The organism is Actinoplanes sp. NPDC000266 (assembly GCF_042899005.1).
Classification (GTDB): domain Bacteria; phylum Actinomycetota; class Actinomycetes; order Mycobacteriales; family Micromonosporaceae; genus Actinoplanes.
Genome location: NZ_JBIAZI010000003.1, coordinates 631,290 through 687,322, shown reverse-complemented (window position 1 = coordinate 687,322; position 56,033 = coordinate 631,290). Strand labels below are relative to the sequence as shown.

At 70.4% G+C, this 56,033-nt stretch carries 51 protein-coding genes and 2 tRNA genes (2 of these 53 cut by a window edge); 22 read left to right on the top strand and 31 right to left on the bottom strand.

The features are described 5' to 3' along the window. The 4 genes from ACFY36_RS14650 to ACFY36_RS14635 all read left to right on the top strand — a co-directional run. Nucleotides 1-11: transfer RNA gene (locus ACFY36_RS14650), tRNA-Ser, on the top strand (it extends 82 nt beyond the left edge of the window). A 35-nt stretch (nucleotides 12-46) separates the two neighbouring features. Further along, a tRNA-Ser gene (locus tag ACFY36_RS14645) sits at nucleotides 47-134 on the top strand. Between the two features lie 30 nt (nucleotides 135-164). After that, nucleotides 165-908: a hypothetical protein gene (locus ACFY36_RS14640; RefSeq protein ID WP_499746451.1), complete on the top strand. Its 744-nt coding sequence runs from the start codon at nucleotides 165-167 to the stop codon at nucleotides 906-908. Next, nucleotides 860-1,162: a hypothetical protein gene (locus tag ACFY36_RS14635; protein ID WP_499746450.1), complete on the top strand. Its 303-nt coding sequence runs from the start codon at nucleotides 860-862 to the stop codon at nucleotides 1,160-1,162. The genes ACFY36_RS14640 and ACFY36_RS14635 overlap by 49 nt, the downstream gene beginning before the upstream one ends. Here the strand turns inward: ACFY36_RS14635 and ACFY36_RS14630 are convergent. From ACFY36_RS14630 to ACFY36_RS14620, 3 genes are all read right to left on the bottom strand, one after another. Beyond that, the gene (locus ACFY36_RS14630) at nucleotides 1,134-1,964 is read right to left on the bottom strand and encodes an oxidoreductase (protein ID WP_499746449.1); all 831 of its coding nucleotides are present in this window, start codon (nucleotides 1,962-1,964) and stop codon (nucleotides 1,134-1,136) included. The two genes, ACFY36_RS14635 and ACFY36_RS14630, sit on opposite strands and share 29 nt — an antisense overlap. Before the next feature lie 105 nt (nucleotides 1,965-2,069). Next, a complete protein-coding gene (locus tag ACFY36_RS14625; RefSeq protein ID WP_499746448.1) occupies nucleotides 2,070-3,803 on the bottom strand; it encodes a glycoside hydrolase family 3 protein in 1,734 nt (577 codons plus the stop codon). A 47-nt stretch (nucleotides 3,804-3,850) separates the two neighbouring features. After that, nucleotides 3,851-5,185, bottom strand: a complete 1,335-nt coding sequence (locus ACFY36_RS14620; protein WP_499746447.1) for an MFS transporter — start codon at nucleotides 5,183-5,185, stop codon at nucleotides 3,851-3,853. A gap of 245 nt (nucleotides 5,186-5,430) precedes the next feature. Here ACFY36_RS14620 and ACFY36_RS14615 point away from each other — a divergent pair, with 245 nt between their 5' ends. Next, complete coding sequence (locus ACFY36_RS14615; protein WP_499746446.1) at nucleotides 5,431-8,667, top strand: ROK family protein; 3,237 nt, start codon at nucleotides 5,431-5,433, stop codon at nucleotides 8,665-8,667. On the opposite strand, the gene ACFY36_RS14610 is transcribed toward ACFY36_RS14615, so the two are convergent. From ACFY36_RS14610 to ACFY36_RS14600, 3 genes are read right to left on the bottom strand one after another with little or no spacing between them, the layout of a single operon-like run. After that, entirely contained in the window at nucleotides 8,664-11,420 is a 2,757-nt protein-coding gene (locus tag ACFY36_RS14610) for an AfsR/SARP family transcriptional regulator (protein WP_499746806.1), read from the bottom strand. The genes ACFY36_RS14615 and ACFY36_RS14610 overlap by 4 nt on opposite strands. 19 nt (nucleotides 11,421-11,439) lie before the next feature. Next, nucleotides 11,440-12,192: an AfsR/SARP family transcriptional regulator gene (locus ACFY36_RS14605; protein ID WP_499746445.1), complete on the bottom strand. Its 753-nt coding sequence runs from the start codon at nucleotides 12,190-12,192 to the stop codon at nucleotides 11,440-11,442. Beyond that, nucleotides 12,189-12,815: a hemerythrin domain-containing protein gene (locus ACFY36_RS14600; RefSeq protein WP_499746444.1), complete on the bottom strand. Its 627-nt coding sequence runs from the start codon at nucleotides 12,813-12,815 to the stop codon at nucleotides 12,189-12,191. The genes ACFY36_RS14605 and ACFY36_RS14600 overlap by 4 nt, the downstream gene beginning before the upstream one ends. Nucleotides 12,816-12,936: 121 nt before the next feature. On the opposite strand from ACFY36_RS14600, the gene ACFY36_RS14595 reads away from it, so the two are divergent. Further along, the gene (locus ACFY36_RS14595) at nucleotides 12,937-14,421 is read left to right on the top strand and encodes a DHA2 family efflux MFS transporter permease subunit (RefSeq protein WP_499746443.1); all 1,485 of its coding nucleotides are present in this window, start codon (nucleotides 12,937-12,939) and stop codon (nucleotides 14,419-14,421) included. A 92-nt stretch (nucleotides 14,422-14,513) separates the two neighbouring features. Continuing rightward, nucleotides 14,514-15,116, top strand: a complete 603-nt coding sequence (locus tag ACFY36_RS14590) for a HEAT repeat domain-containing protein (protein ID WP_499746442.1) — start codon at nucleotides 14,514-14,516, stop codon at nucleotides 15,114-15,116. Here the strand turns inward: ACFY36_RS14590 and ACFY36_RS14585 are convergent. After that, nucleotides 15,103-15,930 carry an oxidoreductase gene (locus ACFY36_RS14585; RefSeq protein WP_499746441.1) on the bottom strand — a complete coding sequence of 276 codons (828 nt, stop codon included), beginning with the start codon at nucleotides 15,928-15,930 and terminating at the stop codon, nucleotides 15,103-15,105. The two genes, ACFY36_RS14590 and ACFY36_RS14585, sit on opposite strands and share 14 nt — an antisense overlap. A gap of 87 nt (nucleotides 15,931-16,017) precedes the next feature. Here ACFY36_RS14585 and ACFY36_RS14580 point away from each other — a divergent pair, with 87 nt between their 5' ends. Further along, entirely contained in the window at nucleotides 16,018-16,848 is an 831-nt protein-coding gene (locus ACFY36_RS14580; RefSeq protein ID WP_499746440.1) for a helix-turn-helix transcriptional regulator, read from the top strand. 49 nt (nucleotides 16,849-16,897) lie between these two features. Here ACFY36_RS14580 and ACFY36_RS14575 read toward each other — a convergent pair whose 3' ends face one another. Continuing rightward, complete coding sequence (locus tag ACFY36_RS14575; RefSeq protein ID WP_499746439.1) at nucleotides 16,898-17,803, bottom strand: LysR substrate-binding domain-containing protein; 906 nt, start codon at nucleotides 17,801-17,803, stop codon at nucleotides 16,898-16,900. 138 nt (nucleotides 17,804-17,941) lie between these two features. Here ACFY36_RS14575 and ACFY36_RS14570 point away from each other — a divergent pair, with 138 nt between their 5' ends. The 3 genes from ACFY36_RS14570 to ACFY36_RS14560 are packed head-to-tail and all read left to right on the top strand — an operon-like array spanning nucleotide 17,942 to nucleotide 21,191. Then, nucleotides 17,942-19,120, top strand: a complete 1,179-nt coding sequence (locus ACFY36_RS14570) for an FAD-dependent oxidoreductase (protein WP_499746438.1) — start codon at nucleotides 17,942-17,944, stop codon at nucleotides 19,118-19,120. 14 nt (nucleotides 19,121-19,134) lie between these two features. Next, nucleotides 19,135-20,019, top strand: coding sequence for an alpha/beta hydrolase (locus ACFY36_RS14565; protein ID WP_499746437.1), 885 nt, complete (start codon nucleotides 19,135-19,137; stop codon nucleotides 20,017-20,019). Beyond that, nucleotides 19,998-21,191, top strand: coding sequence for a multidrug effflux MFS transporter (locus tag ACFY36_RS14560; protein ID WP_499746436.1), 1,194 nt, complete (start codon nucleotides 19,998-20,000; stop codon nucleotides 21,189-21,191). The genes ACFY36_RS14565 and ACFY36_RS14560 overlap by 22 nt, the downstream gene beginning before the upstream one ends. Here the strand turns inward: ACFY36_RS14560 and ACFY36_RS14555 are convergent. Further along, nucleotides 21,170-22,312 (bottom strand): ROK family transcriptional regulator, encoded by a 1,143-nt coding sequence (locus tag ACFY36_RS14555; protein WP_499746435.1) that lies wholly within the window; start codon nucleotides 22,310-22,312, stop codon nucleotides 21,170-21,172. The two genes, ACFY36_RS14560 and ACFY36_RS14555, sit on opposite strands and share 22 nt — an antisense overlap. Before the next feature lie 177 nt (nucleotides 22,313-22,489). On the opposite strand from ACFY36_RS14555, the gene ACFY36_RS14550 reads away from it, so the two are divergent. Further along, entirely contained in the window at nucleotides 22,490-25,942 is a 3,453-nt protein-coding gene (locus ACFY36_RS14550; protein WP_499746434.1) for a glycosyl hydrolase, read from the top strand. A gap of 342 nt (nucleotides 25,943-26,284) precedes the next feature. Here the strand turns inward: ACFY36_RS14550 and ACFY36_RS14545 are convergent, their stop codons facing one another. The 4 genes from ACFY36_RS14545 to ACFY36_RS14530 form a co-directional block, all read right to left on the bottom strand. Beyond that, nucleotides 26,285-26,449, bottom strand: a complete 165-nt coding sequence (locus tag ACFY36_RS14545; RefSeq protein WP_499746433.1) for a helix-turn-helix domain-containing protein — start codon at nucleotides 26,447-26,449, stop codon at nucleotides 26,285-26,287. An 80-nt stretch (nucleotides 26,450-26,529) separates the two neighbouring features. Beyond that, nucleotides 26,530-27,219 (bottom strand): TIR domain-containing protein, encoded by a 690-nt coding sequence (locus ACFY36_RS14540; protein ID WP_499746432.1) that lies wholly within the window; start codon nucleotides 27,217-27,219, stop codon nucleotides 26,530-26,532. After that, complete coding sequence (locus ACFY36_RS14535) at nucleotides 27,216-28,961, bottom strand: AbeC-like domain-containing protein (RefSeq protein WP_499746431.1); 1,746 nt, start codon at nucleotides 28,959-28,961, stop codon at nucleotides 27,216-27,218. Before ACFY36_RS14535 ends, ACFY36_RS14540 begins: the two co-directional genes overlap by 4 nt. Next, nucleotides 28,958-29,476, bottom strand: coding sequence for a hypothetical protein (locus ACFY36_RS14530; protein WP_499746430.1), 519 nt, complete (start codon nucleotides 29,474-29,476; stop codon nucleotides 28,958-28,960). The genes ACFY36_RS14535 and ACFY36_RS14530 overlap by 4 nt, the downstream gene beginning before the upstream one ends. Nucleotides 29,477-29,520: 44 nt before the next feature. Here ACFY36_RS14530 and ACFY36_RS14525 point away from each other — a divergent pair, with 44 nt between their 5' ends. Further along, nucleotides 29,521-30,969: an AfsR/SARP family transcriptional regulator gene (locus ACFY36_RS14525; RefSeq protein ID WP_499746429.1), complete on the top strand. Its 1,449-nt coding sequence runs from the start codon at nucleotides 29,521-29,523 to the stop codon at nucleotides 30,967-30,969. 263 nt (nucleotides 30,970-31,232) lie between these two features. Here ACFY36_RS14525 and ACFY36_RS14520 read toward each other — a convergent pair whose 3' ends face one another. Beyond that, complete coding sequence (locus ACFY36_RS14520) at nucleotides 31,233-32,027, bottom strand: hypothetical protein (protein WP_499746428.1); 795 nt, start codon at nucleotides 32,025-32,027, stop codon at nucleotides 31,233-31,235. 875 nt (nucleotides 32,028-32,902) lie between these two features. Here ACFY36_RS14520 and ACFY36_RS14515 point away from each other — a divergent pair. From ACFY36_RS14515 to ACFY36_RS14495, 5 genes are all read left to right on the top strand, one after another. Next, nucleotides 32,903-33,742, top strand: a complete 840-nt coding sequence (locus ACFY36_RS14515; RefSeq protein ID WP_499746427.1) for a helix-turn-helix transcriptional regulator — start codon at nucleotides 32,903-32,905, stop codon at nucleotides 33,740-33,742. Between the two features lie 76 nt (nucleotides 33,743-33,818). Further along, a complete protein-coding gene (locus ACFY36_RS14510; protein WP_499746426.1) occupies nucleotides 33,819-34,571 on the top strand; it encodes an SDR family oxidoreductase in 753 nt (250 codons plus the stop codon). 62 nt (nucleotides 34,572-34,633) lie between these two features. Beyond that, a complete protein-coding gene (locus tag ACFY36_RS14505) occupies nucleotides 34,634-35,218 on the top strand; it encodes an aldo/keto reductase (protein WP_499746425.1) in 585 nt (194 codons plus the stop codon). A gap of 17 nt (nucleotides 35,219-35,235) precedes the next feature. Beyond that, complete coding sequence (locus tag ACFY36_RS14500) at nucleotides 35,236-36,363, top strand: PQQ-dependent sugar dehydrogenase (RefSeq protein ID WP_499746424.1); 1,128 nt, start codon at nucleotides 35,236-35,238, stop codon at nucleotides 36,361-36,363. An 18-nt stretch (nucleotides 36,364-36,381) separates the two neighbouring features. Beyond that, nucleotides 36,382-37,266 carry an SDR family NAD(P)-dependent oxidoreductase gene (locus ACFY36_RS14495; RefSeq protein ID WP_499746423.1) on the top strand — a complete coding sequence of 295 codons (885 nt, stop codon included), beginning with the start codon at nucleotides 36,382-36,384 and terminating at the stop codon, nucleotides 37,264-37,266. 510 nt (nucleotides 37,267-37,776) lie between these two features. Here the strand turns inward: ACFY36_RS14495 and ACFY36_RS14490 are convergent. The 5 genes from ACFY36_RS14490 to ACFY36_RS14470 all read right to left on the bottom strand — a co-directional run bounded on the left by ACFY36_RS14490 (nucleotide 37,777) and on the right by ACFY36_RS14470 (nucleotide 42,962). After that, a complete protein-coding gene (locus ACFY36_RS14490) occupies nucleotides 37,777-39,021 on the bottom strand; it encodes a metallophosphoesterase (protein ID WP_499746422.1) in 1,245 nt (414 codons plus the stop codon). Nucleotides 39,022-39,125: 104 nt separating this feature from the next. Continuing rightward, nucleotides 39,126-39,962, bottom strand: a complete 837-nt coding sequence (locus tag ACFY36_RS14485) for a TetR/AcrR family transcriptional regulator (RefSeq protein WP_499746421.1) — start codon at nucleotides 39,960-39,962, stop codon at nucleotides 39,126-39,128. Beyond that, nucleotides 39,901-41,364 (bottom strand): MFS transporter, encoded by a 1,464-nt coding sequence (locus tag ACFY36_RS14480; protein ID WP_499746420.1) that lies wholly within the window; start codon nucleotides 41,362-41,364, stop codon nucleotides 39,901-39,903. The genes ACFY36_RS14485 and ACFY36_RS14480 overlap by 62 nt, the downstream gene beginning before the upstream one ends. 83 nt (nucleotides 41,365-41,447) lie before the next feature. Then, complete coding sequence (locus ACFY36_RS14475; protein WP_499746419.1) at nucleotides 41,448-41,903, bottom strand: VOC family protein; 456 nt, start codon at nucleotides 41,901-41,903, stop codon at nucleotides 41,448-41,450. Between the two features lie 33 nt (nucleotides 41,904-41,936). Beyond that, on the bottom strand, nucleotides 41,937-42,962 hold the full coding sequence (locus tag ACFY36_RS14470) for an aldo/keto reductase (RefSeq protein WP_499746418.1): 1,026 nt from the start codon (nucleotides 42,960-42,962) through the stop codon (nucleotides 41,937-41,939). A 445-nt stretch (nucleotides 42,963-43,407) separates the two neighbouring features. Between ACFY36_RS14470 and ACFY36_RS14465 the strand changes: the two genes are divergently transcribed. Together ACFY36_RS14465 and ACFY36_RS14460 are read left to right on the top strand one after the other, a co-directional pair. Next, complete coding sequence (locus tag ACFY36_RS14465) at nucleotides 43,408-43,599, top strand: VOC family protein (RefSeq protein ID WP_499746417.1); 192 nt, start codon at nucleotides 43,408-43,410, stop codon at nucleotides 43,597-43,599. A gap of 160 nt (nucleotides 43,600-43,759) precedes the next feature. Further along, nucleotides 43,760-43,921, top strand: a complete 162-nt coding sequence (locus ACFY36_RS14460; protein WP_499746416.1) for a hypothetical protein — start codon at nucleotides 43,760-43,762, stop codon at nucleotides 43,919-43,921. On the opposite strand, the gene ACFY36_RS14455 is transcribed toward ACFY36_RS14460, so the two are convergent. The 4 genes from ACFY36_RS14455 to ACFY36_RS14440 form a co-directional block, all read right to left on the bottom strand. Beyond that, the gene (locus tag ACFY36_RS14455) at nucleotides 43,918-44,517 is read right to left on the bottom strand and encodes a DUF8581 family protein (protein WP_499746415.1); all 600 of its coding nucleotides are present in this window, start codon (nucleotides 44,515-44,517) and stop codon (nucleotides 43,918-43,920) included. The two genes, ACFY36_RS14460 and ACFY36_RS14455, sit on opposite strands and share 4 nt — an antisense overlap. Then, nucleotides 44,514-44,894: a hypothetical protein gene (locus ACFY36_RS14450; RefSeq protein ID WP_499746414.1), complete on the bottom strand. Its 381-nt coding sequence runs from the start codon at nucleotides 44,892-44,894 to the stop codon at nucleotides 44,514-44,516. The genes ACFY36_RS14455 and ACFY36_RS14450 overlap by 4 nt, the downstream gene beginning before the upstream one ends. 58 nt (nucleotides 44,895-44,952) lie before the next feature. Further along, on the bottom strand, nucleotides 44,953-46,164 hold the full coding sequence (locus tag ACFY36_RS14445; RefSeq protein WP_499746413.1) for a DUF8581 family protein: 1,212 nt from the start codon (nucleotides 46,162-46,164) through the stop codon (nucleotides 44,953-44,955). Between the two features lie 301 nt (nucleotides 46,165-46,465). Further along, complete coding sequence (locus ACFY36_RS14440; protein ID WP_499746412.1) at nucleotides 46,466-47,482, bottom strand: helix-turn-helix domain-containing protein; 1,017 nt, start codon at nucleotides 47,480-47,482, stop codon at nucleotides 46,466-46,468. Here ACFY36_RS14440 and ACFY36_RS14435 point away from each other — a divergent pair. Continuing rightward, nucleotides 47,469-48,089: a DsbA family protein gene (locus tag ACFY36_RS14435; protein WP_499746411.1), complete on the top strand. Its 621-nt coding sequence runs from the start codon at nucleotides 47,469-47,471 to the stop codon at nucleotides 48,087-48,089. The genes ACFY36_RS14440 and ACFY36_RS14435 overlap by 14 nt on opposite strands. A 61-nt stretch (nucleotides 48,090-48,150) precedes the next feature. Further along, nucleotides 48,151-48,366 carry a hypothetical protein gene (locus ACFY36_RS14430; protein WP_499746410.1) on the top strand — a complete coding sequence of 72 codons (216 nt, stop codon included), beginning with the start codon at nucleotides 48,151-48,153 and terminating at the stop codon, nucleotides 48,364-48,366. A gap of 31 nt (nucleotides 48,367-48,397) precedes the next feature. On the opposite strand, the gene ACFY36_RS14425 is transcribed toward ACFY36_RS14430, so the two are convergent. The 8 genes from ACFY36_RS14425 to ACFY36_RS14390 form a co-directional block, all read right to left on the bottom strand. Continuing rightward, nucleotides 48,398-49,420 (bottom strand): dihydrodipicolinate synthase family protein, encoded by a 1,023-nt coding sequence (locus ACFY36_RS14425; protein WP_499746409.1) that lies wholly within the window; start codon nucleotides 49,418-49,420, stop codon nucleotides 48,398-48,400. Beyond that, nucleotides 49,420-50,868, bottom strand: a complete 1,449-nt coding sequence (locus ACFY36_RS14420; RefSeq protein ID WP_499746408.1) for an NAD-dependent succinate-semialdehyde dehydrogenase — start codon at nucleotides 50,866-50,868, stop codon at nucleotides 49,420-49,422. Before ACFY36_RS14420 ends, ACFY36_RS14425 begins: the two co-directional genes overlap by 1 nt. A 10-nt stretch (nucleotides 50,869-50,878) precedes the next feature. Beyond that, nucleotides 50,879-51,844: an ornithine cyclodeaminase family protein gene (locus ACFY36_RS14415; RefSeq protein WP_499746407.1), complete on the bottom strand. Its 966-nt coding sequence runs from the start codon at nucleotides 51,842-51,844 to the stop codon at nucleotides 50,879-50,881. Beyond that, the gene (locus ACFY36_RS14410; RefSeq protein ID WP_499746406.1) at nucleotides 51,841-52,563 is read right to left on the bottom strand and encodes an SDR family NAD(P)-dependent oxidoreductase; all 723 of its coding nucleotides are present in this window, start codon (nucleotides 52,561-52,563) and stop codon (nucleotides 51,841-51,843) included. Before ACFY36_RS14410 ends, ACFY36_RS14415 begins: the two co-directional genes overlap by 4 nt. Continuing rightward, nucleotides 52,563-53,483 (bottom strand): VOC family protein, encoded by a 921-nt coding sequence (locus ACFY36_RS14405; protein ID WP_499746405.1) that lies wholly within the window; start codon nucleotides 53,481-53,483, stop codon nucleotides 52,563-52,565. Before ACFY36_RS14405 ends, ACFY36_RS14410 begins: the two co-directional genes overlap by 1 nt. 23 nt (nucleotides 53,484-53,506) lie before the next feature. Further along, nucleotides 53,507-54,289, bottom strand: a complete 783-nt coding sequence (locus ACFY36_RS14400) for an SDR family NAD(P)-dependent oxidoreductase (protein WP_499746404.1) — start codon at nucleotides 54,287-54,289, stop codon at nucleotides 53,507-53,509. Continuing rightward, nucleotides 54,286-55,266 carry a fumarylacetoacetate hydrolase family protein gene (locus ACFY36_RS14395; protein ID WP_499746403.1) on the bottom strand — a complete coding sequence of 327 codons (981 nt, stop codon included), beginning with the start codon at nucleotides 55,264-55,266 and terminating at the stop codon, nucleotides 54,286-54,288. Before ACFY36_RS14395 ends, ACFY36_RS14400 begins: the two co-directional genes overlap by 4 nt. An 86-nt stretch (nucleotides 55,267-55,352) precedes the next feature. Continuing rightward, nucleotides 55,353-56,033, bottom strand: the 3' portion of a protein-coding gene (locus tag ACFY36_RS14390; protein ID WP_499746402.1) for an ABC transporter permease. It continues 324 nt past the right edge of the window; 681 of the gene's 1,005 nt are visible here — the last part of the coding sequence; its start codon lies beyond the right edge, outside the window; it ends in the stop codon at nucleotides 55,353-55,355.

Here is a 56,033-nt window from a genome sequence, read left to right as displayed (position 1 = left end):
CTTGCTCTCCTCAATGTCGCCGTAGCTCCGGCGACACGAAACACCGGGAGACGCCAGCCGATGGGCGCCGGCCGCCGCCTCGAAAGCGGTTGGGGGTAAAACCCGTGGGCGTTCGACTCGCCCCGTCTCCGCCAACGAACCCGTCGGATCTCGGACGACGGGTGGTGACCGCTGCGACACCCGCCGCAAGCTCGGCGGCCGGCCCACCCGAACATCTCCGGGGAGTTCTGGACGCGAGCACCTGGGCCGAGATGCGGTATCAGCAGGACGTGCTGCGGCCGTCGGCGCAGATGATCCTGGAGCGGATCGAGTCCGAGCACGCTCCGGGGTTCACGAACGTCGGATACGAGGGCCGGGCGGTGGTGCTGTGGTGGAAGGGCGCCCTTCCCGCGTCGGTGGCCGAGGCGGTGAAGCGCGCGGAGCGGATCGCGCCGGTCGGCGTGCGGCCGGCCGCCTATTCGCGTGTCGATCTCGACCGCGCGGCCGAACGAGTTCTGGCGGCGACCGCGGAAACCGGCGTCAACAGCGTCGCGGCCAGCGGCGACGGCAGCGGGCTGCGCGTCACCTGGTCGGGACGGGCGGTGTCGCGAACCGCACTCTCGCAGGCCGGGCGGGACGCCAGAGTGCCGGTCACGCTCGTGGAGCAGGCGCCCGCCGAGTTCATGACCCGGGGGAACGACGGCCCGCCCTGGTGGGGTGGCGCACGGGTACACACCACCCTGGCCGGCTACTTCAAGAAGGCGTGCACCTCCGGATTCGGGGTGCGGGACCGGTTCGGAGCGGCCGAGTGGCTGGTGTCGGCCGCTCATTGCGCCTCACCGGAGAGATGCTGTGCCAATCCGGCGGCAGGAGCGCGGTCGTGTGTGGCCTGCGCACGAACAACGAATTCAACGCGTCCTACCGGCTGACCGACAGCGATGGCGACGACATCACCGTGACCAGCATGGTCACCGCGACCAGCACCCACGGGGCGACCGCGTCCCGCAAGGGCGACAGCGGTGGTCCTGTTTTCGTCTTCGACGCCGACGGCCGCCGGGTCAGCGCCCGCGGCGTCGTCAGCGGGGGCAGGCTCACCACGACCCTGCTGTTCCAGGACTTCCAGACCATCGCCGCCGACTTCGGCGTCACCCCGATCATCGGGACGCCCTGGCCAACCGGGTGAAGCGGACCCCAGTAAGGTCCTCGGAGCGCTTCCACAGCGCGGCCGCCCGTTCCGGGTCCCGGGAGGCGCGGCTCGTGCGGACGACGGTCGGCTGCCCTGTGCGCTGCATGAAGCCGTCCGGGCCGACGCAGATGCCGCCGGCGGCGAGGGGTGCGGTTGCCGCGTGCAGGATCGGGAGCGCGCCACTCCGGGGGCTCTGGGCCGCGCCACCGGCCAGGATCTTCCCCTGAAGTGAGGTGTCCCGGCGCTGGCCCTCGGTCGCGGCGACGCCCGGATGCGCGGCCAAGGACAGCGTGGGGCGGCCTGCGGCGGTCAGCCGGCGCTGCAACTCGAAGGCGAACAGCAGGTTGTCCAGCTTGGACGAGGCGTAGGCCAGCCAGCGCCGGTAACGCCGGTAGGGGAGCCGTCCGAGCACGTGCAGGCCGCTCGACACCGTGACGACCCGGTCGCGGATCCGGTCGATCAGCAGGCCGGTCAGCGCGAACGGCCCCAGATGGTTGGTGCCGAAGTGCAGCTCGTGTCCGTCGGCGGTTGCCGCGTAGGGCACGCCCATCACCCCGGCGTTGTTGATGAGCACGTCCACGTCACCGTGCAGGCCGTCGGCGAAGCGGCGCACCGATTCCAGGTCGGCCAGGTCGAGCGGCCGGACGAGCGTGTCGCCGCCGATCGCCGCCGCCACCGCCCGGCCCCGCACCGGGTCGCGGCAGGCGAGGACCACCCGCCAGTCCGCGGCGGCCAGCACGCCGGCCACCTCCCGGCCGAGTCCGCTGGTCGCGCCCGTGACCACCACTGTTCTTCCCATGCCGGGATCCTTCCGTGGCCGGGCCCTGGGCGCGTCCCCCGTAGGGAGGCGGTGCAAAAGTGCTGCCGTACCCCCGCGGAGGTACGGCAGCGCCACGAGTGGGCCTCAGAGCGTAAGACCGTGGCCGTACGGGAAGAGGGGGTCCTCGGTGTCGTTCGGGACATCCTCGCGGGAGGCGGCGACGGCCTCCATCGAGCGGGGCAGCTCGAACGGCAGGGTGCCGGACGGCTTCGTACGGCCGAAGAGGATGTCGAACAACGCCTCGTCCGAGGCGCCGAAGTTGCCCGTCAGAGCGGCGGCCCGGGACGCCAGCGGGGTGAGCACCGCCGGGCGGTCGAGCAGCACGTCGACGACCGTGGGGACCGCGTCGGCCACGGAAAGGATCGGGTCGAGCTCGGCGGCAGTGAAGTCCAGGCGGCCCGCGTGGAAGAAGGACTCGAAGCCGGTCGTGCGGGTGTCGTCGTAGGGGGCGTTGCGGCGCACGATCGCGATGTCGGCGTCGGCCGGGGACGAGACCACCTTGGCGTAGCGGGCGGCCACGTCCGGGTCGACGCCGTCGACGTAGACGTTGATGCCCTCGGACAGCGGCAGCACCGACGACTGGAGCACCACGATCGAGCGCCGCTGCGCCTCCAGACCCGCCGCCACGTACGCCGGGCGGCCGATCTCCGTCGCCGCGTTCGGCGTGGAGACGTACCGCCGGTCGTCGAAAAGGCCCATCCGGAACTTGTCCCGCAGGATGCGGCGGGCCGACTCGTCGATCCTCGACGCAGCGACGCGGCCCGACTCGACCAGCTCGACGACCAGCTCGGGGCAGTACTCGCCGCCGAACTGGTCGGCGCCGGCCTCGATGATCCGATATACCCGGTCGAGCCGGGACAGGTTTTCCACGCCCCACGCGCGGGCCGGCATCGGCGCGCCGAACACGTCGTCCGCGTCCGTCACCAGGCCCCAGTCCGTGCAGACGACACCCTCGAAGCCGTACGTCCCGCGCAGCAGCCCCTCGATGATGCCCTTGTTGAACCCGAAGCCGACCTCCTCGTACGACGTGCCGATCGGCATCCCGTAGTACGGCATGATCTGGGCCGCGCCCGCCTCGAAGGCGGCCTCGAACGGCGCCAGATGCTCGGCGAACCTTCCGCCCGGATAGACCTGCTCGCGGCCGTACGGGAAATGGGCGTCCTCGCCGTTCATCTGCGGTCCGGCCCCCGGGAAGTGCTTCACCATCGTGGCGACGCTGTCCGGGCCGAGCGAAGGACCTTGAAACCCTTCGATGTACGCCTTCAGCAGCGCCGCCACCGCCGACGGGTCGGAGCCGAGCGTGCCGCTGGTGCGGGCCCATCGCGGCTCGGTGGCCAGGTCGGCCATCGGGTGCAGCGCGACCCGGATCCCGGCCGCCAGGTACTCGCGCCGGGCGATGTCGGCGAACTCCCGTACGAGCGAAGGGTCCTTGGTCGCGCCCAGCCCGATCGGCTCCGGCCAGACCGAGAAGCCGCCGGCGGCGGCCGAGGTCGCCGGGTTGTCGATGAAACCGTGCCGCGGATCGGTCGACACGGTCACCGGAATGCCGAGCCGGGTGTTCGCCGCCAGCTCCTGGATCCGGTTGTGCCACTCGGCGATCCGCTCCGGCGCGACCGGGCCCATCGTGAGGATGTTGACGTGGTTGATGAGCTTGTCCTCGACCAGCCAGCGCGTCGACGGGAACATGCCCTTCTCCGAGTCCGGCTCGAAGAGCGTGCCGTCCGCGTTCACGGCGGCCATGGTGTGGAACATCAGGCCGGCCTTCTCCTCGAGGGTCATCCGGCCGATCAGGTCGCTGATCCGGTCCTCTGTCTTCACAGCGGGGTTCTGGTACGGGTACATGGGGTGCCTCCGGGAGAAAGAGATCAGCGGGCGCCGCGGACGAGGCGGACCAGCAGGGAGCCGACGATCGCGACGATCGCGCCGAGGAGGAAGAGCAGGCCGTAGTTCTCGCTGTCGCTGGAGCCGATGGCCAGGATCGGGGCGGCCAGGATCGGCACCAGCGACTGGGGAAGGGCGTTGGCGATGTTCAGCACGCCCATGTCCTTGGCCGCGTCGTCCGGGTTGGGCAGCACCTCGGTGGCCAGGGCCAGATCGACCGCGAGGTAGAGGCCCTCGCCCACGCCGAACACGAGGACGGAGACGAGGAAGAGGGCGAAACTCTGGCTGACCGCGATGCCCAGCAGGGAGACGGCGATGACGACGCCGGCGACGAGGACGAAAGGCTTGCGGTTTCCCGTACGGTCGGACAGCCACCCGCCGATCGTCGAGCCGGCCACCATGCCGGCCGTGGTGAGCAGCGTGGCGATCAGCACGGCGGTGGCGACGTTGTCGGTGGTGTAACCGAAGCGGTCGATCAGCAGGTACGACTGGTAGGTCGTGACGCTGGCGATGCCCATCCAGATGAGGAACCGGCTGAGCAGGTTCCAGGAGAAGTCGGGGAACTTGCGCGGGTTGACGTAGAAGGTGCGCAGGAATTCCTTGAAGTCGTACGTCTCGTGCTGGCCGGCGGCGGCCGGGCGGTCCTTGAGGATCGAGATGAGCAGCGCCACGGTGAGGGTGCCGATGACCGCGGGGACCATGAACATCGCGAAGGTGTGACCGGAGAGCAGCGCGGCCAGGGCGGTGCCGGCCAGGATCGCGATCGAGGTCATCAGGCCGAGGATGCCGCCGACGCGGCCACGCTGATGGGCGGGCACCTGGTCGGGCAGCAGCGCGGTCAGGGTGGCCAGGGTCGCGTTCACGCCGAGCTGCGTGACGGCCCAGCCGAGGGTGAGCACCGGGATCGAGCTGCCGGTGGCGACGATCGCGAGACCGAGCAGACCGGCGATCATGCCGCCGATGAGCCAGGGCCGGCGCCGTCCGAAGCGCGACCGGGTGCGGTCGCTCATGGCGCCGAAGAAGGGGTTGCCGACGAGAGCGAGCAGCGCGCCCACGGAGAGCACGGCGCTCAGGGCGGAGGCCTTGTTGTCCGGGGCGATCTCGGCCACGCGGACGGAGAGGGTGACCACGACCGGCGTCATGATCGTCAGGTAGGCGCCGAACTGCGCGAGCGCCATCGCGGAGATCAGGCGCTTGGGCGCGTCCGGGGGAGTCACCTTCAGCGGGACGCCGCTGATCGGGTTCACCTGGTCGATCATCTGATCGTTCAGCGAGGGGTCGGCGGTCCGCAGGCCGGCAACCGGTGGCAACTCGGTCATCGCAACCTCCTTGGGTTACGCATTGGGGGACAGGTACCTTGCCGGGCCCGGCTCGTTACCACCTGATATCTCGAAGGTAATGAGCCGATTAACACCAAACCAGAGGTAGATCGGCCGTACGGAAGCCTTGATTCGTCTTCTTCCTCGGTTATTTCTGCGAGGTTTCGGGGCTTGGGTGCCAGGTGTTGTGGGTCACTGCGGCGTTAACCGAGAAAACGAGCAAAACCCGGGGGTAGGCTTCGGCGATGGCGACCCGCCCCGCGCAAATCACCGGCCGCGACCTGGTGCTGGCGACCGTCCGCGACGCCGGCCCGATCAGCCGCACCGACCTCATCCGCCGCACGGGCATGGCCCGCGAGACGGTGAACGGCCTGCTCACCAAGCTGCTGGCGGCCGGCGCCCTGGTCGAGTCGGACCCGGTGGCGGCCGGCCATCAGGGCCGGCCGGCGAGGTTGCTGTCGCTGGGGCCGGCCGCGGGCTATGTGGTGGGCGCGATCCTCGACTCGGCGGGCGGCGGCCCGGGGGTGGCGGCGGCGCGGGTGGCCGTGGCCGGGCTGACCGGCGAGATCGAGGTGGAGCGCGGCCGGGTCCTCACCGGGACGACACCGGGGGAGATCCTCGACGAGTTCGCCGCGCTCATCACGGAGTGTGTGCCGGGCGGCCGGCGGGTCTGGCTGACCGTCATCGGACTACCGGCGCCGGTGGCGGGCGGGATGGTGCACACCAGCAGCGTGCTGCCCGGCTGGGCCGGTTTCGCGGCCGGACCGGAGCTTCGCCGGCGGCTCGGGCACGGGGTGGCGGTGGTCAACGACGCCAACTTGAGCCTGCTGGGCGAGGTGACGCACGGGGTGGCCCAGGGCCGGCGCGACGTCTGCTACTTGAGGATCGCCTCGGGCATCGGCTGCGGCCTGCTGCTGGACGGCGAGGTGCACCGGGGAGCAACCGGCGTGGCCGGCGAGATCGGCCACGTGCAGGTCGACGAGACGGGAGCGTTGTGCCGCTGTGGCAACCGGGGTTGCCTGGAAACGATCGCGGCTCCGCGCGAGTTGCTAGCCGCCCTGTCCGCGAGCTACGGCGAGGCGGTGACCGCCGAGCGGGCCTTGGAACTGGCCACCCGCGACGCCATCGCCCAGCGGGTCCTGGCCGACGCGGGCCGCATGATCGGCCGGGTGGTGGCCGACCTGGCCAACACGATCAACCCATCGCTGGTGGTCCTCGACGGCCCCCTGATCACCGAAGACGGCCCCATCGTGGCCGGAGTGCGGGAGTCCTTGCTGCGCTACGCCCAGCCGGCAGTAGCCGAACAAACCGAAATCCACGCCGGCACCCTCGCAGGCCGAGCCGCCTTGCTGGGCGCGATAGCCGCCGCCTTGAGCCGCCTGCCCCCGTCCGCCCCGTCCGTTCCTTCCGCGTCCCCCACGCCTCCAAGCTCGTCCACGCCCCACCCGATGCCCGGGCCGGTTGCGGCGTCCGGGTCGGTTGCGGCTCCCGGTTCCCTTGCGGCTCCCGGTTCCCTTGCGGCTCCCGGTTCCCTTACGGCCTCCGGATCCCTTCAGGCCTCCGGAGCCCTTCCGTCCTCCGAGTTCCGCCCGGCCTTTGAGTCTCATGCGGCCTCCGGGCCCGACGCGTCCTCCGAGTTTCGCCCGGCCTTTGAGTCTCATGCGGCCTCCGGGCCCGACGCGTCCTCCGAGTTTCGCCCGGCCTTTGAGTCTCATGCGGCCTCCGGGCCCGATGCGTTCCCCGAGTTTCGCCCGGCCCTTGAGTCTCATCCGGCCTCCGGGCCCGACGCGATCCCAGCGTTCCCCTCGCTTCCCGATCCCACCCCACCTCCCGCGCCCGATGAAGGCGATAAATCGGGTATGTCCGGCCCGGGAGTGGTAGGGCGACCCGGCGAACTGTCGGGAGGCGTGGAGCTTCGCGGTGGTGGCGCCGAGTGGCGTGGTGGTGGGGCGGGAGGCGTGGAGCTTCGCGGTGGCGCCGAAGGGCGTGGTGGTGGGGCGGGAGGCGTGGAGCTTCGCGGTGGCGCCGAAGGGCGTGGTGGTGAGGCGGGAGGCGTGGAGCTTGGCGGTGGCGACGCCGAAGGGCGTGGTGGTGGGGCGGGAGGCGTGGAGCTTCGTAGTGGTGGCGCCGAAGGGCGTGGTGGTGAGGCGGGAGGCGTGGAGCGTCGCCGTGGTGAGGCCGAGCGCCGTGCGGGTGAGGCCGAGCGGCGCGGTGGTGAGGCCGGAAGCGTCGAGCGCCGCGCTGGCAAGGTGGAGCGGCGTGCGGGTGAGGCCGAGCGGCGCGGTGGTGAGGCGGGAAGCGTAGGTGAAGTGGAAGCTGTCGCGCAGCGGAACCTCTCGCCTCGGCAGCGGGAGCGGGCTGCTCGGCGGGAGCGGATTGTTGGGCTTCTGCGGTCTCATGGGGCTCTGGCCCGCAGCGATGTCGTGCGGCTGACCAAACTTCCCCGGGCCGCCGTTGTCGAATTGCTCGACGATATGCGGCGCGATGGGCTTGTCGAGCCCTGCGATCTGCCTCCGGAAGGGCGGTCGGGGCGGCCCTCGCCCGGGTTTCGGCTTGTCACGCCCAAGGAATTGCTGGCGGGGGCGGCCATCAGCGCGTACGGGATCCGGGTCGTTGTCGCCGACGGCGCCGGGGCCGTGCTTCACCAGGCCGCCCATCCGAATTCCATGACCTTGGCCGGTGAGGCTCCGGTCCGGCTGGCCGGGGAGCTCATCGCCGACCTGCTCACCGCGCACGGGCACGACGTGCGGGACCTGCGTGAGGTCGGGCTCAGCGTTCCCGCGCCCGTCGATCCGGTCACCGGGCATTTCGGCACGCGCGGGATTCTGCCCATGTTCTCCGGGTTCGCGCCGGCCGATGTCATCACCGGCGTGCTCGGCGTGCCCTGCCGGGTCGAGAACAACGCCGATCTGGCCGCTCTCGCCGAGGTTCGGCGGGGTGCCGCCGTCGGGGCCCGGGACGTTCTCTTTCTGCGCGCCGACCAATACACGGGGGCCGGCATCGTGGCTGGTGGCCGCATGTACCGGGGCGCTCTCGGCTACGCCGGTGAGGTCGGTCATCTCAACGTGCGCGAGGTCGGGCCGCTCTGCATCTGCGGCAGCCGTGGATGTCTCTCCACCTTTCTGTCGCCCGCCTCCTTCGGGGCCGTTCTCGACGCCGCACCCTTCATCCGCGAGTCCGAGGATCCCGAAGAGCGGCTACTCAAACTGGCCGCCGGTGGGCACCGGCCGGCCCAGCGGGCCCTGCTCGACGCCGGGCGGCTGATCGGGCGGTCGGTCGCGCCGCTCACCAACATGCTCAACCCGGCCGTTGTCGTCGTCGGCGGGCGCTACGGTGTGGCCGGGCCGCATGTCGAGGAGGGCATCCGCGAGTCGCTTCTGCGGCACTGCTCTCAGGCCGTCACCGCCGAGCTCACCGTTGTGCGCAGTGGTCTGACCCTCGACGCCGAGGTGCTCGGCGCCGTCGAGTCGCTGCTGCCTTAGAGGTTCAGGATGCCGGACAGGCGGGCCAGGTCCGGATAGCGGGCCGTCTTCAGCAGGGCCACCACCTCGTCGCGCGTGCGGGCGGCCGCCTCCAGGTCCCCGGCGTCGCGATGGCAGGCGTACAACCCGATCAAGGGCTCGATGCGCAGGTCGGCCACCTCGCCGTACAACTCGATGGCCTTGCCGAAAGCGGCGACAGCCGCGGTGAGATCGCCCGTGTGCTGGTGGAAGCGGGCCAGCTGCATCCAGCCGGCCGCCGCGCCGTACGCGTGCCGCCACCGCTCGCTGATGGCGATGCTCTCCTCGAACAGCCGGCGGGCCTCGCCGTGCCCGCCCGGCTGGTGGGCGTGGTACCAGGCGATCGGGTGCAGCGCGTTCGCCACCTCGACCGCGCCCTGCTCGCTGCCCATCCGCAGGTAGTTGTCGCGGGCCTCGACCGCGTACGGATGGGCGGCCTCGGCCTGCGCGCGGGTCGGCACGTCGTGCACCGTCACTATCGAGACGGCGACGCTGAGCAGCCCGTGCGCCATCCGGCCCGGGTCGTCCATCTCGCGGCCGATCGCTATCGCCTTCTCCAGCTCGGCCCTCGCCTCCTCGTGGCGGCCGAGCCGCAGGAGCCCGCGCCCCACCATGTAGCGCAGATATCCGGTCCACCAACGGTCGCCGGTGATCTCCAGGGCGTCGGTGGCCAGCGCCAGCGCGTCGACCAGATGGAAGCGGATGTCCTGCTGGTACGACGCCAAGGTCCAGACGAACAGGGGCAGGTAGTGCTCAGAGGGGCCGGTGCGGCACAGGTCCAGCAACGAGAGGATGTTGTCGTACTCGGAGTCCAGCCACGCCAGCGCCCCGGGCACATCGGCGAACGCCGCCACCGTGATGCCCGGCGGCGGGTCGCCGACCATCACCGGGCGGCGGTACGGGTACTGCGTCTGCGCCGCGTTCCGCGACGAATGCAGATAGAAATCCAGGAGGCGGGTCACGGCCGCGTCGCGTTCCTCCGCCGGGTCGACCCTTCCGGCCGTCTCTTTGGCGTACGCCCGGACGAGGTCATGCAGGGTGAAGCGCCCGGGCCGGTGCTCGGCGATCAGGTGGGCGTCGGTGAGCCGGCGCAGCAGCATGCGGGCCACGGCCGGTTCCGTTCCGCCCAGCGCGGCCGCCGCGGCCACGCTCAGGTCGGGCCCCGGATGCAGCGCGATCAGCCGGAACATCCGCGCCGCGAGTGGGACCAGCCGCCGGTACGACCACGAGAACACCGCCCGCAGGTCGTGTTTCACGCCCGGCACCGCGAAGCCGTCGAGCCCCTCCGCGTAGCCGAGCTCGGCGTCGATCTCGGCCAGCGGAAAGGCCCCGCGGGCGCAGACCAGGGCCAGCGCCAGCGGCAGTCCGCCGCAGCGCTCCACGATCGCGTCGCGCGCCCCGGGGTCGGCGTCGACCACCTCGTCGCCGAGACGGCGCCTCAGATAGGCCACCGACTCGGCCGGCCGGAAGGCGTCCAGCCGCATCGGATAGGCCCCGTCGGTGACGATCAGGTCGATGAGGTGGCTGCGGCTGGTCACCACGACCGCGCAGTCCGGGTTTCCGGGCAGCAGCGGGCGCACCTGGTCGGCGTCGCGGGCGTTGTCGAGCACCAGCAGCATCCGCCGGGCCGCGAGCACACTGCGGAACAGCGCCGTCCGGTCCGCTGTGGACGGCGGGATCCGCTGGTCGGGCACGCCCAGCGCGCCCAGGAAGGCCGCCAGCACGTCGCCCGGGTCGGCCGCCGCGTCCTCGGGCCCGAAGCCGCGCAGGTCGACGTGGAGCTGCCCGTCCGGATAGCGGGCGGCGGCCTGGTGGGCCCACCGCACGGCCAGGGTGGTCTTGCCGACCCCGCCCGTGCCGCTGACCACGACCAGGGCCGGGGTGTGCCGGTCGAGGCGGCGCAGCTCGTCGGAGCGCCCGGCGAAGGCCGGTTGCGCACGGGGCAGCTGGGCCGGGCGCACCGGGCTCGGCCCGGGCCGCAGCGCCGCCTCCAGCACGTCGGCCCGCTGCTCGCGGATGGCCTGTTCCAGCGCGGCCAGCGCCGGGTCGGGGTCGAGGCCGAGCTCGTCGGCGACGACGCGCCGGTGCTCGCCGAGCACGGACAGGGCCTCGCCGGAGCGGCTGGCCGCCCACAACGCGAGCGCGAGCAGCCGCCACGGCTCGCCGCGCAGCGGGTCCTCGCCGGTGAGGGCGCGGGCGGCCGGGATGGCCTCGTCGGTGCGTTCCAGGCGCAGCAGGGCGTCGACCGCGCGCTCGCGGGCGGTGTGGTGCAGCTCGGTGAGGCGCGCGGTCTCGGTCGCGGCCCACTCGTCGTCGGCGAACTGCTCGTACGGGCGGCCGCGCCACAGCTGGAGCGCGTCGCGCAGCCGGTCGAGCGCCCCGGCCGGCGGCAGCCCGTCGGCCGCCCGCAGGCCCTGCTCGAAGCGGCCGGCGTCGAGCGACCCGGCGGGCAGCCGCAGCGCGTAGCCGGCCGCCTCGCGTACCAGCAGCTGGGCCGCCCCGCGCGGGGGCCGGCGTGGCTCCAGCGCGCGCCGCAGCCGGGACACGTGCGACTGCAGCACCGCCGCGGCCCCGGCCGGCGGCGCGGCGCCCCACAAATGGTCGATCAGCCGGTCGGAGGCGACCGGGCGGCCACGGGCGGCGGCCAGGATCGCCAGCACGGCGAGCGGCTGGTTGCCGCGGACGGCGATCGGCTCGCCGTCGAGGAGCACTTCGACCGGACCGAGAACCCGCATCTCGATCACGATCACGATCCTATGTGGGTGGCCACCCACGTTGAACTGCTGAAACGGTCGGGTAGTCGACATCGAGGATCATCCGGTTCAGGGTTCGCAGCTCCGGCATCGGCTCCACCCCCAGTTCCGTGGCGAGCGTGTAACGGACCGTGCGGTAATGGGCCAGCGCCTCGGCCCGGCGCCCCGCGCGGTGCAGCGCGGTCAGCAGCAGCGCGTGCCCGGGCTGGTGCAGCGGGCGTTCGGCCACGAGCGCCCGCAGACCGGCGATCGCCTCCTCGTAGCGCCCGGCCTCGACCAGCACAGCGAGCAGGCGCGTGGCCGCCGTCCGGCACATCTCGTCGAGGCGTTCCCGATGCTCGGCCGCGAAAGACCCGTCAACACCTTCCAGAGGTACGCCTCGGCGCAGGGCCACCGCGTCCTCAAGCTCAGCCGCCGCGACTCCGGGCTCGGCCCCGGCCGCGCGCGCGAGATGGGCGGCCAGGAGGCGAGCGTCGACCGACTCGGTGGGCACGTGCAGCGCGTAGCCGCCACCGAACCAGCCGAGCTGGACCGGGCCACCGCTGAGCGTGCGGCGCAACCGGTGGACGTACGCGGGAACCTGATTTTGATCTCCGATGGCCTCGGCGAGCTCGCGCGTGCTGGTGCGGGCGCCCTCGCGGAGCAGCAGGACGGCGAGGACCGTGCGCTGCCGCGAGTCGCCCAGCGGCAGCTCGACACCGTCGCGCCAGGCACGCACCGGGCCGAGGAGGGAGAAGCGGACGCCGGCGCTCACCAGGGCTGCGGCTCCCGCAGCCGGGACACGTGCCGTTGGTACTGGTGGCGGCCGACCAGCCACCACGCCATCCGGCCGGTGAGCGGCACCTTGGCCAGGAAGTGGCGGCGCTCGTCGGGCTCGGCCTCCTCGAGGATCGCGCCCAGCGTGAGGGTGGCCAGGCCCCGGCTGGCCACCTGCTCCCACTCGGCCGGCGACAGGTGCTCGGCGATCAGGGGCAGGATCAGCTCCTCCTCGTCGTCGAGATGCTCCACGAGGGCGGCCCGGTGCTCGGCGAGACGGCCGGCGAGCTCTTCCCGTACGGCCTCGGCCGCGCCCAGCTCCCAGCGGGGGAGAAGGTCGCCGATGGCCAGGAGGGTCCGCTCCAGCCGGCCGTGCTGGGTCTCCATGCGGCTCACGAGCTCGTCGTAGAGGCGGGCCCGCTCCCGCACCAGCGGCCACAGCAGCTCATCCTCGGCCCGGTGGTGGCACAGCAGCTCACCGGTGTAGCGCCGGACCGCGCCGGCCACCTGCGTGGCGCGCTCGGTGTCGCCGGGACGGCATCCGGTCACGAAGCGCGACAACAGCGCGGCCTCGCGGCGGAACACCCGGTGGAGGGCCACCAGCTCGTGGTCCATGGTCATGTCGTTCACGATCGCGCAGTCTCGGGGAACGCACTTGCCCGCGACTTGACGGGCCCTTAAGCCGGGGCCGCCGCCTGCCGATGCAGATGGGGACGGAAGACCCTCGCTACGGAAGGCGCGCATGTCCACCGATACTCAAACCCGGCTCACGCGGCCGGCGGCCGACCAGGGCTCCGGCCGCTGGTGGGCACTGGTCGTGCTCGCCATGGCCCAGCTCATGGTGGTGCTCGACGCCACGATCGTGAACATCGCGCTGCCCACCGCGCAGGCCGACCTGGCGTTCTCCGACGCCGACCGGCAGTGGGTCGTCACCGGCTACGCCCTCGCCTTCGGCAGCCTGCTGCTGCTCGGCGGCCGCCTGTCCGACTTCTTCGGCCGCAAGAAGATGTTCCTCATCGGCCTGGTCGGCTTCGCGCTGGCCTCGGCCCTCGGCGGCGCCGCCAACGGCCTCGAGATGCTCATCGTGGCCCGCGCGCTGCAGGGCGCGTTCGGCGCGCTGCTCGCCCCGGCCGCCCTGTCGCTGCTGTCGACCACGTTCACCGAGCCGGCCGAGCGCGGCAAGGCGTTCGGCATCTTCGGCGCCATCTCCGGCGCCGGCGGCGCCGTCGGCCTGCTGCTGGGCGGCGTGCTCACCGAGTACGCCTCGTGGCGCTGGTGCCTCTACGTCAACCTGGTCATCGCCGCCATCGCGGTCGTCGGCGGCCTCATGAAGCTGCAGGACGAGCCGGTCGACGGCAAGGGCAAGATCGACATCCCGGGCGTCGTCTCGGTCGTCATCGGTCTCGTCGGCCTGGTCTACGGCCTCGGCAAGGCGGAGACCGACGGCTGGACGGCCGCGGCCACGCTCATCCCGATCATCGTGGGTGTCGTCTTCCTCATCGCCTTCGTGCTCATCGAGCGCCGCGTCGCGCAGCCGCTGCTGCCGCTGCGCGTGGTGCTCGACCGCAACCGCGGCGGCTCGTACGCCGCGATCGGCATCGCCGGCGCCGGCATGTTCGGCATCTTCCTGTTCCTCACCTACTTCCTCACCTCGATCCTCGGCTTCACCCCGATCCAGACCGGCCTGGCGTTCCTGCCCATGCTCGCCTGCATCATGGTGTCGGCCACCCTGGCCGGCTCGATCCTCACGCCGAAGGTCGGCCCGCGCCCGCTCGTCCCGGCCGGCGCGCTCATCGCCGCCGTCGGCATGGCCTATCTGACCCGCCTTCAGCTCGATTCGTCGTACGCCGGTGGGGTCCTGCCCGGCCTGCTCATCATCGGCCTCGGCCTCGGCCTGGTCTTCGCGCCCACCCAGAACGCCGCCACCAGCGGCGTGCAGCACCACGACGCGGGCGTCGCCTCGGCGATGATCAACACGGTGCAGCAGATCGGCGGCTCGATCGGCACCGCGCTGCTCAGCTCGTTCGCCGCGACCGCCGCGACGAACTACGCGTCCTCGCACACCCCGTCGGCCACCCTGGCCGCCGAGGCCCAGCTGCAGAGCTACCACACGGTGTTCTGGTGGTCGTGCGCGTTCTTCCTGGTCTGCGCGGTGGTCTCGGCCCTGATGTTCCGCAGCGGCCCGCTCGACGTGGACCCGGACGCGCCGCCCGCGATGGCGCACTGAAACGAGGAGCCCCGGCCGATTCGGCCGGGGCTCTTTCGTGTGCTTGATCATCTTTCGCCATGCGTAGCGATCTTTGGTAATAATGTCCATCAATGAGCACGGTTGAATGGGAAACATGGCGGCGCGAGGTCTTCGGCGACCCGTACCCCGATCCCGATTTCGCCGGCCTTCTGACGGCCGTCCGGGCCGACCCCCGCACCGTCGAGCGCATGCTCCGCGCCGGCCTGTCCGCCGGCGACCCGCTCGCCGCCCAGTCGTTCACGGCGCTGGCCGCCGAGGGCCGCGCCCCGGCCGACGCGGTGAGCTATCTGCGGGGAGCCCTGCACGGCACCTCGGGCGCGATGCGCATCCGGGTGGCCGAGGCCCTCTACACGATCACCGGCGACCCGTCCTGGTCCCGCCCGATCGTCGGCGTGCTGAGCGCGGCCGCCTCCTCCGAGTTCGCCCGCCTCGACGCCGCCATCGCCCTGGCCCGCTTCCCGCCGAACAGCGCCCTGGTCACCGCTCTGGCCGCCGCCGTGCGCGATCCCGAATACCTGGTCCGCTACCACGCCGCCAGCACCCTGCTGCGCTACGCCGGCGACCGGCGCCCGCCGGAGAGCGTCCCGGCCCTGTTCGACCGTCTCACGGCCGCCGCCGAGCAGCAGTGGCGCTCGGCCGCCGACGAGCTGGAGGCCCGGGTCAGAAGCGCGTAGCGAGCCGCTCCAGGGCGCTGTCCGGCAGCTCCAGATCGGCCGCGGCGAGGTTTTCGCGCAGGTGGTTGACCGACGACGTGCCCGGGATCAGCAGGATCGCCGGCGAGCGGTGCAGCAGCCAGGCCAGGGCGGTCTGCTGCGGCGTGGCCCCGAGCTCGGCCGCCACCTCGCTGAGGACCTCCGACTGCAACGGGCTGAAACCGCCCAGCGGGAAGAACGGCACGAAGCCGATCCCGTCGGCGGCCAGCGCGTCGACCAGGGCGTCGTCCTCCCGATGGGCCAGGTTGTACATGTTCTGCACGAAGACGACCGGCGCGATCGCCCGCGCCTCGGCCACCTGCCCAGCCGTCACGTTCGACAGGCCGAGATGCCGTACGAGCCCCTCGCGCCGCATCTCGGCCAGCTCACCGAACCGATCGGCGAGCGGCTCGCCCTTCTCGACCCGCAGGTTGACCCCGTCGAGCGCGTCCAGCCCGAGCCGCTTCAGGTTGTCCAGCACCTGCTCGCGAAGGTTGTGCGGCGAGGGGTTCCAGCTGCCGTCCGGGCCTCGGCTGTAACCGACCTTGGTGACGATGCGAAGGCTTTCCGGGTACGGCTGCAGGGCCTCCCGGATGATCTCGTTGGTGACGTACGGCCCGTAGTAGTCGCTGGTGTCGATGTGGGTGACGCCGAGCTCGACGGCCGTACGCAGCACACGCACCGCCCCGGCCCGGTCGCGGGGCGGCCCGAAGGCGCCCGGCCCGGCCAGCTGCATGGCCCCGAACCCGATGCGGGACAGGACGAGATCGTCGGCGAGCTTCAGAGAGTCGTTCATGCCGCCCAGCCTGCTCCGCCCGGGCGCCGCATGGGAGCTACAACCTGTACCACCCATCCGCCTCGCGCGCGCGGCACCATGGAGCCCATGAACCAACTCGGCGCCGCGGTGCGCGCCTGGCGGAGCAGAACCGGCCCGGCCACCGTGGGCCTGCCCGCCAACGGCCCGCGCCGCGTTCCCGGCCTGCGCCGGGGCGAGCTGGCGATGCTGGCCGGCGTCTCGGTCGAATACGTGGTGCGCATCGAGCAGGGCCGGGCCCCGACGCCGTCGGCCCAGGTCTGCTCGGCCCTGGCCCGGGCGCTGCGCCTCTCCGACGAGGAACAGGCCCATCTGCTGCGCCTGGCCGGCCACGCCGCCGACCCCGGCCGGGTGCCGCGCCTGATCCCGGAGAGCCTGCAGCGCATCATGGATCAGCTCTCCGCCAGCCCTCTGGCCGTCCACGACGCCACCTGGGCCCTGCTGGCCTGGAACCCGCTGTACGCGGCCGTCTTCGGCGACCCCAGCGCTTATCCGCCCGACGGCCGCCACGTGCTGATCCGCCAGTTCGAACTCGGCACGCTCGGCCGAGCCCGGCAGACACCGGCCGAGCGGGCCGAGTTCGAGGAGTCGCTCGTGGCCGACCTGCGCGCCACGACCAGCCGCTACCCGAACGACCCGGCCGTCACCGCCCTGGTCGCCCGCTTGCAGCGTGTCCCTCGGTTCCGCGAGCTGTGGGCCCTGCGCTCGGTGGCCGACCACCACAGCGCCACCAAAGTCATCGAGCACCCCGACGCCGGCGACATCCCCCTGGAATCGAACGTCCTGACCACGCAGGGCTCCGATCTGCGCCTGGTCGTCTACACGCCGCGGGCCGGCACCGACGCCCGGAGCAGGCTCGACCTGCTGGCCGCCATCGGCATCCAGCAGATGACCCCATAGCGACCATCTGGGTATAGACAGAGCCTATGGCGCGGGAGTCTCGCCGGTGTCATTCCGGCTCGCCGACGGAGGCCGCGGCCCGGGTCGCCGCGTCCCGTAGCCAGAGGTGGCCGGGGTCGAGGTCGTGCATCGGGTGCCACCACAGCGACTCCACGAGGATGCCGAGCTCGAACGGCAGCGAGGCGGTGACGAGCCCCGGAACCCCGCGGGAAAGCGTGGCCACCCGCCCGGGAACCAGGCCTATCCGGTCGGTGTCCCGGACCAGGTGCGGGATGGACAGGAAGTCCTCGGTGGTGACGCCTGCGCGCGGTTCCACGCCGGCCGCGCGCAGCCGGTGCAGGACCGACAGCACCGGCAGTGGGCTCGCGTACGGCAGCACCCACGGCCGGCGGCGGAGATCCTCGACGCCGAGCTCCGGTGACCCGCCGCCGGCCGAGGACACCACGCACGTCCACCGATCGCGGTAGAGGTCGACGCTGGGGATGCCGGCGACGATGCCCTGAGGCAGCACCAGCGCGTCCACGTTGCGCAGATGTTCCAGCGCGTGCAGCACCACCGCGGAGGTGCTGTGCTGGAAGCGGAGCCGGACGCCCGGCGCCTCGCGCTGCGCCAGCTCGGTCAGGGCCCGGCCGAAAACCGGGAGCTGGGCGTCGGACGCGATCAGGATGAACTCGCGGGTGGAGGTCTCCGGATCGAACCGGGCGCCGTTCTCGAACACCCGGTTGGTCCACGACAGCGCCTGCGCGGTCTGCTCCACCAGCCGTTCCGCCAGCGGCGTCAGGACGTACTGGTTGCCGGTGCGGGTCAGCAGCTCGTCGCCGAAGTGCCGGCGCAGCCGGCCGAGCGCCGCGCTGACCGTCGGCTGGCTGAGCCCCAGCTTCTGCGCGGCCCTGGTCACGTTGCGCTCCTGCAGCAGCGCGTCGAGCGACATCAGCAGATTCAGATCCAGGCTCATCGCGGCCTCCAGCAGGTATAGACGCGGTCTATAGGTTAGCCCAAAGTTTCCGCCTTCCCGGACCGTTCACCTCGCCGAAATACTCCTTCCACCGGCGCCTCGGACCCCTTTCCCTCTCACGATTCACGAGGTCGAACCATGCCCTTTCACGTGCTCATCGCCGGCGGCGGCATCGGCGGGCTCTGCCTGGCGCAGGGCCTGCGCCGCGCCGGCATCAGCTGCGCCGTCTACGAGGCCGCGCCGGGTCTCGTGCGGGCCGGCTACCGGCTGCACATGAACGCGGCCGGCGGTGGCGCGCTGCGCCAGTGCCTGCCGGAGAACCTGTTCGAGCTCTACATGCGGACCTCGCGCAAGAACCCGCGGCGCGAATGCCTGACCATCGTCGACCCCCAGGGCGACGAGGTGGGCACGCGGCCGCACATCGGTCCGCCGAACGATCCGGTCCGCCCGCACACCGCGGTGAACCGGCGGACCCTGCGGCAGATCATGTGCGAGGGTCTCGGCGACGTCCTGCACTTCGGCCACACGGTCACCGGCTACGAGGAGACCGGCGACGGCGTACGCCTGACCTTCGCCGACGGTTCGTCCGCCGATGGCGACGTGCTGGTCGCCGCGGACGGCATCAACTCGGTCGTGCGCCACCAGCGCTTGCCCGGGGTCGCGGTCGTGGACACCGGGATGCGAGGGCTGTACTCGCTCGCCCCGGCCGACGACGAGCTTATCGCCCAGCTCCCGCCGAACCTGCTCGACGGGTTCGTGCTGGCCATGGGCCCGGGCGGCCGCATGCTCAGCTTCGGGCTGTTCGACCCGCGCCAGCCGGTCGCCGAGGCCGTCGCGCAGTTGGCACCCGGCGCGGCGGTGGACCCGGTCGAGCCGTACATGATGGTGAATTGCTCGGTGAGCCTGTCGGACGACGAGCTTTTCAGCACTCCCGCCGAGCGCTTGCACCAGCTCATCCGCGAGGGTGTCCAGGACTGGGCGCCCGGCATCCGGGCCCTGGTCGACCTGATCGACACCGCCTCGATCTTCCCGAACTCGATGCGGTACCTCGAGCCGGCCGAGCCGTGGGCGCCGAGCCGTGTCACCCTGCTCGGCGACGCCATCCACGCCATGCCACCGACCTTCGGCGCCGGCGCCAACAGCGCCCTGCGGGACGCCGCCGCGCTCGCCGGCGAACTGGGTCACGCCGCCGCCGGTCGCAAGGACCTGATCACCGCCATCGGCGACTACGAGCGGGACATGCGCGAGCAGGTCTTCCCGATCCTGCGCGCCTCGGCCGACCCGCGTGCCTTCGACCACGACTTCACCCCTTCCTGAGAGGACCCTCTGTCATGCCCATCGAAGAAGACATCGCCGTCACCGTCGCCGGGAACGTCCTGCGCGGCAAGCTGTTCCGGCCCGACAGTGAAGGACCGCACCCGCTCGTGGTGCTTCAGGGCGGCCTCGGCGGGCCGGCCGAGTCGTCGTACGGAAACGGCCCGGTCTTCGCCGGTCAAGGTCTCGCCTGTCTGGTCTACGACCACCGCGGCACCGGATATAGCGACGGCGAGCCGCGCCAGGAGTTCGACCCCTGGCAGCAGTGCCGCGACCTGCGCGACCTGCTGACCCAGATGATCCTGCGCGACGACATCGACGCCGGCCGGATCGGCCTGTGGGGCATCAGCATCGGCGGCGCCAACGCGATGTTCGTGGCCGCTACCGACCGGCGCGTCAAGGCCGTCGTCGCGATCATCCCGCCGGTCAGCGGCTGGAGCGCCCGCGAATTGCAGCCGGCCGGCACCCTCGCCGAACTGGAGGCGCTCATCCCGGTCGACCGGCTGGGCCGGGCCCGTGGCGAGGCGCCGCGGACCATCCGCCTGCACGGCGAGGCCACGCCGGGCCACCCGGTGATGTTCAGCGACCACGAGGGCATTGAGTTCGTCGAGAAGATGATCCACAACCTGCCCAGCTTCCGGAACGAGATCACCATCTCCACCCTCGACAAGCTTTTCGAGATGGAGGTCCGCGCCTACGCCGAGCGCATCACCCAGCCCACGCTGATGGTGCTCGCCTCGCAGGACACGGTGGCGCCGGTCGAGGAGGCCCGTGAGATGTTCGAGCGGATCGCGGGGGAGAAGGAGCTGATCGAATACCCCGGTCAGCACTACGAGATCCTCTCCAACCACTTCAGCGAGATCATCTCCCGGACGTCGGCGTGGCTCGCCAAGACCCTCTGACGCTCGCGGTGCTGGGAGCGCTGTCGGCGATCGGCCCGTTGTCGATGGCGCTCTACCTCCCGGCGTTGCCGGCGCTCACCGTTGAACTCGGGGCCGAACCCGCCCACGCCGAGCTGACCGTCACCGCCTGCATGCTGGGGCTCGCGGCCGGGCAGATGATCGTCGGCCCGCTGAGCGACCGGTACGGCCGGCGGCCCCCACTGCTGATCGGCATGCTGCTGTACGCGATCAGCTCGCTCGCGTGTGCCTTCGCGCCCTCACTGACGCTGCTGATCGTTCTGCGGTTCGCTCAGGGCGCCTTCGGTGGCGCGGGCATCGTGATCGCCCGCGCCATCGTCCGGGACCTGTGCGACACCGCGACGGCGGCCCGGGTGTTCTCCACCCTCGTGATGATCACCAGCGTGGCCCCGGTCGTCGCGCCCCTGCTGGGTGGGCAGCTGCTGCTGGTGACGAGTTGGAAGGGCGTGTTCGTGGCGCTGTGCGCCATCGGGGTGGCGTTGCTGATCGCCGTCGTCGTGGCGCTTCCCGAGAGCCTGCCCGCCGGGAAACGGCACGGGACCGGGAACCCGTTGGCGCCGCGGCGGTTGGCGGCCGCCTTCGGCGATCCGCGTTTCCGGATGTACGCCTCCGTGCTGACCCTGGGCAGCGTCATGCTCTATTGCTACGTGGAGATGAGCTCCTTCGTGTTGCAGCACGACTTCGGGCTCAGCGCGCAGCAGTACAGCTTCGCCTTCGCCACGATGGCCGGCGGCATGGTGGCGGCCGCTTCGGCCGGGTCCGCGCTGGTGCGCCGCAAGGGCGCCGGCTACTCGCTGACGGCCGGCCTGGTGGTCGCCGCCGCGGGCTCCTCGGCGCTGCTGGCGGCGGCCGTCGCGGACGTACCGGTGCTGGTGTTCCTGGCGATCCTGTTGCCCACCGTCTCGTCGGTGTCCCTCATCGTGCCGGCCACCACCGCGCTGTCGCTGGCCGATCAGGACGCGAACATCGGCACCGCCTCCGGCGTGGTGGGTCTCCTCCAGTTCGGTGTCGGCGGCATGGTGGCTCCGGTGCTGTCGGCCTTCGGCTCGATCACCGTCTCCATGGCCGCCGGCATGGCCTGTTCCGCTATCGCCGGTCTGCTGGTGGCCCAGGTCGCCGCCCGCCGCCCCGCTCAGCGCGCGGCATTCCGCTGACGGTCACTGCTCTTCCACAACGTCGTGGCCCCGGTGACTACCGCGTCCTGCTGCGGACGGCCTGCCGTGATGGTGAGGGCCGTCCGCAGTCGTGTCGGCAGTGCCCGGCCGATGGCCTCGCGCAGGCCGTCGAGGACCGGGGCGGTGGCGGGGCCGAGGACCGGGTCGACGACGAGCGCCTCCGGGTTGATCATCACCAGGCTTCCGGCGATCGCCGCCCCGACCGTGCGGCCCAGGTCGGCCAGGACCCGGCGGACGGCCTCCTCGCCCTGGGCGGCCAGGGCCACGACGTCGAAGAGGCCGAGGTTGTCGCCGTAGCGCGGCCGCAGAACCTCCAGCAGGTGGCGTGCGTTCGCGACGGTGCCGAGGCAGCCGCGCGCGCCGCACGCACAGAGTTTGCCGTTCGGGTCGACGTGCACGTGGCCCAGCTCGCCGGCCGCCCCCAGCGCGCCGCGCACGATGCGGCCCTCGACGACGACAGCGCTCGCGACGATGTCGCCGAGGCGGAGATAGAGCAGGCTCTGTACGTCGGCGGACTCGCCCAGGGCGGCCAGGTTGATGAGGTTCTCGACGACGGCCGGCACCCCGAGCCGCTCGGTCAGCCGGGCCGCGAGGTCGCCGCGGATCCACTCCGGATAGTCCTCGATGCCGTAGTAGCTCGGCACACCGTCCTCCAACAGCGTCACACCGTGCCCCTGGCGGTAGGCCTGCGGGATGGCCAGGACCAGTCCGTCGACCGGGCCGTCGAGCAGGCGCGCGGCCTCGGCCGCCAGATCGGGGCACGCCCACCAGCGGAAGTCCTCGCGGACCGCCGGGCCGAGCCGATCGCCCTTTTCGTCGAGCCGGCAGGCCGTGATGTCGTCGTGCGTCACGATCACCACGCCGAGCGTCCTCCCCTCGGCGGGCAGCGCGAACACCGTGGCCGACCGCCCCCGCCGCGACGGCGCCGCGCGGTTCTGCGTCAGCAGCCCCCGCGCGGCCAGGCGGGACGTGGCGGCGGTGACCGTCCGCAGCGGCAGCCCGGCGATAGCGCTCAGCTCGGCCCGGGTGAGGGCGCCGTGCTCGGCGACGACCTGGAGGACGCGGCGTTCGGAGGCGCGAGGGGCGCTCGGGTCCGGCATCCCCGCAGGCTAGCTTTATGGCCGGTCCGGCCACAAGGTAAGCGTAAATGTGACTGCCTTCGATGTTGACGTGGCTGTTTCGGCCCGATGACGATGACCAGCACGGATTCGCACTCGTGGAATCCCTCGGCAATGCGGTTGAAACGTTCCATTCACGTTCGTTCCCCAGGAGTTGCTGTGCCGAACCGTAGAGACCTCCTCAAGGGCGCCGCCGGCGCCGCCGCGATCGGAGCCGGCGGAAGCCTGCTCGGACCCGCGGGAGCCGCCGGCGCGGCCCCGCTCGATACCCCGGACCTGTCCGCCCTCGGCGCGCTGCGGGCGCCCGGCGCCACCTCGGCGCTCAAGAACACCGACCTGCTCAAGGGTTTCCGGCAGCCGCCGGCCGAGGCCCTGCCGCGCGTCTGGTGGCACTGGATGGACGGCAACATCAGCAAGGACGGCATCGCCAAGGACCTCGACTGGTTCAAGCGGGCCGGCGTCGGCGGCCTGTTCAGCTTCGACGGCAGCTTCAACCTCCCGCACATCGTCGACCCACCGGTCATCTATCAGTCGGCGCCGTGGCGCGAGGCCTTCTCGTACGCCATGAACCGCGCCGCCGAGCTCGGTCTGGAGGCCGGCATCGCGGCCTCGCCGGGCTGGTCCGAGACCGGTGGGCCCTGGGTGAAGCCCGAGGACGGCATGAAGAAGATCGTCTGGACCGAGACCTGGGTCGAGGGCGGCCGCCCGATCACGGCCGACCTGCCCCGGCCGTCCGACATCGCCGGGCCGTTCAAGGAGATCCCGGGCGAGGCCGACGCCCACTACTACAAGGACGCCCGCGTCTTCGCCTATCGCGTCCCGGCCGGCACGCGTAACCAGGCCCAGCTCAAACCGCGCATGTACGCCTCCGGCACGATGGCGTCGCCGACCTCGCCCGTCGTCTCCGGCGGCGCCAAGGGCGTCGAGATCAACAGCGTTCAGCTCTCCAGCGGCTCGCTGAAGGACGTCACCTACCTGGCGCCGCCCACGGCCGAGAACCCGTCCTGGGTGCGGCTCGAGTTCGCGCAGCCGGTCACCGTCACCGGCGTGAGCATCGCCGCCGGCAGTTCGGCGTCGCTGCAGAAGCAGTTCGAGATCGGCCCGATCGCCGAGGTCTGGGCCAGCGCCGACGGACGCGACTACCGCCGCGTCGCCGAAGGTGTGTACGGCGGCGAGCAGCGGACCCTGTTCATGCCGTCGGCCACGGCCCGATACTTCCGGATCGTGTTCCGTACGCCGGGCATCCCCGTCGAGACCCCCTGGTGGCAACCGCAGCCGACCGGCCCGGTCCCGATCTCGTTGCGGTCGCTGGTGCTGCGGACCACGCCGACCGTGCACAACTTCGAGGCGAAGGCCGGCTTCTACCAGACCGCCGACTACTACGAGATCGACACTCCGGTGCAGGGCTCGGCCGCCGCGGTCGCCACCTCGGACGTCGTCGACCTGACCCGGTCGATGGACGCCAACGGCCGGTTGCGCTGGTCGGCGCCGAAGGGCACCTGGGTCGTCGTACGCCTCGGCTCCAGCCCGACCGGTCATCAGAACGGGCCGGCGACCGAGGCCGCGACCGGCCTGGAGGTCGACAAGCTCGACGCCAAGCGCGTACGGGCGTACCTCAACACGTATCTGGACAGCATGGAACAGGCGGCCGGCAAGGACGCCTTCGGCCGGCGCGGACTGACCAGCCTGCTCAACGACTCGTACGAGGCGGGCAACCAGAACTGGACCGACCGGATCCTGGAGGAGTTCCGCTCCCGCCGGGGTTACGACGCCGGGCCTTACCTGCCGGCCCTGATCGGTACGACAGTGCGCGGGCCGGTCGAGTCCGACCGGTTCCTGTGGGACTGGCGGCGCACCATCGCCGAGCTGGTCGCCCAGAACCACTACCGCGTCGTACACGAGGTGGCGCACGAGCGGGGGCTGCGGCAGACCTATTCCGAGGCGTACGAGCAAAGCCGTGTCATCACGGCCGACGACATGGAGACCAGGCAGTACACCGACATCCCGATGGGCGCCAGCGGCAACCCGAGCGCGCCCGGCGACCGGCTCGGCGAGCGCTACGCCATCGACATGCGCGGCGCGGCCAGCGTGGCCAACATCTACGGCCGCAAGTACGTCGGATGCGAGGCCTTCACCTTCGGCGAGCGCAAGCTCATGCCCGGCGACATCAAGCCCGCCGCCGACCAGATCCTGCTGGCCGGCGTCAACCGCTTCCTGATCCACACGTCGGCCCACCAGCCGCAGGACAAGGGTCCCGGCGTCACGCTGGCCGGCATCGGCTGGTTCTTCAGCCGCAACGAGACCTGGGCCGACCAGGCCAAGCCGTTCACCACCTATCTGGCCCGCTGCTCACACGTGCTCAGCCAGGGCCGGGCGGTCAAGGACGTCGCCTACTTCTACGGACAGGACGCGCCGGCGGCGGCGACGTGGGACGAGACCACGCCGCTGACCGACGCCCCGATCCGGTACGACTACGACTTCGTCAACTCCGGCGTCGTGCTCAACCAGCTGTCGGTCAAGGACGGCAAGCTCGTCACCAAGTCCGGCATGGCCTACAGCCTGCTCTATCTGGGCGGCTCGTCGTATCGGATGACCCTGCCCGTGCTGCGCAAGCTCGCGGCACTGGTCGAGGCGGGCGCCGCGGTCGCCGGAACGCGCCCGGTGTCGAGCCCGAGCCTGGCCGACGACGACAAGCAGTTCGCCGAGCTGGTCCGGCGGCTGTGGGGCGCGCAGGACGAGCACGATCGTGTGGTCGGCGCCGGCCGGGTGTTCACAGGCGTACACCCGGATGAAGCCTTGTCGATCCTGGGGGTGACCGAGGACTGGAAGTACGCCTTCGACCAGAACGACCCGCTCGGCTGGACGCACCGGCGCACCTCGGACGCCGACGTCTACTACGTGGCCAACCGCCGCGCCATCGCCACCTCGGCCGCGGTGACGCTGCGGGCCGTGGGCAAGACCGTCGAGCTGTGGGACCCGGTGACCGGGACCGTCTCGACGCCGGCGTTCACGACCGACAAGGGCCGGACCGCGCTCACCCTCGACCTCGGGCCGTCGGACTCCCGGTTCGTCGTCATCGCGCACGGCACCCCGGGATCACACACCGCGGCGGCGGCGAAGCGGCGCACCATCGGCGTGGTCGAGGGGGAGTGGGACGTGGCGTTCCAGGCCGGCCGTGGCGCGCCGGCCACCGCCAAGCTGCCCTTCCTTCAGGACCTGTCGCAGCACGCGTACGAGGGGATCCGATACTTCTCGGGCACGGCCACCTACACCAGGACGTTCACCGCTCCGTCCGGCGAAGCCTCCGGCCGGATCTGGCTCGACCTGGGCGAGGTCGACGACATCGCCGAGGTGAAGGTGAACGGGGCCGACGCCGGAACGGTGTGGCGCTCCCCGTACCGGGTCGACGTCACCGACGCGATCCGTCCCGGCGCCAACAAGCTGGAGGTGCGCGTCACCAACAGCTGGTACAACCGCATGGTCGGCGACATGCAGCCCGGCACGACGACCAAGGTCACGGTGTCGGTCGGTGTGCCGTTCGGGTTGACCGCCGCCAGCCCGCTCGAACCGTCGGGGCTTCTCGGCCCGGTCCGCCTCGAAGCGGTCGAATAGCACGCCGGTCCCAGGTCGGTCGGCGAGGCGGTTTCCACCGCAGGGCGAACTCGTCGACCGCCTCGGGCTCCGGCGCCGGATGCGGGAGAGGGCCCACGCCGGGGCCCGCGCGCAAGCCGTCGAGGGTCGCCGCCAGATAACGCCGCCACAGACCAGGGCCGCCGGAGTCGGCGTACTCGCGGCTGAACAGGACGTTGCTCAGCCGTGGTTGTGCGCGACGGCCTCGGTCGCCTGCTCGAAGTAGCTGATCAGGCCCTCCTGCGGGTCGGGGTGCTTTGACGCCGCCTGGGCACACTCGGCGAGCCGGTCGAGCTCGTCCTCGACGAGGCTCTCGCGGCGGGGTCAGCGTCGACAGAGCGTGGCGACGCCGACCCCGGTGTGATGGGCGATCTCGTCGAGGGTGAGGTCGAGCCCGCGAGCGGCGAAGACCTCGCGGGCCGCCTCGAGGATGCGCTGCCGGTTGCGCTCGGTGTCGCGCCGCAACGGGCGTTCGGGCGGGGTCGGCACGGCCGCAGCTTAACTCACCCGGAGGGGGCCTCTCCACTTTCCTGCTGAGGCGGTGCGCTCCATGGCCGGGCTGGCCGACGCTAGGACGGGCGCGGGGCGTCCTGGGCCGTCCGGCGGAACGCCGCCAACCCGGCCGAACGCTCCGGATTTGACCAGTCGCCGCTCAAGTTGACCGGGCAGCCGGCGCTCTGGAGTCGTTCCGCGACCTTGTGGCGCCACCGGGGCGTGTCGTCGAGGCGTATGTAGTTCAGGCCGGCGAGGTCGGCGGTCTCGCGCATCAGGCCCGCCTGCAGGACGATCGTGCTCGACGGATGTGTGGCCAAGGCGATCCCTAGCTCCAGGAACACATTCGGCCGAGCCTGGCAGCTGATCAGGCGTTCGGCCGCCGTGTCGCCGTCGCCGCGGAGCGCGGGGTGGAGGTGGACGACGTCGTCCGGGGTCAGCAGCGCCACCACCGCTCGGGCGCGGAGGGGAGCCTTCCGGACCACGTCGGCGAGCGACGGTGCGGTCGACCTTGTCGCGGCGACCAGTTCCTCCCACTCGAGCGGGTTGAGCCGCAGCGCCAGGAGGTAGTCGAAGACGGCCTTGCGCGCTTCGTCGTCCCGTCCGTAGATGACGAAGACGTTGCGGGAGACGTCGTCGGGGCCGGTCTTCCGGTCGGAGCCGCCAGGGCCGGTCAGGTAGTTGTTGTCACCGGCGCGGCTGCCGTCGCCTGCCGTCATGTTGTGGGTCCAGAGGTTGTCGATGCTGATCCGGCTGCTCTCGCTCATGAGTTTCCATTCCCGGTCTGCTGGTTGTTGTCGCCGGCCTGGCTGTGGTCTCCGAAGGTGACGTTCTTGGCGTGCAGTTCCTCGATCTTGGTCTGCTGGTTGGTGATGACCGTCTTGATGTCGTCATCCAGCCTCGTGGTGTCGATGTCCCGGCTTTCCAGATAGTTCCGCAGTCCGTTCTGCAGCAGCTGAATCAGGAACGCGATGGCCGTGTTGATGTCCTGCACGGCATCGGGATGGACGACAACCGCGCCTTCCGCGAGCTTCTCCCGGATCGAGTAGACCGCGCCGTGCGCGAGTCGCCGTTGATGCCACATGTGATTCCAGAGGAAGACGCGGCTCCAAAGGCGGCGGAGAAGAACGGCCACGTCCAGGAGAACCCGGACAGGGCTGGCCGCCGCGGCACCCCAGATCCGCGTCATCCCGAGCCGGAGCGCCCCGCCCCCGTGGGTCCAGGCGTCGGTCGGGATGCTGGGCCATTTCCGGCCGCTGACCAGGGGACCGGGCAGGATCAGAATGTCGTTGTGCACGATCAGGTGGTCGCCGGTGAGGTCGGCCCGGACGAACAGGGTCAGCACGATCCGGTAGGCCCAGTTTGCCAGCGGAAATTGCACGCACAGGTAGGTTCGCTCCCCGGGCACCGGCTGTCGCAGACGGTCCAGCACGACCCGTAGCTCCTGTGTCGCCACCGGTCGCCCTGACCGCGTCGGCAGTAGGTCCTTGGAGACGCTCGTGCCGTCGACGTACATCCGGAACCCGCACCACAGGCTCTTGGCGTCCTGCCGTGCGGCGGCGGTGGCCACGGCGTGGTGCAGTTCCTCCAGATTGACCGGGAGGGGCTCGTGCCGCTTACCGTCCAGGCCCCGGTGGCCCTTGGAGACGTCGACGTTGATCTCGAACGGGCCGAGGGACTCGCCGCTGCCAACGAACGTGTTGTTGACGAACGTCCGGCGCCGGGTCGGCAGGTCGTACACGAGAACGCGGGCCAAAGGCCCGTCGGATCCCTTCTCGGGAGCGGCGCCGTCCTCGAGCACGCTCAGGCGCCGCTCCAGCCGTACGGGAAGAGGCGGCGCAGCATCCCGCAGCGCAATCGTCGACGGTGTTGTCGCGCCGAGATCGGGCAGGAAGCGGCGCGCCCGCCCAAGGACGACGAAACCATCGACTGTGCCGATCAGGACAACCACCGCGACGGCGATCCCCAGCACGACGGCGTCGCCGGGACGCAGTGCCCGCACGAACCCGTGCCCCGACAGAGCAGCCGCGATCATCAGGGCCAGTGCCGTCAACACCGCTGCCCGGCGTCCGGACCGGCCCCGCTTGCGTAGCCACTTGAAGACGTCGCGAATGCGGATCCTCCGGCGCCGCAGGATCCACCGGGTCAGCATCATCAGACCGATCAGGCCCGCGACCACGCAAGCCGGCACGAGGGCACCGCGGCTCAGCCAGCGGGTCACGAGCACCACCAGCGCGCTCAGGACCACGACGCCGAGCAGGATGTCCCGGCGGCGCGTCCATCGCCGGGCTTGCCATGCGTGTCGTACGACGGCCGTGGTGTCGAGCCCGTAGTTGGGTGGCCAGGTGCGCAGGCCGGTATCGAGGAACATGTTCAGGACGAACCGGCGCAGATCCAGGTCGACGTAGACGGCGCCGCACAGCCACTGCGTGGGATCCGTGTCCGTCGTCGGCGACGGATCGTGACCCGCGCGCTCCGGCTCGTCGGGTGTGTTCGTACCGATGGTCATTGCCGCCCCTCCGTCGGTGGATTGAGCGGGGCCAGCTTGTCGGCCTCCGGAACCCGGAGTTGAAGCCGGACCGCGCGATAGAACTCGAATATTCCGGCCAGCGCCCGCTCCCGCGGCGCGGCGCCGTCCCCGGCCGGGCCGGCGCCGATCGCGACCCTCTGTACGGCCCAGGTGTGCCGGACCACCTGCCGGGCGGCCAGCTGCACCCGGGCATCTGCGAGCAGCCGGATCTCGGCCATCAGGACCTGGAGCCGGCCGCGCTCGCGGGTCATCGTGGCGACGGCGTCCTGCCGTCGGCGTGCGTCCGCCTCGGGTAGCTCCTCGGCGATGTCGATCAAAGTGCGGGCGGTGACCGCGAACTGCGCGCACGTCTGGTGCAGGGCCGCATCCCACCGGGTGTCCAAGGTGGTGCGCATCCGGGAGCGCTCGATGGCGATCGCCGGCACGGCGCCGACCGCCGCGCCGGCCAGAACCGGCAGCAGCACAAGGACGACCTGCGTCAGGCCGGTCGTCATCGCGCACGCACCCGGTGGGGATCGGTCTCTGTCGTTGTCGCCATGTGAGCGTCGCCCTCCCAACTAATACCGACGGACAGGGCCACGCCGGTATGGTCGCCACCTGGCCTGATGCTCTGTCCACCTCACATGAGAGCCCGTCGATGCTTCCCGAGAAAGGCTCCGACCGCTTCCCGAGTGCTTCCGATCCGCTTCCGTCGCTGGCTGCGCTAGGGCCCGTACGGCTGACGGCCGGCGGTGCTGACCGACCGCTGCCGCCCAAGGCTCTCGACGTTCTGCTCCGGCTGGCTGCGGCCGGCGAGGCCGTGCCGGTCGAGGAGCTGTACGTGGACGTATGGGACGCGCCGGGCCACGTGGTGCGTCGCGAGGAACGCACCGCCGTGCAGAAACGCGTCCTGCAGATCCGGCGTGCCATCGACCCGCCCGGCACGGGCCCGGCCGGGTCGCTGGTCGAGCAGCTCTCGGACGGCCGGACGGCGTACCGGCTGCGCGTGCCGCCGGACCGGATCGACTTTGTCCAGTTCCGCCACCTGGTCGAGCAGGCCGCGCGAGAGGATGGCGTCACCGCCACCGAGCTGCTCCGTGAGGCGTTGTCGCTCTGGCGCGGCCGGCCGTTCGCCGCCGTCGAGCAGTTGCCGTTCGCCCAGCCCCTGATCGCGAACCTGTGGGCGATGCGCCGGACCGCCACCCTGGAGCTCATCGGGCTCTACCGGGAGATGGGCCGGCCGGGCGAGGCGTTGCCGGTGGCGGAGGCGTTGGCGGTCGACCGCCCGGGCGACACGATCCTGCTGGGGCTGATCACCGAAATCCGGGCCGCACTGCGCCGGCAGCGGCGCGGACTGCTGCGGTTCACCGTCGGCGATGGAGCGACCAGCACCGTCGTCCTCTCGGCGGGCGACCTCTTCGCCGAGCGGGACGCGCATCTGGTGGTCGGCTTCACCGACACTTTCGACACCGACACCACCGACGACCGCGTGATCAATGGTGCATCGATGCAGGCGCGGGCCACACGGGAGCTGTTCGCCGGCGACCGTGGGGCGCTCGACCGCCAGTTACGGACGGCACTGCGGGACGCTCAGCCGGCTTCGCGGGAAACGCGGGCGACCAAACGCCGGGGCAAGCTCATTCGCTATCCGCTCGGCACGGTCGCCGTCCTGCGGCCGGACGACCGCTGCCTGTTCGCCGTGGCGTACAGCCGTATGGGCAACGACCTCGTCGCCCGCTCGTCACCGGCCGACCTCGCCGTGAGCCTGGACAATCTGTGGGAGGCGGTACGCCTGCACGGACAGCTGCGTCCGGTCGCAGTGCCGCTGATCGGCGGCGGGCTGTCACGCATCGATCAAAGTTCACCTGACGACCTGTTGCGGCTGGTGATCAATTCGTTCGAGCGCCGCAGCAGGTCAACCCGGATATGCCCGGAGTTGCGTATCGTGCTGCGGCCCGAAGACCTCGCGCGAGTGGACGTCCGTGCGTTGCGCACGGTGACCGGCTGACGCGGGTCGCCCCACTCGATGCCGGTTCAGCAGTCCCGGTGCTTTCGGGTACGGGCGCAGTCGTGGAACCCACGTGGTGCTGACTGTCACGGGCGGCCGACCACGCCGCGAAACCGGGGAACCGGCCCTCAGCCCTCTGATCGTGTAGGCCGCGCTGACAAAGGTTCCCGGGCCGCCCAGCGCCATCGAGGAGCTGCACCGTGCCGAAAGCCCGGGCATCGACGACCCGCACCACCGTCCGGTCGGCGGCGGCCAGCGCTGACCTAGCGTCCGGGGGTCTGGTTGAGCTGCCGAAGGATCAGGATGAGGATGAGGATCCCGCCGACGACGACCGCCCCGGCGAGGACGGCGATGAGGACCCGGCGCCGGGTCCAAAATCCGTCCTCGTCAGGAAAGGCTATCCGGCGAGCTACCTGGGGTGAGATGGCTCGCCATGGGCGAAGTTTCTCGAGTTCCGCCGGAACCAGCGCATTAGTCATCAGCACCAAGGGCCGGTCGATAGGGAAATCGGCCATCTGGTCCGCACGCAGTGACAGAAGCTCGTCGGCAACCCGCCCGGCGTCGGCGGGGGAGACGAGTGCACCATGACTCAGTTGGACGTTCGGCACTGCGGACGAGACCGGCGCCGGCGGCAGCCATTGATCCCGGGTCATGTCGATCTCGGGATGGCCGTTCGCCGTCCAGCTCAGCGGCAAGAACTCGGCGAGCCGACCGGTGAGAGCGGCTGCGGCGGCGTTCACCAGCGGCCGCGGGGCGGTCGCTTTCGATGCGATACCCAGCAACGTAGCCGTGATGGGGCGGTTCTGGGAATCGCCCTGAGTGGGAGCCCCCGTGGGTAGCAGACCGGAGACATACAATACGAAGGAACGGTCTTGCAGCCGCCCGAGGACGAGACAGGGCCGCGACGCGGTGACCAGACGTAGCAACTCTCGGCCGGCCACCGATCCGTACTCCACCGCCTTGGCCTCGGACGGGTCGGTCTTTCCGTCCAGCGATCGCCACTGGTAACCGTCATCGGGGCTGACTCCCGCAGTGTTGACGAACCATAGGATAGTCACGGCAGGAGCCGCTGCTGCGCGAATGCACCGAAGGGCGCTATGCGCAGGCGAGCGGCGTCTTGCGCGGTCAATGTCTCTACACGCTCGGCCGGCTCTGCGCCGACCGTGGCGAGACCGAGCGCGCCGCCAGCTACATGCATGATGCGATCTCCACCGGAGAGGTGAACGCGGTCTCCCGCGCGGCGGACTTCCTGGCTCGGGAACTCATCGGTGCGGGCCTGCCTGATGAGGCGCTGCCGTATCTGGACATCGCCGTCACCGCTCCCGATCCCGAGATTGCTATGGGCGCCAGGTACAACCGGGCGTTCCTTCACCGCGAGGCAGACGCCGGCCGCAGGCGTACGACGATTACCGAGCCGTGGCCGAGTCCGACACTCCGGACCAGCAGAAGGCGCAATTGGCTCTGGGTAGCTTCCTAGTCGAGGAGGGACACCTCAAGGAGGCAGCCAACGAGCTTCGACACGCGTCGCGGGCCACCTATTACCGAATGGCGGCAGCCCGCGACAGCGAACCAGCCTCCACCATGGGCCGCGACCGACTTTCTTGAGAGCTCGTCGAAGATGGGGGCCTCAGGGCGGCCCGTGATGCGCGAGTTGCCGGGAGGCCACGGCGATCAGATCGGGCCGGGTGGGGTTGATCATGCCGGTGACCCCTGGGCGAAGCGGCGTCCGAGGATCGGACCGAGGTGGATGTCTCTGACGACCGCGATGCGAACCCGTGATGCCGACGAGGCGGCTTGGTGACAGATCTGGCCGCTGCCGCTGATACGGATTGGGCGGTAGCCAGGTTATGGGACACCTAGGCTAAACGTGGCCTTCATATCCCGATTCTTTCCGGCCATTCTGGGTTCACGCCAAGAAAGAAGGGAGGTTGACATGGACGACAAAGCGCTCGGCGAGTTTCTCCGCCACCGGCGGGAACGGCTGAGACCAGAAGACGTGGGCCTGCCCGGCGGGGGCCGGCGCCGTACTCCCGGTCTGCGCCGAGAGGAGGTCGCGAGCTTGGCGGCGCTGTCGCCGGACTACTACTCCCGGCTGGAGCAGGGCAGGGTTCGCAGCCCGTCCGCGGCGGCGCTGGCCAGCCTGGCCCGGGCCATCCGGCTCACCGGTGACGAGCAGGACTACCTGTTCCGCCTCGCCGGTCAGCAGCCGCCGGAGCCCCGCTCGCCGCTGGGCCACGTCGACCCGGCGATGACGTATCTGCTGGACGCGCTCGAGCACACACCGGCCCAGGTGGCCGATGACCTGCTCACGGTCGTCGCGCAGAACCGTGCGGCGCAGAACTTGCTGGGGGTCTGGACCGGGTTGCCCGGTTACGAGTCCAACGTCACCTGGCGCTGGTTCGCCGACCCGGCGTCGCGGGACAGCAACGATCCGGGCGAGCACGAGCGCATCGGCCGGGCCTACGCGGCCGACCTGCGAGCCGGCGTCGCGCAGCGCCCGGCGCGCGACCGGTTCGCTCAGGGGCTGGTCGCCGACCTGCTCGAGCGCAGCGCCGAGTTCGGTGAGCTGTGGGCGCAGCAGCAGGTCGTGGCGCTGACTTCGGCGCCCAAACTGATCCGGCACCCGCTGGTCGGCGACCTCGATCTGCAATGCGACGTCGTACTGAGCCCGGCCACCGGTCACCGGCTCATTCTGTTCCGGCCCCGGCCTGGATCGAACGCCCACGACCAGATTGCATTCCTCGACGTACTCGGGAATCAGAAGTTCGCCTGAATCCCACTGCTTTCCCTGATCACTGTGGAAACGCGGAGACTTCCGCGCGCCCAAAATTGAAAATCGAAGGAATTTCGTGAACATCAGCGGAAATACCATTTTCATCCCCGGCGCGACCTCCGGCATCGGTCTCGGACTGGCCCTGCGCCTGCAAGCCAAGGGCAACACCGTCATCGTCGGCGGCCGGCGCACCGAGCTGCTCGAGCAGATCGGTGCCGAGCACCCGGGCATCGGCACCGTCACCATCGACACGACCGACCCGGCGTCGATCACCGCCGCCCGCGACGAGCTCGCCGCCCGTTACCCGGCGCTGGACACCCTCATCACCATGGCCGGCATCATGGAGCCCGAGGACCTGCGCGACCCGGCATCCCTGGATGTCGCCGAGCGCACCGTCGAGGTCAACCTGCTCGGCCCGATCCGGCTGATCAACACGTTCCTGCCCGGGCTGCTCACCCAGCCGGCCGCGACGGTCATGACGGTCAGCTCCGGTCTGGCGTACGTGCCGCTGCCGGCCACGCCGACCTACAACGCCACCAAGGCCGCGATCCACTCGTACACCGAAAGCCTGCGGGTCCAGCTGTTCAAGAGCGACGTCCAGGTCATCGAGCTCGTCCCGCCGGCCACCCGCACCACGCTGATGAACCAGCAGAACTCCGACGTGGCCATGCCCCTCGAGGAGTTCCTCGACGAGGTGATGAGCCTGCTCGAGGCCGACGGCAAGGCCGAGCAGATCCTCGTCGAGCGGGTCAAGTGGCAGCGCAACGCCGTGGCCGAGGGCCGCTACGCCGACGTGCTGGGCGTGCTCAGCGGCCGCTACCGCTCCTGACCGCCCGCGGTGGCCGGGTTCCCCGCCCGGCCGCCGCACCCCCTCCGTCACGAACGGCCCCCATGGAAACCATTCCCCGGCTCGGCTTCGGCACCTACCAGATCGCCCCGCGCGACACCGGACAACTCGTCGGCGAGGCGCTGCGGGCGGGCTACCGGCACATCGACACCGCCCGCTACTACCGCAATGAGGCCGGGGTTGGCGCCGCCGTACGGGCCAGCGGCCTCGACCGCGACGACATCTGGATCACCAGCAAGCTCCCGATCGGCGCGGACGACGCCGGCGAGGTCCGCGGGGCCATCGACGCGACCGTCGATGCTCTCGGCACCCACGTCGATCTCTATCGCTACTGCGCCGAGCGGGGCATCGCCGTCGCCGCCTGGTCGCCGCTCGGCGCCGGATCCGTGCTCCACGACCCGGCCATCCGGTCGGTGGCCGCGGAACTCGGCCGTACGCCGGCGCAAGTCATCCTGCGCTGGCATCTGCAACGCGGCGACATCGTGCTGCCCAAGGCCAGTTCGCCGCAGCGCATCGCGGAGAACGCCGCGGTGTTCGACTTCTCCCTCGACGCCCGCCACCTGGCGCGCATCGACCGGCTCGATCGAGGCGAGGCGGGCCGCACCGGCCCGCACCCGGAACGCCTCTGACCCGAAGGACCCCCCCCATGCGACACTCTCCCCGGCGATCCCTGCTCGGCGCGAGCCTCGCCGCGGCGCTGAGCCTGACCGCCTGCTCCCCGGAATACTCCGACGACGAGCCGGCCACCCAGGTCGTCCCCGGTGCCACCGTGACCATCGGCGGGTCCCGCGGCCCGGTCGCCACCCTCGGCGAACCCATCGAGATCACCACCGGCCTGAGCGTGCCGTGGGGCCTGACCTTCCTGCCCGACGGGTCCGCGCTGGTCTCCGAGCGCGACTCCGCCCGCATCAAACGGGTGCCCGCCGATGGCGGCCCCGCGCAGACGGTCGGGGTCGTCCCGGGGGTCGTGCCGAAGGCCGAGGGCGGCCTGATGGGCATCGTCGCCTCGCCCGGCTTCGCGACCGACCGTACCGTCTATGCCTCGGTCACCGGCGCGGACGAGAACTCGGTCGTCGCCCTGCGCATCGCCGAGGACTACGGGTCGCTGCGCCAGGACCGGGTGCTGCTCGACGGCATCCAGACCGCCGAACGCCACCACGGCGGCCGGCTCGCGATCGGCCCCGACGGCAACCTGTGGATCGGCACCGGCGACGCGTTCGAACCGGAGAACGCCGCCGACGCCAACTCCCTCAACGGCAAGATCCTGCGCATCCGTACGGACGGCACGGCGCCCGGCGACAGCCCGATCTACTCCTCGGGGCACCGCAACGTGCAGGGCATCGCGTTCGGCCCGGACGGCACCGCGTACGCCTCGGAGCTCGGCCACCGCACCTGGGACGAGGTGAACGTGCTCGAGGAAGGCGCGGACTACGGCTGGCCCGAGACCGAAGGCATCGAGGGCAGCACCGGAACGGCACCGATCTGGACCGTGCACCCGGACGACGCCTCACCGTCGGGTATGGCCTACGCCGGCGGATCGCTCTGGATCGGCGCCCTCGGCGGGCAACGCCTCTGGCAGTTGCCGGTCGACGGCGGCCGGGCCACCGGCGAGGCGGTCGAGCACTACCGCGTCGAGTACGGCCGGATCCGCACCGTCGAGGTCGCCCCCGACGGCGCGCTGTGGCTGATGACCTCCAACACCGACCAGTCCACCTGGGGCGGCGTCGACCCGAAACCCGGCGACGACCGCATCCTGCGCGTCGAAGTCCGATAGAAGGAACAGGACCCACTGATGTCCGTCATCCTCATCACCGGCGCCTCCACCGGTATCGGCAACCTCACCGCCCGACGCCTGGCCGACGCGGGCCACACCGTCTACGCCAGCATGCGCGACCCCGGAGGCCGCAACACCGGACCCGCGGGACAGATCCGGGCGTACGCCCACGACACCGGCACCGACCTGCACGTCGTCGCCCTCGACGTCACGTCACAGGCCTCCGCCGACGCTGCCGTGCGTACGGTGATCGAGCGGCACGACGGACTCGACGTCGTGATCAACAACGCCGGCCACCTGTACGTGGGCTACGTCGAGGCCTTCACCGACGACGACGTCACCCACCTCATCGACGTCAACGCCGTGGGCACCCACCGGGTCAACCGCGCCGTGCTGCCCCACTTCCGGCAGCGCCGCGCCGGGGTACTGATGTACGTCGGTAGCACCATCCCGGTGACCACGCCGCCGTTCATGGGTCCGTACGTGGCGTCCAAGGCCGCGATGGACGCCCTGGCCGTGGTCACCGCCTACGAGGCCAACGCGTTCGGCATCGAAACGGTGATCGTCATGCCCGGCGCCATCACCGACGGCACCGACCATTTCCCCAACGCGAGCAGCGCCGGCGATACCGAGGTGGCCGCGGCCTACAACGTCCTCGACCCGATAGTCGCGGACACCGAACGGGCCACCGAGGCGTTGTTCACCCCGCCGGTGAAGGGGCCGGCCGGCGTGGCCGACGAGATCGTCCGGGTGCTCGACCTGCCGTTCGGCGAAAAGCCGTTCCGTACCGTCATTGACGACGCCCACGCCGGCGTCGAAGCGGTGAACGATGCCGCCTACCGGGCCCGGGCCGAGTTCGTCCGCCGCATGGGCTTCGCGCAACTACTGAACCCGACTCGCTGAAATCTGGCCTCTCGACGTCTTTACGCCACGAGGGCTGCAGCATTAAGCCGAGCTCCGCGTGCGCGCCGACGCTTTCGCCGATACTCGAGGCGAACGAGCTGATCGCCGACTTGGTCTTGTCCGAAGAAAATCCCAGGCACGTCCGAGGCGATTAACGCCCGCCGTGGCTGTCCCGTCAGGGCGGCCGCGCCTGGATCTGCGAAATCACACCCCGCAAGACCGGGGACACAGTTCGCCGCGGGGGGGGGGGGGGGGGGGGGGGGGGGGCGCCCCGCCCCGGGGGGGGGGGGGGGCGGGCCCCCCCCCCCCCGCGCGGGCCCGCCCCCCCCCCCCCCCCCACCCCCCCCCCCCCCCCCCGGCGCCCCCCCCGCCCCCCCCCCCCCCCCCCCCCCCCCCCCCCCCCCCGCACTCGTTGGTTGAGCCGTTCGCACCCGCGACCAGTCGCGCGTTCGGTGGAGCAGCGGGTACGGGACCCGCTGACGCAAGGCACAGGTGGCGAGTCGGTCGCCCTCAGGCTTGCCGGGATGCGAGTTGCACGATGGTGACGTCCGATGAGGTGCCTACCCGGGTGGGCGGGCCCCACGCGCCGGCGCCGCGGCTGACGTACAACTGGGTGTCGCCGTAGCGTTCCAGCCCGGCCACGGTGGGATTCGCCGCCTCGGCCGCGTAGGTGAGGGGCCACAGCTGACCGCCATGGGTGTGGCCCGACAGTTGCAGGTCTACCCCGTAGCGGACCGCTTCGTGGACGGCGACGGGCTGATGCGCCAGCAGGACCGTCGCCAGCGCGGGGTCACGGTCGTCGAGTGCTTTGGCGAAGTCCGGGCCCCGGCCTGTGGCGTTGCCCTCGAAGTCGTTGACGCCGGCCAACGTGAAACCCGGCAGCTGGGCCCGCGCGTTCTCCAGCGGTAGCCAACCCATGTGGCGCACCTTCTCGATCCACTGATCGGCACCGGAGATGTATTCGTGGTTGCCGGTCACGAAGTAGGTGCCGTGACGTGCCCGCAGCCGGGCCAGGGGCTCGACGGCGTCGCGGAGGTCGTCGACGTCGCCGTCGACCAGGTCACCGACCACGACGATCAGATCGGGCTGGGTGGCGTTGAGGGTGTCGGTGACCCGCTGGGCGAAGCGGCGTCCGAGGATCGGACCGAGGTGGATGTCGCTGACGACCGCGACGCGAAAACCGTCATGACGACGCGACAGCTTGGCGAGCGGAACCACGATGCGCTTGACCGCGGGGCCGTTGAGCAGGTCCCAGGTCCCGTAGCCGACGGTGCCGACAGCTGCTGCCGCAGAGAGGCCTCCGACCAGCCGGGATACGAAGAGGCGGCGGGAAAGCAGCTCGGTGGGCCGGTCGGCGGGGTGTGCCGGATTGAGCGTGACCTGGTCGATGTTGGCCTGTTCGGCCGGTGGTGTCGTTGCCGCCGGCTCATGGCGGCGATGAGTGAGCCACAGGGTGAACAAGGGCCTGATGAGTTCTGCCGCGAGCACTCCGAGCAGCAGATACAGGAACATGGCCAGCCACAGGTAGCCGGGCCAGGCCAGGACGCGTTCTACCGTCATCGGCATCGAGGTGAACCCACCGATCAAGGCGGAACCGGCCAGCAGCGGCCCCGCAACGAACAAGGCGGAACCGGCGTGGCGCGCCCGCGTACCCCGCGAGGTGGTCTGCGAGATCAGGCGTCGCCACAGGTACCAGTGCAGCGCGCAGAAGACGATCGGTACGACGACCGCGGCGAGAACGGAAACGGGCTCCACGGGTGCACAGCCTTTCGTTGGGGCTCACGACGACCGGCACTACGCGGTGTCGGGCCGCTCTTTGCAGGCGGGAGGGAACGGCCTGGGCTGCGCCGTGCACGGGGTCAGGGGCGGACTGCCGGCAGGAGGACACCGTCGATGATGGAGATGAGGAAGTCGCGGTCGAACGGCTTGCGCTGGATGAGCGCGCGGTAGGCGGCGATGGACGGGATGATTTGGGAGAGGGTCTCGATGTCGGCGGTGGCATTGATTTCGCCGCGGCTGATCGCCCGGGACAGCAGCACGCGGTTGGCGGCGGCCCACGGTTCCACGATCGCGTCGTTGGCCGCCTCGGCGAATCCGCGGTCCTGGCTGAGCATCGACGCCAGCCCGGCCATGACCGTGAGCTGGTACTCGCCTTCTTTCACGGACGTGGGCTTGAACAGCGCGAGGATGTCGCCGCGCAGGGTGCCGGTGTCGGGCAGCCGGTCCAGGTCGACCTGGCTGCGTTTCATGTGCCCGATGGCGTCCAGGACCAGTTCGGCTTTCGACGGCCAGCGACGGTAGAAGGTGCCTTTGCCGGCCTTGGCCCGTGCCGCCACCGCGTTCATCGTCATACCCGCGTAGCCGACTTCCGCCAGGACCTGCAGCGCCGCGTCCATGATCTCGGCGTCGCGACTGAGATCAGGCTTGCGTCCCGGGCGGCGGTGGACGGTGCGGCCACCCTCGTCGTCCGGGACGGTATGCCCCGCCGTGGGGTCGTCCTGCGTCATGACCGTGATCTCCTCGCTGCCGGAAGCGTGCCCTGCCGTGTACTGGCCCAACAGCCATTGTTGTGCGGCCGAACCGGCGGGCAGCGCACGGGTCCGTATGCTGCCCGCCGAACGGCCGATGCACGGGTCAGACCGCGGGTGCGGTGACCTCGCCGCGTTTGGCGGCCTGGGAGTGTTCACGGCTGTCACGGGTGGAGATCAGCACGGCGGAGAGGACGATGCCGGCGACGGCGAAGCAGGCGCCGACGAGGAACGCGTCGGAGAACCCGTCGGTGAGTGCGACTTTCAGGTCGCGTACGCCGGAGGTGAGCGCGTCGGTGGTCGCCGAGTTGGCGATGGAGGCGAGGATGGCCAGGCCGAGCGCGCCACCGATCTGCTGGCTGGTGTTGATCAGCCCGGAGGCGAGGCCGGCCTGCTCCGGGGTGGTACCGGTCACCGCGGCGATCGTCAGGGGCACGAACGACAAGCCGAGGCCGATCCCGGCGAGCACCGAAGGGCCGAGCACGTCCACGGCGAACGAGCCGTCCGGGCGTACCTGGGAGAACCAGGCGAGGCCGAGCGCGACGAAGGCGAGGCCCGCCATCAGCACTGGTTTGAATCCCAGCCGGGTGACCAGGGTCGAGGCTGCGGTCGCGGCGACGATGATGGACACCGACAGGGGCAGATAGGCGAAGCCTGCGGCGAGGGCGCTGAATCCGAGCACCTGCTGCAGGTAGAGGGTGATCAGGAAGAACATCGAGACCAGGGCCATCCCGACCAGGAGTCCTACGACGTTGGCGCCGCGTAGCGTGCGCAGGGAGAACGTCGAGAGCGGCAGCAGCGGCCCGCGTGAGCGGGTCTCGATGATGGTGAACGCGGCGAGCAGGGCCAGTGCGCCCAGTCCGCGTAGCAGGGTGGTCGTAGAGGTCCAGCCGGCCTTGTCCGCGTCCACGAGGGTGTAGACGAGCAGGGCCAGCCCGGCGGACACGGTGATCGCGCCGGGCAGGTCGAAGGCGCGCTTCTGCGCACCGCTGGTCGACTCGATGAGCCGTTTCGGCGCCTGCCAGATGATGAGTGCCCCGATCGGGACGTTGACGAACAGCACCCATTCCCAGCCGAGGTACTCGGTGAGTACGCCGCCGAGCAGCACACCGGCAGCCCCACCGGCGCCGGCGACGGCACCCCAGATGGCGAGTGCCCGGTTGCGCTCGCCGCCCTCGGGGAAGGTGGTCGTCACGATGGACAGGGCGGCGGGTGAGGCGATCGCCGCGCCGAGGCCTTGAAGTGCGCGGGCCGCGATCAGCCAGGTCTCGTTCTGGGCCAGGCCGCCGAGCAGCGAGGCGATGGTGAACAGTGCGATACCGGTCACGAACATGCGCCGACGGCCGAGGAAGTCGGCCAGGCGCCCGCCGAGCAGCAGGAAGCCGCCGAATGCCAGGACGTAGGCGTTGACCACCCAGGAAAGGTGGTCCTGGGAGATGCCGAGGGCGCTGCCGATCGAGGGCAGTGCCACGTTGACGATCGACGCGTCGATCACGACGACGAACTGAGTCAACGCCAACAAAGCGAGCGCGAAGTTCCTCGCGCGTGGGGTGCTGAGATCTGCGGGCATGGGTGTACGACACTCCAGAAAGAATGGGCGAAGGAAACGATGCCCGAAATGGATGTTTCGGGCATCGTTTCCCGCAGGGGTCACTACTCGTGGACGTTGATCAGCCAGGTCACCCCGAACTGGTCGGTGACGATGCCGAAGCCGGGCGACCAGGTCGACGAAGCGAACTCTTCGACAACGACCGCGTTGACAGTGAGGCGCTTCCAGAGCGTTTCCGCCTCGGCCAGGCTGGTGATGCGCAGAGTGATGAACATCGGCTGCTCGGTGACCGTCGTGTTGTTCACGCGACGGGTGGATCCCGGCTTACCGAAGTCCGGCTCCTGGGCGCCCGGGATGTCGTAGCCCATCAGGAGGACGCCGTCGGCGGTGGTGATCTGGCCGAAGACGATCCGGTCGCTGTCCGGCAGGCCGGCGGGCATGCCGAAGTCCTGGTAGGTGTGCGACAGCAGGTCACCGTCGAAAACGCCTCGGTAGAACTCCAGCGCCTGGCGCGCCTGCCCGTTGGCGAAGTTGATGTGCGGGATGGCGGATGTCGACATGGAAAGATTCCGTTCGTTCAGGAGGGTAGGGAGTCAGCGTCGGCGCAGGGTCGCGTCGGTGAGCGCGGGCGGGAAGTAGCCGGCGTCCCCGGCGGTCATGTTCCGGCCCGGCGCCACGATCTGATCGATGCGGTCGAGGACGTCCCGGTCGAGGACCAGGTCGGCGGCGCCGAGCTGGCTGTCAAGCTGCTCCACGTTCATCGGGCCGATGATCGCCGCGGTCACCGCCCGGTGGGACAGCACGAAGCCCAGGGCGAGGTGGATCAGGGACATCCCGGCTTCGTCGGCGAGCAGGGCGAGGGCCTCGACGGCGTCGAGCTTGCCGGCGTTGCGCGGGGCGTCGATGTCGAAGATGCCGGGCATCAGCTCGGTACGGCTGCTCACCTGGCCGGTGGCGCCCTTGCGGAACGTGCCGGAGAGCCAGCCGCCACCGAGCGGGCTCCAGGTCAGCACCCCGATGCGATGCGTCTCGGCCGCCGGCAGGACATCGGCCTCGATTCCCCGGGCGAGGATCGAGTACGGGGGCTGCTCGGTCACGAACCGGCCCAGTCCTCGCCGTTCGGCCACCCATTGCGCCTCGACGAGCTGGTGGGCGGGGAACGTCGACGTGCCGAAGTACCGGATCTTGCCGGCCCGCTGCAGATCGGTCAGCGCCCCCAGGGTCTCCTCGATCCCGGTCGTGGGATCGGGCCGGTGCACCTGATAGAGGTCCAGGTGGTCGGTGCCGAGCCTCTTCAGGCTGCCCTCCACCGCCCGCATGATCCACCGGCGCGAGTTGCCCCGATCATTGACGTTGTCGCTCATCGGGTTGTGAAACTTGCTCGCCAGGATCACCGAGTCGCGGCGCGTCCCGGCCAGCGCCTTGCCGACGATCTCCTCGGCCTCGCCATGGGCGTAGAGGTCGGCGGTGTCGACGAAGTTGATCCCGGCGTCGAGCGCGTTGTGGATCGTGCGGATCGAGTCGTCGTGGTCCTTGTTGCCCCACGACCCGAACATCATCGTGCCTAACGCCAAGGAGCTGACGCTCAGCCCGGTATCACCGAGAGTGCGGTACTGCATCTGATCACCCGTTCTTCAGGACGGCTCCGCGTCCGAGCCTCAGAAGAAGTCGTTTCCACCATCACGAAGACCTCTGAGCAGCTGCGGAGCAGAACTAACCCGCAAAACGGTACCGATCAGTTCCGGTAATAGCAAGTACCGGTACTGCCAGGTATTGAAATTGAGAGGCGCCTCACTGTGATGGCATGAAGGGCCCGGCTACTGCGATCAAGAGGTGCCGCCCCGCGGGCATGCTTGGTGCCCTCGGGCCAGGTCACTGACCTCTGCGGAGCGGGGCGATGAACATCGAGACGGCCGGCCCGGTTATGACGACAGCGCCTTCTCGAGCGGTGTGCGAATGGCCGGCGTCACGGTCGTTCCCTCAAGGCAGTCCTCGAGTCGAGCGGCGGCTGCGTCCGTGGCTGCCTTGAGGGCTTCGCCGCCGTCGACGCGTCGCGAAAACGGTATGACCATCACCGACCAGCCGTATTTCCTCGCCTCCAGCGGCTCGACCCTGGAAGAAATCACGGCCATCTGGGACCGCCTCGCCGTCGGCGGCATCGTCCTTGAGCCGCTTGCCGCATCCGCGTGGTCGGCCGGGTTCGGCATGCTCACCGGCCAGTTCGGTGTCACCTGGGTCATCGACGTCGCGCAGTAGCACTTACCTCGACTGCGGTGCTCGCCTCGCATCAGGCGAGCCACCGCGGCGTCCGAACCCACATCCGCAACGCCATCTGTCTCAGCCGGACCCACCTCGCACGGTCCTTCGATCCTGCGTCCCTTATGCCCTGTCGGAAGGCCACCAGCATGTCACCTCGATGACCGGTCTCACCTGGCTCGCGATTCTCATCGCGGCCATGCGGTTCATGGCCGAGCGGGCCGGCGCGGCCACCGCCGAGCAGATCGAGGGCGCCGGTGACGCGCTGACGGTGTCGCAGCCCGGCCCGGTCGCCGAGGCGATCCTGCGCGCCGTCGGCTAACGCGACAGGATCCGGCCGCCGAACTGCACCACGGTCTCGATCAGGAAGCGCCAATACTGGAAGGCGGTCTCGACGGCGGCCCGGTGCACCGTGTGCACGGGCGAATCGGTGGTGGACACGTGATCCGGGTCGAGACGCGTGACGATGTCGCCGTCGAGCTGGGCCACGGTCTGAATCATGATCGACTCGACGCCGACCTCCCACACCTTCCGCACGACGAGCACCTCGTCCATCCGCAGCGGCAGATGAAGCCCGGGAGGCGCGTCGCACCCGATGCCGTCGCCGACCACCGCGGCGACCTCGTCCCGCAGGAGAATGCGCTCGATCGCGGCGCAGTTCCGGGCGATCCGCTTGCGGATGACGGCCTTCGCGTCGTCCTCGGCGTCAAGGGGCAGGCCGGCGAGCATCGCCAGGCCGCGGAAGGTGTCGGCCCGGACGACCTCGGAGACCCCTTCCCGGTCCAGCTCCCGGTTGTACTCGGCGATGATGTCGAGCAGGGCGAAATGAGACTCGGGCATCTTGCGGCCGGTCATGCCCGCCTTGCGGATGACGTTTATCTCGATGTTGAGGACATCTTCGAGAACCTGCCTCGTCACCACTTGTGGTTGATGATCGTCTCGGCCGCGTCGATCAAAGTCTTGAAATGGGCCGGAAGCACCTGGATGCTCCGATCGACCTGCTGCAGGTGATATTCGCGCAAGGCCTGATCGTCCCGCAGCTCCGGCGAGATCACATTGGTCACATCACCGTCACCCAGGTCGAAGATCGTCACGAGGGCCTCGGTCGGCGGTTCCGGGGTCTTGACCACGGTGGCCGTACGGCCCTCGCGCTCCTCGAGGACGACCTCGACCTTTCCCACGGCCGTGATCACCTTGACCTCGGTCAATTCGTTGAACATCTTTATGACCTTGGGAATGATGTCGCGGGAATGGTCCTGCCCGGCGCGCCGCGGAGTCTTGTCGTCAATCGTCACGGCGTCGAGCGTCATTCTTTTGTGTGATCAGGTCAAGGCGCAGGTCGGATGGCCGACGTTAGAGCCGCAAACCGAGATAGCGCCGCAGAGTCCAATGAAGACCCAGGCTCACCAGGAGCCCCGGCACAAGGGACACGGCGAAGAGCAGCAGGTCGGTGAGTGTGCCCGCTTGGGCGCCCAGCAGGCCGGCGATGGTGAGGGCGCCCCACCGGGCCAGGAGCTTGAGGTCTGGTTGGGTGGTGCGTACGGCATCCACAAGGTTGGCGGCGCCTACGGCGGCCACGCTGAGGGCAACACCCGCAAGGGCACCCCAGGCCCGCCCGGCGCCGATGACCAGGAGGCTCGCGATCGCGACCGGCGACACCATCCCGACCCAGCTGAGAAGAGCGTCGATCCGGCGCACGGTGCCGGAAACCTTGGCCGTGAGCTCCTGGACGGCGGCCGCGTGCACACCCCACAGAGCGGTCTCCTGCGGCAACAGATCGCAGTCCACATGGCACACGAGGTCGCCGTCGGGCTGAATCACGGTCCGGATGGCGGTGGCGCCGGTCGGGTAGGTCGTGGTGACGGAGGCACCACCGCGACGGAACAGCTCGCGGCGCAGCTCAAGGAACGCCGTAAGCAAAGTGCGGGGGTCCCCGACGGCGGCTCGCCGGTGCCAGCGGCGGCTGCTGACCACCACGGCCAGAAAGCCCCGAACGGTGCCGGCGGTGAGATGAGCGAGCAGGGCGAACAGCCCTTGCCAGCATGCGACGGCGGCTTGGACGTTCGCTTGGTGCAGCTCGTGCATCGCCGGCCACCCGTCGCCACCGACCCGGGTGACGACGTCACCGTCAAGCTGGACAACGGTCTGAAGGACGATGACGTCGACGCCGATCTCCCAGATCTTGCGGATCCGCACGACGTCTTCGGCGGTGAAGGGGCGCTCCCGCGAAAGCACTCTCTCGATCTGGTCGCTGTTGCGATGGATCCGCTTGAGGATCACCGCCCGCCCTTGGTCCGCACCCCGCAGCCGGCGATGGGCGGCTTCAGCCCGCACGGCGAGCTCCCGGAGGGTCGCGAACGAGCCCGCCTCGACCGGATGAAGGCGCCGGCCGTCGAGGCCGGGTGCCGCGCCCCGCAGATAGCCGTCGTAGGCGAGGGCGATCTGACGCAGCGCGCGATCGACGTCCGGCATGTCCTCGCCGACCCGAACGGACTCGGCCCGGCCGCGGTCCTCGAGAACGATGTCGATCTCAATGGTGAGCAGATCCTCGAAGAGTCGCCTCATCCGCCCTTCTCCCCGTGCATCACCTGCTCCATTGTCAGAAAGAAGGGCGTACACGCGCGATCCGCTGTCGTGTCGGGCTCCGGACACAAACTAAATCCCCACGGTTTTCTGTTTCTGGCTGATAGTCGAGCCTGCGCTCGAGTTCGCGGAGAGGCCGGCCTTGATCGTGGGGTCTGCTGCCTCCGAAGCTTCATGGTCCAGTTTCTCAGCTTGTTCGACGACGAGACATGCCGAGGGACAGCCCGTTAAGGAGCCTCCCTCGTCCCTTCCAGGCTGGCGCGTTGTGCCGCCTTCCCGGTGGTCATTGACTGTGGCGGCGGGTGCCACGGACCTCGCTGCGGAACGTGATCGGGCTTACGCCTGCTCGTTGCTGAAAGTATTTGCTGAAGTTGGTGGCGTCGGCGAAGCCGAGCTGGGTGGCGATCTGGGCGGCGGTGCGGTCGCTGTGGGCCAATAGGCGTTTGGCTTCCAGGATGATGCGCCGGTCGATGAATTCTTTGGCGTTGAGGCCGGTGGCGGTGAGGGTGGCTCGGGACAGGGTGCGGGGTGAGTAGCCGAGTCGGTGTGCGTAGTCCTCGACCCGTCGGCTGCTGGTGAAGTTCTTCTCCAGTTGGTCGCGGAAGTGGAGGAAGAGTTCGGGCTGTTCCGCCGGGCGGCTGCCGGCATGGTCGCTCGGGTCGCTCAGGCGCAGGACGAGGGCGGCGAGCAGGTGTCGGAGTACCGCTACGTGGATCGCCGGTGCGGTCCGGCGCCCGTGTTCGAGTTCGTGGCGCAAATGCCGGGTAGCCAGGTCGAGGCCTTGATGTTCCCCGCCGGTGGCGGTGTGCAGGGCCGGGGCGTGCGGGTTGTTGAGGGCGGCGGCGCCGGCGGTGGCGGGGTCGAGGAAGTCCGGCTCGAACAGGATCAGGGTGCCTTTGGCCTGGGTGAGGTCCTGCCATTGCTGGACCTGGCCGGGGCGGATCCAGAGCCAGGAGCCGGGTCCGAGGGCGTAGCCGGTGAAGTCGACGGTGTGCCACAGCAAGCCGCTGTCGATGGTGAGCAGGTGATGAAACGTCGGGCGTTGGGGTGTGGACAGGATGTCGCTGCCGGCGGCCCGTTCGCGTAGCTGAGCCAGCGACAGCATCTCTACCCCGGGCGCCCCGCCGACCGGCGCGGCGAACCTGACCTCCGGGATCAGTCCTTCGGTGTGTCGGTTTTTCACCATCGGTCGTCCGCCACTCATCTGGGATCCGTGCTGGCTGAAACCTACCTTAGAGATGTCACACGGAGTACGGCGCCAGCCGCTGACGGAAAGAGGCAACACAATGACCGGTCGCATCAAGCTGACCTACGCGTTCGACGCCTACTGCGGCTGGTGCTACGGCTTCGGCCCGGCGCTGCACGAGTTCGCCGAGACCAACGCCGAGCGCATCGACCTGCGGGTGCTCTCCGGTGGTCTGTTCACCACCGGCGCACCGATCGCCGCCTACCCGCACATCCCCGAGGCCAACCAGCGGATCAGCCGGCTGACCGGCGTCACCTTCGGCAACGGTTACCTGCGGGTTCTCGCCGAGGGCCGCGCGGTGACGGACTCCACCGATGCCGCCACCGGCCTGGTCGCGCTCGGCCACGGGCTGGACGCGGCCGCGGCGATGCAGCGGGCCTGGTATGCCGAGGGCCGTAGCCTGTCCGACCCGCAGGTGTACCGCGACCTCGCCGTCGAGCTCGGCCAGGACCCCGACCGGGTTGCCGCCGCCTACGCCGCCCCGGCCACCCGGTCCACGGCCCGGGACGACTTCCGTGAGGTCCGCCGGCTCGGTGTGGAGAGCTACCCGACGCTGCTGCTGCACACCGAGCACGGCACCCACCGCCTCGGCGGGCCCACCTCGACCGCGGGCAAACTCACCCGCGCGCTCGAGCAGCACCTCGACACCCAGAAAGCCTGATCGTCATGCGGCCGGTGGGCGGACCGCCGCCGAGGCCAGCCCGGAAATGATCAGGCCGCGGATGTCGAAGATCGAGAAGTTCGCGACGATCCGCCGTGATCTCGATGCGGGCGTCCTTGACGACCAGCCGGGTTCCGTCGCCGGCAACAGTGACCGCGGTGCCGTGGGTGGCGAAGTCCGCAAGGCCGTTGCCGTCGAAGGAGATCCGGGGCCGAGTCAGCGTGTACGCCGTGCCAATCGACGTGAGCGTCACGTCGCTCGCACCGCCGACGGCTGACTCCTTTGTCAGCCGGACGGAACTGGTGGAATCACGCCGGGTTGCGGCCGATGAAGAACTCCCGGAACGGGTCCATGCTCGGCTTGAACCCGGCGTCGATCAGGCCCTTGCGCAGGGCATTCATCTGGGCGTCATGGATGCGCTGGGTCGGCTGGCGCAGCGGGCCGCCGTTGTAGCCCTGCAACCATCCCTGGAACTTCCACGCCTGCCGGTTCAGGAAGGCGCCGCCGTGCAGCGCCGGGGCGAGCCCGGCCTTGATCTTGCGGGCCGGGTGCAGCTGCCAGTAGATGTCCGTGGCCTCGGCGTATTTGCCGTTCCGCAGCAGATCCATGACCTTCGGGATCATCGGGCCGTAGTACTCGTGGTCGCTGGTCGCCGACAGCTGGATCGGCATGATCTGCGACAGCGGGATCAGCTCACCTTCGATCGGCATCGAGATGACCACCTCGTCGCCGAACAGGCGGTGGCACTCGATCACGCTCTGGATCGACGGGAAGCCGCCCTCAGCCTTGATCACCGCGATGTTCGGGCAGTCGTCGAGCAGCCGGCGGATCAGCCGAGCCGGGATGTCCGACGGATGCACCCGGGGGCTGAACCCCCACAGGAACATCGGGAACAGGATCACGGCGAGGTTCGTCGCGTCGCAGAAGGCCTTCGTGTAGTCGTAGATCTCCTGCTCGGACTCCGGATAGAAGTTCGGCGGGTAGGACAGGAGCACCAGCTCGGCGCCGGCCTCTTCGGCACCGCGTACGGCGGCAAGGTTCTGATCCAGATTGCTCCAGCTGGCGTGATGCACCACCACGAAGTCGTCACCGGCCTCGTCCCGGATGATCCGCAGGAACTCCAGGTATTCCGGCAGCGTGATGCTGACCTCGGACACGCCCAGCGTTCCGAGGAAGCCGTGTTCTCTCGCCAGCCGGGTGTCGTGCCGGATCGCCGTCTCGTTGATGCCCAGCAGGTCACCGGTGAACGACGGGATCGTGCAGTTGATCGCGCCGACGAGCTTCTCCCGAGCCCAGTCGCGGGCCTCGGTGCGGGTGTAACGGGTGGTCATCAGAGGGCGCCTTCCCACGCGAGGTACTTGCGTTCCAGGTATTCGTCGATGCCGTAGACCGAGCCCTCCCGGCCCAGCCCGGACTGCTTGACCCCGCCGAACGGGGCGATCTCGTTGCTGATCAGGCCGGTGTTGATGCCGATCATCCCGGCCTCGATGGCGGCCGCGACCCGCCAGGTGCGCTCGGCGTCGCGGGTGAACAGGTAGGCGGCCAGGCCGAACTCGGTGTCGTTGGCGCGCGCGACGGCATCCGCCTCGTCGGTGAACCGGATGAGCGGCAGCAGCGGGCCGAACGTCTCCTCCCGGGTGATCAGCGCGCCCGGGGCGACGCCGGTGAGCACGGTCGGCTGGAAGAACCGCCCGCCGAGTTCGTGCCGCGATCCACCGCAGCGCACCGCGGCACCGCCGGCAACCGCGTCGGCGATGTGCTCGTCCATCTTGGCCACCGCGGCCTCGTCGATCAGCGGCCCGATCTGCACGCCCGGTTCGAAGCCGTCGCCGACACTGAGCGCGGCGACCTTCTCGGTCAGCGCCGCGGCGAGCCGGTCGTAGATGCCGTCCTGCACGTAGATCCGGTTCGCGCCGATGCACGACTGGCCGGTGTTGCGGAATTTCGCGGCCAGCACGCCGGCCACCGCCACGTCCACGTCGGCGTCGTCGAACACCAGGACAGGGGCGTTGCCGCCGAGTTCCATCGACGTGTTCTTGACCGTGGCCGCGGACTGGGCGAGCAGCACCCGGCCGACCTCGGTCGACCCCGTGAAGGTCAGTTTGCGGACCAGGGGGTTCTCGGTCAGCTCGGCGCCGATCTCCCGGGCGCCGCCGACCACCACGTTGAGCACACCGGCCGGGACGCCGGCGCGTTCGGCCAGCTCGGCCAGGGCGAGCGCGGTCAACGGAGTCTGCGAGGCCGGCTTGACGATCATCGTGCAACCGGCGGCCAGCGCGGGCGCGGCCTTGCGGGTGATCATTGCGGCCGGGAAGTTCCACGGGGTGATCGCCGCGCAGACGCCGACCGGCTCGGCCAGGACGAGTGTGCGCCGGGTCGGCTCCGGGGCGCCGAAAACATCGCCGCGGACCCGCTTGGCCTCCTCGGCGAACCACTCGACGAACGAGGCGGCGTACGCGATCTCGGCCTTGGCCTCGGTCAGCGGCTTGCCCTCCTCCCGGGTGATGATCTCGGCGAGGTCGTCGGCGTTGCCCACGATCAGGTCGAACCACGTGCGCAGGATCCCGGCGCGGGCCTTGCCCGATCGGGTACGCCAGGAGCGTTGCGCCCGGTCGGCCGCCGCGACCGCCTCGGCGACCTGCGCCCGGTCCAGCGCCGGAAGGGTCGCCACGAGTTCGCCGGTGGCCGGGCTGTGCACCCGCAGAGTCCCGGCCCGGCCCTCGTCGATCCACTTGCCGTCGATGTACGCGGCGGTCCGTATCAGACTTTCGTCCTGCACTGGGCTTACCTCACTTGTCGATCGCGTGGATGGTGACGGGCAGTGGTGTGCCGAGCCCGAGCTCGTGGGCGCGACGCAGGCAGAGCACGGCGACGGCCAGGTCCTGCAGCGCGGCCCCGACCGATTTGTAGAGCAGCACCTGATCCGGGTCGGTTCGGCCCTTCACCCGGCCGGCGACCACGTCGGCCAGGGCGACTGCTGTCACCTCGACCCCTTCGGCCCGGGCGGTGATCAGGTCGCCGGTGTCGTGCCGGACCTCCGCGACCATGTCGGCCACGATCAGGTCGGCGCGCGCGAGGGTGGCGGTGTCGACCTCGCGCTGTTCGGGCAGCGTGGAGCCGATCGAGACGACCGTCATGCCGGGCCGCAGCCACGCGCCTTGGAAGGTGGGGGTCTCGTTGCGGGAACGGGCCGCGCAGATGACCACGTCGGCGCCGGACACCGCGGAATCCGCCGATTCGCAGGACTCGACGGCCATCGGCAGGTCGGCGGCGAACGCGGCCCGGCTCGCCGGGTTCGGGCTGTAGACGCGGACCGAGGCGATCTCGCGCACCGCGGCCAGGGCCCGGACGTGGTTGCGGGCCTCGAACCCGGACCCGATGACCGCGACGTGGACCGGGCCGGGACGGCTGAGCAGGTCGGCGGCGAGCGCCGAGGTCGCGGCAGTGCGGAACCCGGTGATCGAATGCCCGTCCAGCAGTGCGAGCAGATCGGCGCTCTGCTCGTCGAAGATCGGGATGAGATACGACGCCCGGCGCGAGCGCATGTTGGCCGCGATCAGCTTCGCGCCCATCAGGCCGGTCCCGGCCGGAACGCCGCTGAGCGTGCGCAGCCACGATCCGTCGCCGCGGGCCATCCCGCGGGCCGGGAAGCGCGCCCCGGTGTTGTCCGCGGCATACGCGTCGCGCAGCGCGGCGACCGCCGCGTCCCAGGCGAAGGCGGCGCGCACGTCGGCATCGGTGAGAAACAGGGTCATGTCCGGCTCCTGGTGGCGTCGGCGATGCGTTTGTGCGAGACGTGCGCGGTCAGGCCTCCGTCGATCACGATCTCGGCGCCGTTGTAGTAGGCCGAGTCGCCGGAGACGAGGAAGACAATGGTCGGCGCGATGTCCTCGGGGACCCCGACCCGGCCGAGCGGAATCTCGGCCAGCGCGGCCTCGGTGAAAGCGGCCGGGGCGTTCGCCATCATCGGGGTGTCGATCAGGCCGGGCATCACCGCGTTGACCCGGATCCCGCGTTCCCCCAATTCGAGGGCGGCGGATCGGGTCAGCCCGCGCAGCGCCCATTTGCTGGCGGTGTACGCGGCCGCGGCGTGCCCGGAGACCGCCGCCACCGAGCAGACGTTGACGATGCTGGAGCCGGGCGGCATCAGCGGGACGAGGGCCTGGATACCCAGCATCGGACCGGTCACGTTGATGTCGAAGGCTCGCTGCCAGCCGTCCCTGGTCACGTGCGGCAGCCGCTCGCGGGCAGCGATCCCGGCGTTGTTGACCAGCGCATCGACCCGGTCATGGGACGCGGCGAGCACGGCCCAGGCCTGTTCGTCGGTGACGTCGAGCACCCGGATGCCCGGAGCATCGAGGACATCGGTGGCCACCACCGTGGCGCCCTCGGCCGTCAGCGCCTTCACCGCGGCCGCGCCCTGGCCCCTGGCCGCGCCGGTGACGACCACGACCTTGCCGTCGAGGCGCCCCATCAGACGGGCGGGGCGACGAACACGCCGCGGTCGGGGTCGTTGAAGCTGTCCCGCGCGATGATCTCGCTCATCGGGTCGGCCGTCCCCCAGAGATCCTGGGTGTTCGGGTCGGCGATGTCGAAGACGTGCGGATGCCACTGATCGGTCTCGATCGTGGCGAGCTCGGTGGTGTACTCCATGGTGTTGCCGCTCGGGTCCAGGAAGTAGGAGAACGTGTTGTTCCCGGCGTTGTGCCGGCCCGGCCCCCAGATCTTCTTGACCCCGGCCCGCATGATCCGGCCGGTGCCGCGCATGTACTCGTCGAGGCCGCGCAGCTCGAACGAGACGTGGTGGACCGAGATGTGCGGGCCGCGGACGATGGCCAGGCTGTGGTGCCAGTCGTTGCAGCGGACGAAGTGCATCATCTCGCCCATGTGGGCGCTCCACAGCGTGTCGGACAGCTTGAACCCGAGCACGTCGACGTAGAAGTCCCGGGTCCGGTTCGGGTCGTCGCTGTTGATCACGACGTGCGACAGCTTCACCGGAATGGACTCGCCCTCCTCGATGCGCCGGTGTTCCCGGGTTGCCACATCCGCGCTGATCTCGATGGTGCGGCCGTCGATGTCGAAGAAGCGGAAGCCGTAACCGCCGCCGGCGGTCTGCAGTTCGCCCGGGCCGGAGATGACTCGCTCGCGCAGCTTCTCGGCCAGCGTGTCGACGGTGGCCCGGTCCGGCGCGCCGAACGCGATCAGGTCCAGGCGCTTCTCGCCGGACTGCCGCAGCCGAATGATGTGGTTCTCCGGGGAGCCCTCGGCGGCCAGGTAGGACAGCTTGCCGTCGGTGCCGGTCTCGGTCAGGCCCCACAGGTCCTTGTAGAACGTCAGCTGCGTGTCGTAGTCCGGGACCGCCAGGTCCACGTGACGCAGGTGGGTGATGCTCATGTCTTCTCCTTCGTCGACGATCGTCAGCCGAGGACCGAGCCGCCGCCGTCGACGACCAGGTGGGCACCGCTGATCCACGCGGACTCGTCCGAGGCCAGGAAGATCGCGGCGCTGACCACGTCGTCGGTGCGGCCGGGCCGGCCCAGCGGAATACGGTCGAGAACGATCCGCCGTACGTTCTCCGGCGGGTCGGCCAGCAGCGGCGCGGTGTTCGGGGTCTCGATCAGCCCGGGGCTGATCACGTTGGCGCGGATGCCGTGCGGCCCGCCCTCGACGACCAGTTGCAGGGTGAGCGCCACGACGCCGCCCTTGGCGGTCGAGTGCGCGTTCTGCGGCATGAACTCGACGCCGCGGATGGCGGCGATCGAGCCGACGTTGATGATCGATCCGCCGCCGTGCGCCTTGAGATGCGGCCACGCGGCGCGGACGGTGTAGTAGACCAGGCTCAGCTCGTTGCGCATGGTGAAGTCCCACTGCTCGACGGTGAGCACGTCGAGCGGCGCGAATCGCTGGGCGGAGGCGTTGTTGTAGAGCACGTCGATGCCGCCGTGCACGGCGGCCGCCGCGTCCACCCAGGCCCGGGCCTGCTCGGCGTTGCCGAGGTCGACGCCGGCCATCACGTGGATGTCGCCGCCCGCGTCCCGGACCGCCTTCTCGGTTGTTGCGGCGGCGCCGGCATCCAGGTCGCAGCCGATGACTCGCGCTCCTTCGGCGGCGAAGCGCGCGGCGGCGGTGGCGCCCATGCCGCCGCCCACCCCGGTGATGAGTGCGATCTTGCCGGCCAGCCGGTTCAGGGACATGGTCATGCCTTCCGGGTCAGCCGGCGCACCGGCCCGATGGGTGGGATGTCGGCCTCGGCCGGGGCGACGACCTGATTGCGGATGGTGCCGAGCCGCTCGATCGACATCTCGACGACGTCACCGATCCGCAGCGGCGGGGGCGTCAGTGACCCGTTGCGGCCCCACATCTCGGCCAGGCAGCCGGTGCCGCAGGTACCCGAGCCGAGCACCTCACCGGCCTTGACCCAGGACGCCCGGGAGGCGTGCGCGACGAGCTGCTCGAACGACCAGCCCATGTGACCGGACCGGTCACCGCCCACCGATACGCCGTTGACCTTGACCGACATGCCGAGGTCGAGGAAGCCGTCCTGGTCCCGGCAGTCCTCCAGCTCGTCGGCGGTCACCACCCACGGCCCGATGGTGGTGGCGAAGTCCTTGCCCTTGGACGGGCCGAGCTTGACCTTCATCTCCCGGCTCTGGACGTCACGGGCGGACCAGTCGTTCATCACCAGATACCCGCCGATCGCGGCGCGGGCCTGCTCGGGCGTGGCGTTGCGGACGTCGCGGCATATGACGGCGGCCAGCTCCAGCTCGAAGTCGAGCCGTTCGGTGTCCGGTGGCATGGCCACGTCGTCGTACGGCCCGGTCACCGCGTGGGGTGCCATGAACAGAAAGACCGGCGCCTCGTACCACTCCGGCGGCGGCCCGCCGGAGCCCATGCCGCGCTCCATGCCGTCGACGTGCGCCTCGAAGGCCACGAAGTCGCGCATGGCAACGGGGTAGACCGGCGGCAGCAGCACCAGGTCGCCGGCGTGGATGCCGTCGGACTGGGCGGCCACGTCCGCTGCCGCTTCCCGGGCGTCCGGCTCAGCGGCCAGCAGCCCGATGAGGTCGAGGCCGTCGGCGAACGGGTGGATCCACCAGCCGGTGCGGTCGCCGACGACCAGGCCCACGTGACGTGTCCCGGCCGGCTCCTCGTGCCGTCGGTAGGCGGCCAGTTTCATCGCTGTCAGCCGATCGTCTCGTAGAAGAACCGCTCACGAGACGCCAGAACAGGAACGTACGCCATGATTGTTCTCTCCTTGATTTCTCAGCCGTGCCTGCGGCGGCGAAGGCCGAGGTAGCTGGCGAAGCCGACGGCGGCCAGCAGCGCGGCGCCGTTGAAGACGTACTGCACGGACGAGTCGACGCCGGACAGGGTCAGGCCGTTGACCGAGAACGACACGAACAGCACGCCGATGACAGTGCCGGCGACGTTGAAGAAGCCGGGGCGGATCGCGGTGGCGCCGAGGAAGACCGCGGCCAGCGCCGGGAACAGCAGTGACGTGCCGGAGTCGGAGGTGGCGCTGCCCTGCACCGCCAGCCGCAGCACCCCGGCCGCTCCGGCGATCGTGCCGGCGATGACGAAGCTCAGCGTCACGTTGCGGTCCACGCGCAGGCCGACCAGGCGGGCCGAGGCGGGGTTGGAGCCGATCGCGTACAGCGAGCGCCCGTAGGGGGTGTGCGACAGCAGATACCAGGCGATCAGCGCGATGACCACCACGATCGCCGTCACCTGAGGCAGCCCGGCGACCTTGGAGTAGCTGTAGTCGGTCAGGGTCCGGGAGATGCCCTGGTAGATCGTCTGCCCGTGGGTGTACCACTGGATCAGCCCGGCCAGCAGCGTCGAGACACCGATCGTGGTGACGAACGGATCGAGCCGGAACCGCGTCACCATGACCCCGTTGAACAGCCCGATCAGCGCGCCCAGCACGACGCACAGGATCGCCAC

Excerpts from the sequence above, each read along its gene's own strand:
- ACFY36_RS14505 (WP_499746425.1), top strand. The coding sequence starts at position 34,634 with ATGGAAACCATTCCCCGGCTCGGCTTCGGCACCTACCAGATCGCCCCG.
- ACFY36_RS14585 (WP_499746441.1), bottom strand. The coding sequence starts at position 15,930 with ATGAACGACTCTCTGAAGCTCGCCGACGATCTCGTCCTGTCCCGCATC.
- ACFY36_RS14430 (WP_499746410.1), top strand. The coding sequence starts at position 48,151 with ATGTCGAAGATCGAGAAGTTCGCGACGATCCGCCGTGATCTCGATGCG.
- ACFY36_RS14495 (WP_499746423.1), top strand. The coding sequence starts at position 36,382 with ATGTCCGTCATCCTCATCACCGGCGCCTCCACCGGTATCGGCAACCTC.
- ACFY36_RS14610 (WP_499746806.1), bottom strand. The coding sequence starts at position 11,420 with ATGCGGGTTCTCGGTCCGGTCGAAGTGCTCCTCGACGGCGAGCCGATC.
- ACFY36_RS14590 (WP_499746442.1), top strand. The coding sequence starts at position 14,514 with ATGAGCACGGTTGAATGGGAAACATGGCGGCGCGAGGTCTTCGGCGAC.
- ACFY36_RS14445 (WP_499746413.1), bottom strand. The coding sequence starts at position 46,164 with ATGAGGCGACTCTTCGAGGATCTGCTCACCATTGAGATCGACATCGTT.
- ACFY36_RS14415 (WP_499746407.1), bottom strand. The coding sequence starts at position 51,844 with ATGACCCTGTTTCTCACCGATGCCGACGTGCGCGCCGCCTTCGCCTGG.
- ACFY36_RS14425 (WP_499746409.1), bottom strand. The coding sequence starts at position 49,420 with ATGACCACCCGTTACACCCGCACCGAGGCCCGCGACTGGGCTCGGGAG.
- ACFY36_RS14620 (WP_499746447.1), bottom strand. The coding sequence starts at position 5,185 with ATGACCGAGTTGCCACCGGTTGCCGGCCTGCGGACCGCCGACCCCTCG.
- ACFY36_RS14475 (WP_499746419.1), bottom strand. The coding sequence starts at position 41,903 with ATGTCGACATCCGCCATCCCGCACATCAACTTCGCCAACGGGCAGGCG.
- ACFY36_RS14600 (WP_499746444.1), bottom strand. The coding sequence starts at position 12,815 with ATGACCATGGACCACGAGCTGGTGGCCCTCCACCGGGTGTTCCGCCGC.
- ACFY36_RS14470 (WP_499746418.1), bottom strand. The coding sequence starts at position 42,962 with ATGCAGTACCGCACTCTCGGTGATACCGGGCTGAGCGTCAGCTCCTTG.
- ACFY36_RS14465 (WP_499746417.1), top strand. The coding sequence starts at position 43,408 with ATGACCATCACCGACCAGCCGTATTTCCTCGCCTCCAGCGGCTCGACC.
- ACFY36_RS14540 (WP_499746432.1), bottom strand. The coding sequence starts at position 27,219 with ATGAGCGAGAGCAGCCGGATCAGCATCGACAACCTCTGGACCCACAAC.
- ACFY36_RS14570 (WP_499746438.1), top strand. The coding sequence starts at position 17,942 with ATGCCCTTTCACGTGCTCATCGCCGGCGGCGGCATCGGCGGGCTCTGC.
- ACFY36_RS14565 (WP_499746437.1), top strand. The coding sequence starts at position 19,135 with ATGCCCATCGAAGAAGACATCGCCGTCACCGTCGCCGGGAACGTCCTG.
- ACFY36_RS14575 (WP_499746439.1), bottom strand. The coding sequence starts at position 17,803 with ATGAGCCTGGATCTGAATCTGCTGATGTCGCTCGACGCGCTGCTGCAG.
- ACFY36_RS14580 (WP_499746440.1), top strand. The coding sequence starts at position 16,018 with ATGAACCAACTCGGCGCCGCGGTGCGCGCCTGGCGGAGCAGAACCGGC.
- ACFY36_RS14435 (WP_499746411.1), top strand. The coding sequence starts at position 47,469 with ATGACCGGTCGCATCAAGCTGACCTACGCGTTCGACGCCTACTGCGGC.
- ACFY36_RS14400 (WP_499746404.1), bottom strand. The coding sequence starts at position 54,289 with ATGACCATGTCCCTGAACCGGCTGGCCGGCAAGATCGCACTCATCACC.
- ACFY36_RS14405 (WP_499746405.1), bottom strand. The coding sequence starts at position 53,483 with ATGAGCATCACCCACCTGCGTCACGTGGACCTGGCGGTCCCGGACTAC.
- ACFY36_RS14615 (WP_499746446.1), top strand. The coding sequence starts at position 5,431 with ATGGCGACCCGCCCCGCGCAAATCACCGGCCGCGACCTGGTGCTGGCG.
- ACFY36_RS14440 (WP_499746412.1), bottom strand. The coding sequence starts at position 47,482 with ATGCGACCGGTCATTGTGTTGCCTCTTTCCGTCAGCGGCTGGCGCCGT.
- ACFY36_RS14460 (WP_499746416.1), top strand. The coding sequence starts at position 43,760 with ATGACCGGTCTCACCTGGCTCGCGATTCTCATCGCGGCCATGCGGTTC.
- ACFY36_RS14515 (WP_499746427.1), top strand. The coding sequence starts at position 32,903 with ATGGACGACAAAGCGCTCGGCGAGTTTCTCCGCCACCGGCGGGAACGG.
- ACFY36_RS14395 (WP_499746403.1), bottom strand. The coding sequence starts at position 55,266 with ATGAAACTGGCCGCCTACCGACGGCACGAGGAGCCGGCCGGGACACGT.
- ACFY36_RS14410 (WP_499746406.1), bottom strand. The coding sequence starts at position 52,563 with ATGGGGCGCCTCGACGGCAAGGTCGTGGTCGTCACCGGCGCGGCCAGG.
- ACFY36_RS14500 (WP_499746424.1), top strand. The coding sequence starts at position 35,236 with ATGCGACACTCTCCCCGGCGATCCCTGCTCGGCGCGAGCCTCGCCGCG.
- ACFY36_RS14480 (WP_499746420.1), bottom strand. The coding sequence starts at position 41,364 with ATGCCCGCAGATCTCAGCACCCCACGCGCGAGGAACTTCGCGCTCGCT.
- ACFY36_RS14555 (WP_499746435.1), bottom strand. The coding sequence starts at position 22,312 with ATGCCGGACCCGAGCGCCCCTCGCGCCTCCGAACGCCGCGTCCTCCAG.
- ACFY36_RS14530 (WP_499746430.1), bottom strand. The coding sequence starts at position 29,476 with ATGACGACCGGCCTGACGCAGGTCGTCCTTGTGCTGCTGCCGGTTCTG.
- ACFY36_RS14630 (WP_499746449.1), bottom strand. The coding sequence starts at position 1,964 with ATGGGAAGAACAGTGGTGGTCACGGGCGCGACCAGCGGACTCGGCCGG.
- ACFY36_RS14535 (WP_499746431.1), bottom strand. The coding sequence starts at position 28,961 with ATGACCATCGGTACGAACACACCCGACGAGCCGGAGCGCGCGGGTCAC.
- ACFY36_RS14595 (WP_499746443.1), top strand. The coding sequence starts at position 12,937 with ATGTCCACCGATACTCAAACCCGGCTCACGCGGCCGGCGGCCGACCAG.